The 57671-nt window shown below is 42.9% G+C and carries 50 protein-coding genes and 2 rRNA genes (1 of these 52 running past the window's edge); 31 read left to right on the forward strand and 21 right to left on the reverse strand.

Annotated elements, in window-relative coordinates:
• From FTV43_RS03405 to FTV43_RS03430, 6 genes are all read left to right on the forward strand, one after another.
• Positions 1-109: ribosomal RNA gene (locus FTV43_RS03405) — 23S ribosomal RNA — on the forward strand; the annotation flags it as partial.
• Between the two features lie 199 nt (positions 110-308).
• Positions 309-423: ribosomal RNA gene (gene rrf, locus FTV43_RS03410) — 5S ribosomal RNA — on the forward strand.
• 294 nt (positions 424-717) lie between these two features.
• Positions 718-2067 (forward strand): MFS transporter, encoded by a 1350-nt coding sequence (locus tag FTV43_RS03415; protein ID WP_179994875.1) that lies wholly within the window; start codon positions 718-720, stop codon positions 2065-2067.
• 423 nt (positions 2068-2490) lie between these two features.
• On the forward strand, positions 2491-3699 hold the full coding sequence (locus FTV43_RS03420) for an MFS transporter (RefSeq protein ID WP_179989619.1): 1209 nt from the start codon (positions 2491-2493) through the stop codon (positions 3697-3699).
• Positions 3700-3893: 194 nt separating this feature from the next.
• On the forward strand, positions 3894-6266 hold the full coding sequence (locus tag FTV43_RS03425) for a YgiQ family radical SAM protein (protein WP_179994876.1): 2373 nt from the start codon (positions 3894-3896) through the stop codon (positions 6264-6266).
• Positions 6267-6610: 344 nt separating this feature from the next.
• Positions 6611-7153 carry a DUF2726 domain-containing protein gene (locus FTV43_RS03430; protein ID WP_179994877.1) on the forward strand — a complete coding sequence of 181 codons (543 nt, stop codon included), beginning with the start codon at positions 6611-6613 and terminating at the stop codon, positions 7151-7153.
• Between the two features lie 97 nt (positions 7154-7250).
• Here FTV43_RS03430 and FTV43_RS03435 read toward each other — a convergent pair whose 3' ends face one another.
• The 5 genes from FTV43_RS03435 to mdtD form a co-directional block, all read right to left on the reverse strand.
• The gene (locus FTV43_RS03435) at positions 7251-7622 is read right to left on the reverse strand and encodes a RidA family protein (protein WP_179994878.1); all 372 of its coding nucleotides are present in this window, start codon (positions 7620-7622) and stop codon (positions 7251-7253) included.
• Positions 7623-8085: 463 nt separating this feature from the next.
• Positions 8086-9141 carry a DNA polymerase IV gene (dinB, locus tag FTV43_RS03440; protein ID WP_179994879.1) on the reverse strand — a complete coding sequence of 352 codons (1056 nt, stop codon included), beginning with the start codon at positions 9139-9141 and terminating at the stop codon, positions 8086-8088.
• Between the two features lie 45 nt (positions 9142-9186).
• A complete protein-coding gene (locus tag FTV43_RS03445; RefSeq protein ID WP_004975617.1) occupies positions 9187-10197 on the reverse strand; it encodes an MBL fold metallo-hydrolase in 1011 nt (336 codons plus the stop codon).
• Between the two features lie 34 nt (positions 10198-10231).
• Positions 10232-10969: a GH25 family lysozyme gene (locus FTV43_RS03450; RefSeq protein WP_368779695.1), complete on the reverse strand. Its 738-nt coding sequence runs from the start codon at positions 10967-10969 to the stop codon at positions 10232-10234.
• A 133-nt stretch (positions 10970-11102) separates the two neighbouring features.
• Positions 11103-12494 (reverse strand): multidrug transporter subunit MdtD, encoded by a 1392-nt coding sequence (mdtD, locus tag FTV43_RS03455; protein ID WP_179994880.1) that lies wholly within the window; start codon positions 12492-12494, stop codon positions 11103-11105.
• A gap of 183 nt (positions 12495-12677) precedes the next feature.
• On the opposite strand from mdtD, the gene FTV43_RS03460 reads away from it, so the two are divergent.
• Positions 12678-14564, forward strand: a complete 1887-nt coding sequence (locus FTV43_RS03460) for a choice-of-anchor I family protein (protein WP_179994881.1) — start codon at positions 12678-12680, stop codon at positions 14562-14564.
• A 147-nt stretch (positions 14565-14711) separates the two neighbouring features.
• Here FTV43_RS03460 and FTV43_RS03465 read toward each other — a convergent pair whose 3' ends face one another.
• Positions 14712-15332, reverse strand: coding sequence for a TIGR00730 family Rossman fold protein (locus tag FTV43_RS03465; RefSeq protein WP_218950770.1), 621 nt, complete (start codon positions 15330-15332; stop codon positions 14712-14714).
• A 55-nt stretch (positions 15333-15387) separates the two neighbouring features.
• Here FTV43_RS03465 and FTV43_RS03470 point away from each other — a divergent pair, with 55 nt between their 5' ends.
• From FTV43_RS03470 to FTV43_RS03500, 7 genes are all read left to right on the forward strand, one after another.
• Positions 15388-15669 (forward strand): hypothetical protein, encoded by a 282-nt coding sequence (locus FTV43_RS03470; protein ID WP_179994882.1) that lies wholly within the window; start codon positions 15388-15390, stop codon positions 15667-15669.
• Positions 15666-17249: a TerC family protein gene (locus tag FTV43_RS03475; RefSeq protein WP_004975629.1), complete on the forward strand. Its 1584-nt coding sequence runs from the start codon at positions 15666-15668 to the stop codon at positions 17247-17249. Before FTV43_RS03470 ends, FTV43_RS03475 begins: the two co-directional genes overlap by 4 nt.
• Before the next feature lie 141 nt (positions 17250-17390).
• Entirely contained in the window at positions 17391-17858 is a 468-nt protein-coding gene (locus FTV43_RS03480; protein ID WP_004975636.1) for a YchJ family protein, read from the forward strand.
• A gap of 65 nt (positions 17859-17923) precedes the next feature.
• On the forward strand, positions 17924-18568 hold the full coding sequence (locus FTV43_RS03485; RefSeq protein ID WP_178865912.1) for a trimeric intracellular cation channel family protein: 645 nt from the start codon (positions 17924-17926) through the stop codon (positions 18566-18568).
• A gap of 156 nt (positions 18569-18724) precedes the next feature.
• The gene (locus FTV43_RS03490) at positions 18725-20044 is read left to right on the forward strand and encodes an MFS transporter (protein WP_104852902.1); all 1320 of its coding nucleotides are present in this window, start codon (positions 18725-18727) and stop codon (positions 20042-20044) included.
• 174 nt (positions 20045-20218) lie between these two features.
• Positions 20219-22438, forward strand: a complete 2220-nt coding sequence (gene parC / locus FTV43_RS03495) for a DNA topoisomerase IV subunit A (RefSeq protein ID WP_179994883.1) — start codon at positions 20219-20221, stop codon at positions 22436-22438.
• A 148-nt stretch (positions 22439-22586) separates the two neighbouring features.
• Positions 22587-24263 (forward strand): AMP-binding protein, encoded by a 1677-nt coding sequence (locus FTV43_RS03500; protein ID WP_179994884.1) that lies wholly within the window; start codon positions 22587-22589, stop codon positions 24261-24263.
• Positions 24264-24370: 107 nt separating this feature from the next.
• Here FTV43_RS03500 and FTV43_RS03505 read toward each other — a convergent pair whose 3' ends face one another.
• On the reverse strand, positions 24371-24751 hold the full coding sequence (locus FTV43_RS03505; protein WP_004975646.1) for a hypothetical protein: 381 nt from the start codon (positions 24749-24751) through the stop codon (positions 24371-24373).
• A gap of 104 nt (positions 24752-24855) precedes the next feature.
• Here FTV43_RS03505 and FTV43_RS03510 point away from each other — a divergent pair, with 104 nt between their 5' ends.
• Together FTV43_RS03510 and ppa are read left to right on the forward strand one after the other, a co-directional pair.
• Positions 24856-25254: an MAPEG family protein gene (locus tag FTV43_RS03510; protein ID WP_096902243.1), complete on the forward strand. Its 399-nt coding sequence runs from the start codon at positions 24856-24858 to the stop codon at positions 25252-25254.
• A 124-nt stretch (positions 25255-25378) separates the two neighbouring features.
• Positions 25379-25915 (forward strand): inorganic diphosphatase, encoded by a 537-nt coding sequence (gene ppa, locus FTV43_RS03515; RefSeq protein ID WP_019838157.1) that lies wholly within the window; start codon positions 25379-25381, stop codon positions 25913-25915.
• A gap of 98 nt (positions 25916-26013) precedes the next feature.
• On the opposite strand, the gene FTV43_RS03520 is transcribed toward ppa, so the two are convergent.
• Positions 26014-27324: an OprD family outer membrane porin gene (locus FTV43_RS03520; protein WP_179994885.1), complete on the reverse strand. Its 1311-nt coding sequence runs from the start codon at positions 27322-27324 to the stop codon at positions 26014-26016.
• Positions 27325-28451: 1127 nt separating this feature from the next.
• Here FTV43_RS03520 and FTV43_RS03525 point away from each other — a divergent pair.
• Positions 28452-29204 (forward strand): TorF family putative porin, encoded by a 753-nt coding sequence (locus FTV43_RS03525; RefSeq protein WP_179994886.1) that lies wholly within the window; start codon positions 28452-28454, stop codon positions 29202-29204.
• Between the two features lie 154 nt (positions 29205-29358).
• On the opposite strand, the gene FTV43_RS03530 is transcribed toward FTV43_RS03525, so the two are convergent.
• Together FTV43_RS03530 and FTV43_RS03535 are read right to left on the reverse strand one after the other, a co-directional pair.
• A complete protein-coding gene (locus tag FTV43_RS03530) occupies positions 29359-30846 on the reverse strand; it encodes a YifB family Mg chelatase-like AAA ATPase (RefSeq protein ID WP_179993474.1) in 1488 nt (495 codons plus the stop codon).
• 72 nt (positions 30847-30918) lie between these two features.
• Entirely contained in the window at positions 30919-31146 is a 228-nt protein-coding gene (locus tag FTV43_RS03535) for an accessory factor UbiK family protein (RefSeq protein ID WP_096902239.1), read from the reverse strand.
• 276 nt (positions 31147-31422) lie between these two features.
• Between FTV43_RS03535 and glnK the strand changes: the two genes are divergently transcribed.
• From glnK to FTV43_RS03570, 7 genes are all read left to right on the forward strand, one after another.
• A complete protein-coding gene (gene glnK / locus FTV43_RS03540) occupies positions 31423-31761 on the forward strand; it encodes a P-II family nitrogen regulator (RefSeq protein WP_004650081.1) in 339 nt (112 codons plus the stop codon).
• A 63-nt stretch (positions 31762-31824) separates the two neighbouring features.
• Entirely contained in the window at positions 31825-33234 is a 1410-nt protein-coding gene (locus FTV43_RS03545; protein ID WP_179994887.1) for an ammonium transporter, read from the forward strand.
• Positions 33235-33373: 139 nt separating this feature from the next.
• Complete coding sequence (nrdR, locus tag FTV43_RS03550) at positions 33374-33832, forward strand: transcriptional regulator NrdR (protein ID WP_004975665.1); 459 nt, start codon at positions 33374-33376, stop codon at positions 33830-33832.
• A 36-nt stretch (positions 33833-33868) separates the two neighbouring features.
• The gene (ribD, locus tag FTV43_RS03555; protein WP_179994981.1) at positions 33869-34972 is read left to right on the forward strand and encodes a bifunctional diaminohydroxyphosphoribosylaminopyrimidine deaminase/5-amino-6-(5-phosphoribosylamino)uracil reductase RibD; all 1104 of its coding nucleotides are present in this window, start codon (positions 33869-33871) and stop codon (positions 34970-34972) included.
• Complete coding sequence (locus tag FTV43_RS03560; RefSeq protein WP_179994888.1) at positions 34969-36261, forward strand: DNA adenine methylase; 1293 nt, start codon at positions 34969-34971, stop codon at positions 36259-36261. The genes ribD and FTV43_RS03560 overlap by 4 nt, the downstream gene beginning before the upstream one ends.
• Before the next feature lie 34 nt (positions 36262-36295).
• The gene (locus tag FTV43_RS03565) at positions 36296-36955 is read left to right on the forward strand and encodes a riboflavin synthase (protein WP_179994889.1); all 660 of its coding nucleotides are present in this window, start codon (positions 36296-36298) and stop codon (positions 36953-36955) included.
• A 121-nt stretch (positions 36956-37076) separates the two neighbouring features.
• The gene (locus tag FTV43_RS03570; protein WP_179994890.1) at positions 37077-37622 is read left to right on the forward strand and encodes a VTT domain-containing protein; all 546 of its coding nucleotides are present in this window, start codon (positions 37077-37079) and stop codon (positions 37620-37622) included.
• A 107-nt stretch (positions 37623-37729) separates the two neighbouring features.
• Here the strand turns inward: FTV43_RS03570 and FTV43_RS03575 are convergent, their stop codons facing one another.
• The 4 genes from FTV43_RS03575 to FTV43_RS03590 all read right to left on the reverse strand — a co-directional run bounded on the left by FTV43_RS03575 (position 37730) and on the right by FTV43_RS03590 (position 40609).
• The gene (locus FTV43_RS03575; protein ID WP_026438238.1) at positions 37730-37948 is read right to left on the reverse strand and encodes a hypothetical protein; all 219 of its coding nucleotides are present in this window, start codon (positions 37946-37948) and stop codon (positions 37730-37732) included.
• A 143-nt stretch (positions 37949-38091) separates the two neighbouring features.
• Positions 38092-38712 carry a hypothetical protein gene (locus FTV43_RS03580; protein WP_179994891.1) on the reverse strand — a complete coding sequence of 207 codons (621 nt, stop codon included), beginning with the start codon at positions 38710-38712 and terminating at the stop codon, positions 38092-38094.
• 48 nt (positions 38713-38760) lie between these two features.
• Entirely contained in the window at positions 38761-39168 is a 408-nt protein-coding gene (locus FTV43_RS03585; RefSeq protein ID WP_179994892.1) for a DNA polymerase III subunit chi, read from the reverse strand.
• Positions 39161-40609, reverse strand: a complete 1449-nt coding sequence (locus FTV43_RS03590; protein WP_179994982.1) for a leucyl aminopeptidase — start codon at positions 40607-40609, stop codon at positions 39161-39163. Before FTV43_RS03590 ends, FTV43_RS03585 begins: the two co-directional genes overlap by 8 nt.
• A 158-nt stretch (positions 40610-40767) precedes the next feature.
• Here FTV43_RS03590 and lptF point away from each other — a divergent pair, with 158 nt between their 5' ends.
• The 4 genes from lptF (at position 40768) to FTV43_RS03610 (ending at position 45821) form a co-directional block, all read left to right on the forward strand.
• Entirely contained in the window at positions 40768-41868 is a 1101-nt protein-coding gene (lptF, locus tag FTV43_RS03595; RefSeq protein ID WP_179994893.1) for an LPS export ABC transporter permease LptF, read from the forward strand.
• Position 41869: 1 nt separating this feature from the next.
• Complete coding sequence (gene lptG, locus FTV43_RS03600; RefSeq protein ID WP_179994894.1) at positions 41870-42940, forward strand: LPS export ABC transporter permease LptG; 1071 nt, start codon at positions 41870-41872, stop codon at positions 42938-42940.
• A 145-nt stretch (positions 42941-43085) separates the two neighbouring features.
• Positions 43086-44633: a 2,3-bisphosphoglycerate-independent phosphoglycerate mutase gene (gene gpmI / locus FTV43_RS03605; RefSeq protein WP_179994895.1), complete on the forward strand. Its 1548-nt coding sequence runs from the start codon at positions 43086-43088 to the stop codon at positions 44631-44633.
• A 24-nt stretch (positions 44634-44657) separates the two neighbouring features.
• Positions 44658-45821 (forward strand): S41 family peptidase, encoded by a 1164-nt coding sequence (locus FTV43_RS03610; RefSeq protein WP_004975690.1) that lies wholly within the window; start codon positions 44658-44660, stop codon positions 45819-45821.
• A gap of 49 nt (positions 45822-45870) precedes the next feature.
• On the opposite strand, the gene FTV43_RS03615 is transcribed toward FTV43_RS03610, so the two are convergent.
• The 3 genes from FTV43_RS03615 to FTV43_RS03625 form a co-directional block, all read right to left on the reverse strand.
• The gene (locus FTV43_RS03615) at positions 45871-47304 is read right to left on the reverse strand and encodes a sigma-54 dependent transcriptional regulator (RefSeq protein WP_179994896.1); all 1434 of its coding nucleotides are present in this window, start codon (positions 47302-47304) and stop codon (positions 45871-45873) included.
• A 69-nt stretch (positions 47305-47373) separates the two neighbouring features.
• Entirely contained in the window at positions 47374-48936 is a 1563-nt protein-coding gene (locus tag FTV43_RS03620; RefSeq protein ID WP_004975700.1) for a PAS domain-containing sensor histidine kinase, read from the reverse strand.
• A 50-nt stretch (positions 48937-48986) separates the two neighbouring features.
• Entirely contained in the window at positions 48987-49622 is a 636-nt protein-coding gene (locus FTV43_RS03625) for a response regulator (protein WP_004975702.1), read from the reverse strand.
• Between the two features lie 215 nt (positions 49623-49837).
• Here FTV43_RS03625 and FTV43_RS03630 point away from each other — a divergent pair, with 215 nt between their 5' ends.
• Positions 49838-50929: a serine hydrolase gene (locus tag FTV43_RS03630; protein WP_131260992.1), complete on the forward strand. Its 1092-nt coding sequence runs from the start codon at positions 49838-49840 to the stop codon at positions 50927-50929.
• A gap of 120 nt (positions 50930-51049) precedes the next feature.
• On the opposite strand, the gene thrC is transcribed toward FTV43_RS03630, so the two are convergent.
• The 4 genes from thrC to xerD form a co-directional block, all read right to left on the reverse strand.
• Complete coding sequence (gene thrC / locus FTV43_RS03635; protein WP_179994897.1) at positions 51050-52189, reverse strand: threonine synthase; 1140 nt, start codon at positions 52187-52189, stop codon at positions 51050-51052.
• 57 nt (positions 52190-52246) lie between these two features.
• Entirely contained in the window at positions 52247-53551 is a 1305-nt protein-coding gene (locus tag FTV43_RS03640; RefSeq protein ID WP_004975708.1) for a homoserine dehydrogenase, read from the reverse strand.
• A gap of 199 nt (positions 53552-53750) precedes the next feature.
• Positions 53751-54566, reverse strand: a complete 816-nt coding sequence (locus tag FTV43_RS03645) for a DsbC family protein (RefSeq protein WP_179994898.1) — start codon at positions 54564-54566, stop codon at positions 53751-53753.
• An 89-nt stretch (positions 54567-54655) separates the two neighbouring features.
• Positions 54656-55573, reverse strand: coding sequence for a site-specific tyrosine recombinase XerD (xerD, locus tag FTV43_RS03650; protein WP_168418375.1), 918 nt, complete (start codon positions 55571-55573; stop codon positions 54656-54658).
• A gap of 184 nt (positions 55574-55757) precedes the next feature.
• Here xerD and FTV43_RS03655 point away from each other — a divergent pair, with 184 nt between their 5' ends.
• Positions 55758-56018: a FeoA family protein gene (locus FTV43_RS03655; protein ID WP_168418377.1), complete on the forward strand. Its 261-nt coding sequence runs from the start codon at positions 55758-55760 to the stop codon at positions 56016-56018.
• A protein-coding gene (locus FTV43_RS03660; RefSeq protein WP_179994899.1) for a ferrous iron transporter B crosses the window boundary here: on the forward strand, positions 56015-57671 show its 5' portion. 200 nt of this gene lie beyond the right edge of the window; only the first 1657 of its 1857 coding nucleotides appear in the window; it begins with the start codon at positions 56015-56017; its stop codon lies beyond the right edge, outside the window. The genes FTV43_RS03655 and FTV43_RS03660 overlap by 4 nt, the downstream gene beginning before the upstream one ends.

The raw sequence follows: 57671 nt of genomic DNA on the forward strand, positions 1-57671 counted from the left end.
TTTATGCCTCCTAAAGAGCCGTTGAAGACTACGACGTTGATAGGTTGGATGTGGAAGCATAGCGATATGTGAAGCTGACCAATACTAATTGCTCGTGAGGCTTGACTATACAACACCCAAACAGTTGGGGTTGAATGCTCAATCGATTCAAATCTAATCAGTCAATTCAGACTGACCTTGATTTAGTTAACGCTAAACAATAAAATTCAGACCCAATAGCCAACCTGTTAATAACTCATTTGGAACAAAGTAAGGCATTACATGCAAAAGCAGAGTAACTAAGACCCGAACAAGTCCATAACAGTTGTGCTGGCGACCATAGCAAGAGTGAACCACCTGATCCCTTCCCGAACTCAGAAGTGAAACCTCTTCGCGCTGATGGTAGTGTGGGGTTACCCATGTGAGAGTAAGTCATCGCCAGCTCATTATTCAAACACCCTCAACTAGCGTTGGGGGTGTTTTTTTATGCAAGAGAGAAAATATTAAGAAGAATAATCACATTTTATTGTGTTTAAAATAACAATAAACCCATAATTAATAAAATGTTTTAGACTAATGTTGAATTTTTATTTTTTGTGTTTTGTGTGAAAGTTACACAAGTTACACAATCTACTTGAATAGCAAAAGTGGACATGGATGACTGATAAAAATGAAAGTCTTCCCTGTAGAAAATAGCTATTCAAGCTTACTGAAACACAAACTCACAGGAGGTGAGGAATGGCACATCAAGCAATTAACGTGAATGATGTCATTGATCACGCAAAATTCAAACCATTTCATTTCAATGTCGTGGCATGGTGTCTACTGATCATTTTATTTGATGGCTATGACTTGGCAATTAATGGGGTCGTTTTACCCTTATTGATGGATGAGTGGGGCTTGAGTGCTGTTCAGGCGGGGATGCTCGCGAGTACTGCATTGGCAGGTATGATGTTTGGTGCGATGATTTTTGGTTCTTTGGCCGATAAAATTGGTCGTAAGAAAGTCATCATGATCTGTATCGTGCTATTTAGTGGTTTAACCTTTGCAGGTGGCTTTGCTTCTAATCCAACTGAGTTTGCAATTTTACGTTTCTTGGCGGGTTTAGGCATTGGTGGTGTAATGCCAAACCTTGTGGCCTTAACTTCTGAATATGCGCCTAAAACCATGCGTAGCACCTTAGTGACTACTATGTTTAGTGGTTATGCTGTAGGTGGTGTAATGGCAGCCTTACTTGGCTCATGGTTTACCCCAAGTTTTGGCTGGGAAATCATGTTCTTTATTGCAGGTATCCCATTGTTTTTATTGCCTGTGATTTGGAAATTCTTGCCAGAATCTTTAACCTTTATTGTCAAAGAAAATAAGCAAGATCAAGCCCGTCCAATCGTAGCGCGTTTAGAACCAGATTTAAAAATTACCGAAGACACCACTTTTGAATTGTATCAGGTTGGTGTGCCTGAAGCTGCTAACGTGGTGAGCTTGTTCAAACGCGGTCGTGCAGTGAATACTTTATTGTTCTGGTTAGCGTTCTTTACTTGTCTATTAACCATGTATGCACTCAGCAGCTGGTTGCCAAAACTGATGATGGCGGCAGGCTATTCTATGGACAACAGCTTAATGTTCATGATGGTGATGAACGTAGGTGCAGTCGTTGGTATCGTGGGTGGTGGTATTTTAGCAGACCGTTTCCACTTAAAACCTGTATTGATGTTCTTGGGAATCATGGGTGCATTGGTGATGAGCCTCATGGGCTTCCAATCTAATCAATTCTTGCTTTACATCTTAGTATTCTTGGCGGGTGCAGCATCTATTGGTTCACAAATGTTGTTGTATAGCTATGTGGCACAATATTACCCACTTGCGGTACGCTCAACAGGTATTGGCTGGTCATCTGCCATTGGTCGTATGGGTGCGATTGTGGGTCCAATTTTAATTGGCGGCTTATTGGGTATGAATTTACCTGCACACTTCAACTTTATGGCAGTAGGTTTGCCAGTGTTGATCACTGCAATTGCGGTTGCCTTGATTATGAGTGAAGATGAAGCTGAGCAAATTAAAGCAGGCAAAGCAGTTGCTGCCAAAGCTTAAACTTGTAATGTGCTAAGTTCAAAAGTCCTCAACCTTGTTTGGGGGCTTTTTGATTATGGGGCGTGTAAATAGAAAGTGATGATAGATAAAGTTATATACTCAAGACACAGATAAAAAGAAACCCCATCATCCTGACGGGGTTTCTTTGTATTTCGTGTTTAGGTATAACTCCTGTCGTACCTCACGATCCTGGTGCTCAAACCTATTAGTGTTGTTTTCTGTTTGGGAAACATCCTGTCTCCTTATGCTTTAAAGAATACCGTAAGCTCAAAATACTGCCTAGCCTCATTTTGCTTCAGTGCATGTAAGCAAAAACTGACAAAGTGATGAATGATACTGACGCTGTTTTTGAGCAAACGATAAAATACCGAGCTTATTTTTGTCCATAAACAGGCGTATACTGATTGCGTGATTGGAGTAAATATGTCTGATTTAGCTGCAGCATCTCATGTTCAGTATGGTACTAAGCCGTTTAAAGCCATTCTTTTTTCGTTGTTTCTAGCGGGTTTCGCTTCTTTTTCGACCTTGTACTGTGTGCAACCGATGATGCCAATTTTGGCCGATTTTTTTACGGTTACACCAACCCAAAGTAGTTTCCCGCTGTCATTTTCTACTGTGGCTTTGGCGATAGGTTTGCTTTTCACAGGTTTTATTTCAGATCGTTTTGGGCGTAAACCTATTATGGTTTTGGCTTTATTTTTAGCTGCCATTTTATTAATTCTGAGTGCCTTACTTCCAATCTGGTCATTCTTTTTAACCACACGAATTTTTATTGGCATTGCTGTGAGCGGTGTAGCTGCGGTCGCCATGACCTATATTGGTGAAGAAATTCGACAGCAAGATATTGGTTTTGCTATGGGGCTGTATATTTCGGGTACGGCCATTGGTGGCATGGGTGGACGTTTAATTGCTGGGGTCTTGGTCGATTTTATATCTTGGCAAGCGGCAACCTTAATTATTGGTAGTTTGAACTTACTGATTGCAATCACCTTTTATATGTTACTGCCCGCATCGAAAAATTTTACAGCGTATCCGATTCGCTTCTCGCGGTTTAGAGATGCTTTTGTTGCCAATTTGGCAGACCGTAAATTAAGAATCCTGTTTTTACAGGGCTTTTTGCTGATGGGCTGTTTCGTTAGTATTTTCAATTACATTAGCTATTATTTATTGGCTAAACCATTTGAGCTTTCTCAAGTTTGGATTGGGGTAATTTCAATTGCCTATTTGGCGGGTATTTACAGTTCACCACGCGCAGCAAGCTGGGGCAATCGTATTGGACGTGAACGTGTGTTGCCTATGGTGATTGTCCTAATGTTGATCGCATTATGGTTGATGTCGATTGCACATTTAGCCGTCGTATTGGCTGCATTGGTGCTATTTACCTTTGCTTTTTTTGCCGCACATTCTACTGCCAGTAGTTGGGTGTCGATTCAAGCACTGCAGTATCGTGCAGTGGGATCATCATTATATTTATTTAGTTACTACATGGGTTCGAGTTTGCTCGGTAGTGGTAGCGGTCTGATTTGGGAACAATGGGGCTGGTCTGGTCTGACATGGGTGATGACTGCAGTCTTGGGTGTGGCGCTTTATGGTGCGTGGCGTTTAAAGATTAAACCAACAGCGCTGCGATAAGCATTCAGGATTATTGCTTTAGGCTTATCCCTTTATGCTTTTCTTATTCAGATACCAACTTAGGATATAAAAATAGTTTGCTGATTTTGTGTGTTTTTTAATCAAGCAAGATGAATGGAATTCATGCTAAAATAGTCGGCTTTCATCTTTGATCGACTTTTGATCTTCCACTTCCCAGCCGAGAATTGCAAGCCATGTCTACTGCTTATACTGCTCAGACCGCACCCAAAGCGTTGTTTGATTACGACAAATATTGGGCGTCATGTTTTGAGCCTGCGCCATTTTTGCCGATGTCACGCGAAGAAATGGATCAGCTTGGTTGGGATGCCTGCGATTTTATTTTGGTTTGTGGTGATGCTTATATTGATCATCCCTCTTTTGTATCGGGCGTGATTGGTCGTGTGCTTGAGGCGCATGGCTTTCGTGTCGGGATCATCGCCCAACCAGACTGGACCAATGTGGAATCTTTTCGGGTACTAGGGAAGCCGACCATTGCTTGGGGTGTTACCGCGGGCAATATGGACTCGATGATCAACCGCTATACTGCAGACCGTAAAATCCGTTCTGATGATGCTTATTCACCAGACAATCAGCCGAATAAACGTCCTGACCGTGCGGCTACGGTATATTGTCAGCGTTGTCGTGAAGCCTTTCCAGATGTGCCTGTTTTACTTGGCGGGATTGAAGGCTCGTTGCGTCGTATTGCACATTATGACTATTGGTCTGACAAAGTTCGTCGCTCAATTTTAATGGATTCTAAAGCCGACTTATTGATGTACGGCAATGGTGAGCGTTCGATTATTGAAGTGATGCACCGTTTGGCCAAAGGCGAAAAAATCCACGAAATTACAGATGTACGTGGTACAGCATTTATTATTAATAAACATAACCGCGCGTCTAAAGCCAAATTTGTTGAAATTGCATCTAATGATGTAGACAGCGTGGGCCGTGTTGATCCAATCATCAACCCTTATGTGATGACCGAAGATTTAGACGGTTGTGAGATTGAAAAAGACAAGGGCAACAACCTCGCGCAATATCAAAATTTCCAGAAAGATGTAGTCAGCAATCCAATTGTTCGTGAAGGTGATCAGCTAGATGCAGATACCCAGATTGTGCAATTGCAGCCTGCTTCAAAAGCAATTAAACACAAATTACCCCCACGTGAATTGGCAGTGATTCGTTTGCCTTCTTTTGAGGAAGTGGCGAATGATCCTGTGCTGTATGCGCATGCTAACCGTATTTTGCATTTAGAAACTAACCCGGGCAATGCGCGTGCTTTGGTGCAAAAGCATGGTGAACGTGATGTGTGGTTGAATGCACCGCCTATTCCGTTGACTACGGAAGAAATGGACTATGTATTCGATTTACCGTATGCACGTTTGCCGCATCCATCTTATGGCAATGCACGTTTCCCTGCTTTTGATATGATCAAGTTTTCGGTCAATATCATGCGTGGTTGTTTTGGTGGCTGTACTTTCTGTTCGATTACCGAACACGAAGGACGAATTATCCAAAACCGTTCTGAAGAATCCATTTTGCGTGAAGTGGAAAAAATTCGGGATACTGCGCCTGGCTTTACTGGCATTATTTCAGACTTGGGTGGCCCGACTGCAAATATGTACCGTTTGCATTGTAAAGACCCTGAAATTGAAAAGAATTGTCGTAAACCCTCTTGTGTATTCCCGGGCGTATGTCAAAACTTACATACCGATCATGCACCTTTAACCCAGTTATATCGTAAAGCACGTGAGCTGAAAGGCATTAAAAAAATTCTGATTGGTTCAGGTTTGCGGTATGACTTGGCGGTGTTGAACCCTGAATATGTACGTGAATTGGTGACGCATCATGTGGGCGGTTATTTAAAAATTGCACCAGAGCATACCGAAAAAGGCCCATTATCTAAGATGATGAAACCAGGTATTGGTACGTATGACCGTTTTAAACAAATGTTTGATCGTTTCAGTAAAGAGGCGGGTAAAGAGCAATATTTAATTCCGTACTTTATTGCTGCGCACCCAGGAACGACCGATTACGACATGATGAATTTGGCGTTGTGGCTGAAAAAGAATGGTTTCCGTGCCGATCAGGTACAGACTTTCTATCCATCGCCAATGGCGACCGCTTCGACCATGTATTACACAGGTAAAAACCCACTGGCCAAAGTGGCGCGTTATACCGAAAATGTGGATATTGTCAAAGGCGAAAAACGTCGTCGTTTGCATAAAGCTTTCTTACGTTACCATGATCCAAACAACTGGCCGTTGTTGCGTGAAGCCTTAAAAGAAATGGGACGTGCAGATTTAATCGGGAACTCTAAACAGCACCTGATTCCAACCTATCAGCCGCAAGGCACAGATGGACAGTATCAAACGGCACGTAAGAAAAACTCGACTGTCGCGGGTGATTCACAAAAACGTACGGGGCAAAGTGGTAATCGTGCTCAGAACAGTAATCGTCCGAAGAAAGGGCAGATATTGACTCAGCACACAGGTTTGCCGCCACGTGAAACAGGTGAAAAACGTCCATTTTCACACAAAAAATCTAAGCCAAAATCGAAAGCTTAGTACTTGAAGTTAAGATCCATCAAAAGGCGCTGCAGCGCCTTTTTTGTTTGCTTTTCATTTCATCGGAATTGTCCGACAATCGAATCTGTTAAGCATTGCTTTGTTATTTTTTTGCATGCTATACAGTATTCGTATCTAATGATAAAAACACGCTTAGATGCTACAGCACTTAGACAAAAGGCTGGCTTGTGAAACAAAATTTCTGTTTCTATGATGGTTTTGTCAATGTTTCATGTAGTTTCTTAAATGGAACGTTTAAATATAAAAGCGTGTTATATACTGATTTGATGAAAAAATCGGCATGAAGCCGAAACAACTATAAAAATGATTTTAAGGATTGAATAATGACCATTTATATTTTGATTGGGGTTTTGATACTGATTTTCTTTCTCTTGATGGCGGTTAAGGGCTTGGAAAATAGAGAAAAACCTCAGGACAGTGCACTAAAGCAGCGTGCAATTTTTAGCTTAAATGAACAGCTGACGTATACACGTTTGCAGGAAATTTTACCTCAACATATCATCTTGGCGCATGTGTCTTTTGATGCCTTGCTGACCACGAAATTTTCACGTACTCGACATAAATACCGCAATATGATGGCCGATTTTGTGGTGTTGGATGCTAATCATCAGGTCGTTGCAATTGTAGCCTTAGATGATTTGTTGATGCTGAAACGTAGCCGCAATGCGCAATACCAAGATGAATTGTTGCGTTTGGCGGGTTATAAAGTGCTGCGTTATGAAGATGTGCCTGAATATCACGAATTACGCGAAGCTTTTGGGCAGTCATCGTCATCTTATGCAGATTTAGATGATTTGGATACTGCCTTAAAGAAGTATGATTTTTTAGCGCATTCTGTACGCCATAAAGTGAAGGTATTAGGCTAAACGCTTGCCGCTAAAGTCACTAGATAGACAACATGAATCAGCATGTCGCCATGACATGCTGATTTTTTTGGGCATGTTCCTGATCCAATCACATCTGTTATACGTTGGGTTGCTCTTCAGGTTTGACTGCAACCACAGTCATCTCAACTAAAACGTCAGGACGATATAACTTGGCTTCTACGCAGGTACGCGGTAAAGCTTGTATATCTGCCACCCAAGCATCCCAAACTTGATTCATTGCGGCATAATCGCGCTCAATGTCTTTTAGAAAAATCATCACCGACATGATGTGGCTTTTATCTGTACCCGCATCTGCCAATAAACGATCAATCAGGGCAAGTGTTTGTTGGGTTTGCCCCTCAATATCTTGTTGTGTGTCTTCTGCCAGTTGCCCTGCCAAATGGACTAAATTTCCCGAAATTGCAATTTCAGAATAACGTTTTTGGATATGTAGACGTTGAACAGCCATTGGGTGTGATCCTCGCGCCAAGCGATTGGGTATAAAAAGCGTGAGGTATTATAGAGGCAGGCAAGCACGTGGAAAATATGCAGGCAGTAGTCTGCTTAAAATAAAAAGTAGTTGAATGGAAAATACGAGGAAAAGAGAGACGGTGTATCAAAGCGGCGAAGTGCCAAGCGCAGAGTTGTCCTGTAATCTTCGGATTTGATCGTCACGCCAATCACAGGACAAGTATGCCAAAAGTAATGGTGATTTTTGACATCTCAGCGTATGTACGGATAAATACATCGCGCGCATAGATTACTCTAAAAAGCACAACTGTGAAGGGTAAATTGTCTTATTTTTATTCTTTTGGCTGAAATTTATACAAAAATAGCTTTAGTATTCATCGGTAAGCATTGCTTTGGCAGGCTGTCATGCCGTGCTGCGAGTTTATAGCTTTAATATCCGTGATATTTACGAGTCGTGATATTTACAGTAAAGACAGTTGTGCTTGCTCATCGGCAGAGCTGAGTTGATACAGACCGACCCCAATTAAACGGAATTGATCCTGTGCGGGAATATGCATTTCGTGAAGCAAAAGCTGCAGGACTTTTTCAAGATCATTTTTAGTTTCAAGAGGTTGTTTAAAACTTTTGCTATGTTGTAAGACCTGAAAATTTTTGAGTTTCAATTTGGCCGATACGCCACGTGCAACATATTGTTTTTTCACTAAACTATGCCAAACCTGATCAATCAAGCTAGACCAGTAAGCTGCACATTCGGCTAAGTTTAAGTCATCATCAAAGGTGATTTCTTTGGAAATTTGCTGGCGCTCACGTTCTGCCTGCACAGGACGTTCATCAATCCCTTGGGCAAATAAAAACAGGCGTTTTCCATATTTGCCAAAATGATGAATCAACAGGTTTTCTTCAATGTGTTGCAAATCGCCTAAGGTATTTAAATTCAAGCTTTTTAATTTTTCCTGCGTGACTTTACCTACGCCTGGAATTTTCTTTAAGGGTAAGTCCTGAATAAACTGCTGCACTTGACTGGGTTTAATCACGCAAATGCCATTGGGTTTATGCCAGTCCGAAGCAATTTTGGCTAAAAATTTATTCGGTGCGACACCTGCCGAGGCCGTTAAACCTGTACTTTGAAAAATATCTGCCCGAATCCGCATTGCGACTTCAGTTGCGCTTGGAATACCTTGTAAATTTTCGGTGACATCTAAATAAGCTTCATCTAAAGACAAGGGTTCAATAAGTGGTGTATAACGCTGAAAAATCTGATGAATTTGTGCGGAAACCTCACGATAGAGTGCAAAATTGGGTTCGAGTACCACCACCTGCGGGCAGCGTTTGCGGGCTTGTGCCATCGACATGGCAGAACGTAAACCAAACTCACGCGCAGGATAGGATGCCGCGGCAATCACAGCACGAGGATGATGCGAAGCAATCACCACAGGTAAATGCTGCAATTCAGGACGACTGCGCAGCTCAACAGAGGCATAAAAGGCATCCATATCAATATGAATGATTTTCCGCATGGCACAAACTAGATGAAGCGTTTAGATTTCAACAGTATCGCATGTTTAGGAAGTCGGTTGTAGCATCGGAGCAAGCGGATAAGGCGTGTTGCTATTCAGCAAAATCACCTGTGTCGATTGCTGTTCTGCATAGTCGATCAAACGCTGTAAACTCCGTGGGCTATGGTCGGCAATGCGGGGCAAAAACTCTAAAGGGCGCGCTAAAGGCTGGAAAAAATTATCCCAATGAATTGGAATCACGACACGAGGGCGCAACGTTCCCACAGTTTCATCTAAATAATGCTGTTGAAAAGCAACCGATTGTTTAGAGAGCTGTGCAATCCCTAAAAATAAAGTATCTACCTGCAAGTGTTGTAATTGTTTAGAAATCGCGCCTGTACTGGCTTTGACTAAAATGTTCTGTTCAGGATGTTGAATGTAATAATCAAAACTGCCGCCTTCTTTAAATTCATAAAAACGGGCAGGTAAGGACAAGGGTTGTTGAATTTGTTCACCTAAATCATTATTCACAGCGGTGGCAGGGGTATGCTGTGATGGAATAGCCGTAATCTTAAACTTTCCAATCTGTATTGGTTGGGCAGGATTGACAAGGCTTAATCGAGATTCAGGAATTGCGGCACCACGGGCAATGTTCAAACTACTTTCTGAACCGATGATTTGACTGTGTTTGAGTTGCTGCGCCAAAAATGGCAAATCTAGCGTGTGATCATAATGCGAATGGGTGATCAAAATCGCACGTGTGCGTTGTAATTGATGCTGTTGAATCAACTTGTGCAATAAGGCTGGTTGGCTGTCTAACTTGTTCCACATGACTTGTGCAAGAGAGGGGCGACTAAAAAATCCATCAATCAGAATTTGGTTTTCACCATCATCAAACAATAGGGTAGATACGCCAAAATAATGTACTTTTAAGTTGGCATTTGCGGTTTTTGTTGAATATTGCCATGCGGAAAATTGTTCTAGTTTGCCTGCGGGTTGTAATAGGTAAAGCAGTGCGAATCCTGCACAAATGCTGAGCGTAAGAGCAGCCCAAAGCAGCCCTTTCATAATTTTCATGACGGTACTTTTTTATTGTGATGCAGCTATCTTGTTATTTTTTCTGGTTCGGTTCAAGTCTTGTGGGTTGAATTGCGTTGTCTGTTAAAAAATGCTGCCATTGTTTGGTATTGCCATAAAAAACATTTAGGTCGACTGGGGTGTGAATACCTTTTATTTGACCCTGATTGGTATGTTGCCAAAATAACCATTTTGGCTGACCTGCCAGTTGTGGTTTACCCTGATATTCTCTGACCCAAAGTGGTGTTTGCTTAAAGCTTTCAGTTAATACCATATTGTAAAAGGCTTTAGATACATAAAAAATCGGTTGTTTTTCATAATGTTGATATAGCGCATCATGCATGATTTGAATTTCGCGCAGTAACTGTTCTTTGGTGTAAGTGTTGATGCAGTTGCTGTCATATTCTAAGTCAATTACAGGTGGCAAACTGTCAGATTTTTTTGGAACAGTCGCAATAAAGTTTTCTGCCTGAATTGCTCCATCACGGCATAAGCGATAAAAATGATAGGCGCCGACCAAAAAGCCATGTTCACGGGCTTTGAGCCAGTTATCCTGAAATTTACGGTCTTTAAAATCGCCTCCTTCGGTGGCTTTTAAATAGACAAAGGCATATTTTTGTGGGGAAATTTTATGCCACTGAACATCGCCTTGATGATGTGACACGTCAAATCCTTGAATCGGATATTCTTCGGTTGCCGCAGGTTGTTGGCGCAACACACCCAAATACAATAAAACCGCCAAAACAGCACTGCCAAGCATCGCAATGGTCATACGATAGTGCGGTGTAAAAGCTGAGTTTTTAGCTTGATTGGACGGTTTGCGCATGTTGAAAAAGCTTCGCGGAGCAAAGTCATATCATAACGTGCAGTGCGGTGTAGCACCATGCGCTTTCGGTAATGGCGTTTTAAACAGCCGTGTGTTTGGGGATACTCCAAAACACTAAAAATGCCAAAATATTTAATACACCCAAACAAATTAAAGTGGCATGAAAGGCACTGACTAACTGTTCTGCGCCGTAATAGGCACTAAACATATTCACCAAAGTACCTGCCAATGCCACGCCAATACTCATCGACAGCATCATAATCATGGATAAAAAACTATTGCCGCTGCTGGCATCTTGTTGAGGTAAATCTTTGAGTGTAAAGGTATTCATACCCACAAACTGCAATGAATTAAGCACCCCAAATATAAAAAAATGCAAGGCACGTAACCAAGTCGCAGTTTCAGCAGTGGTCAGCGCAAAACTAGCAATACACGCCCCGACCAATAACGTATTGGTCAGTAAAAACTGCCGATAGCCAAAGCGTTGAATTAAAGGCCGAATAATTGGTTTAGATACCAAAGAACCGAGCACAGTCGGAATCATCATCAAACCCGTGAGAAACGGTTCAAAACCAAAAGCCACCTGTAGCATGATTGGCATGATAAAAGGCATGGCATTGCCCCCGAAGCGGGCAAAAAAGTTACCTAAAATACCAATGGCATATAAGCGATTTTTAAATAAATCGCTGCGAAATAAGGCATTTTGATGAGTATGGGCATGGCGGGCATAGCATGCTGCGGCAATACCGCCAGCCAAGATTAACGCTAAATTCCAAAGCAGATTATGTTGTGGGTTGGCAAAATTTTCGATGCCTAAAGATAAGCCCGCCATCGCCACAACTAATAGGATAAACCCGAGAAAATCAAAGTTTTTAACTTCAGTTTCAGTCACATTTGGCATGGCTTTGATACAAATCCAACAGCCCAAGATGCCCATAGGAATGTTGATCAGGAAAATCCAGTGCCACGTGGCGACTTCGACCAACCAGCCACCCAGAGTTGGGCCAATTAAGGGGCCAATCAACCCTGCCAGACTCATCAGGCTCATGGCAGATAAAAACTGGGTACGTGGAATGATTTTTAACATCGCCAAGCGCCCGACAGGCAAGAGCAATGCGCCACCAATACCTTGAATCACCCGATAAAACAGCAATTCATTCAGACTCGCTGCAGCGGCACAACCCAAAGAGGCAAGGGTGAAAATGATAATCGCTGCAAAATAGGTGTTGCGTACTCCAAAACGATCTGCCAGCCATCCACTTAATGGAATACACGCCGCCACCGAGAGCACATACGCCACCACAACACTGTGCATCCGCAGCGGGTCTTCCTGCAGGCTATTCGCCATTGCAGGGATTGCTGTATTCACAATGGTGGTGTCGAGCGCCTGCATAAAAAAGCCAATTGAAACCAGAAATACCAAAAGACGGTATTCAGGATGCAGGGCTTGATGGGTCGGTGTTTGGTTCATAACTCGGCAAAATGGACATTTGGTCTAGTTTAAACCATTTTGCAATCTAGCGGACTGCATCTGAAAAAGTATGAAAAGTGTTTGAAAATTCAAGTAAATGCCATGAAATTGTCATCTATTTGTCACCGATTATTCACTTTGAGTTTGTAAGTTGGGTGCATTTAGAAAAATGATGAGTAATTTATGAAAACGAAAATTTCTGCATTAATGTTGGCTTTATTGTCTGTGGGGATGGTGGGCTGTAATGATAATAATGATCCTATTCCTGTAAAAGAAGAAGTTGTTGAAGCAACACCTACAACAATTAGTTTGGAGCGTTTAGGGGAATACGATGCACAAGTTTTTGGTGCGAGTGCTGCGGAAATTCCTGCTTATGATGCTGAAAGCAAACGTTTATTTGTAGTCAATGCGAAAAATGGCGTGGTCGATGTACTGGATTTAAGCAACCCAAGTGCACCTGTTAAGCTGAACAGCTTGGATGCCAAGACTCATTTAGCGAATTCTGAAGTCAATAGTGTTGCGGTACATCAAGGTATTGTCGCTTTAGCTGTTCAGGCAACACCTAAAACTGATAAAGGCATCGTGGCATTTTTTAAAGCCAAAGACCTGAGCTTTATCAGCAAAGTTGAAGTCGGTGCATTGCCTGATATGTTGACTTTTACCCCAGATGGTAAAAAAGTTTTGGTTGCCAATGAAGGTGAGCCAAATGAAGGCTATAAGATTGATCCAGAAGGTTCGATCAGTATTATTAATCTGACGGATATTGCTAAGCCTACTGTAAAAACTGCAGATTTTCAGGCATGGAATACACGTAAGCAGGAATTGCTTGATGCGGGCGTGCGTATTTTTGGGCCAAATGCGACTGTCGCACAAGATTTAGAGCCTGAATATATTGCGGTGAGTGACGATGGTAAAACTGCTTGGGCAAGTCTACAAGAAAACAATGCTATTGCTGTGATTGATTTGATTCAAGACCAAGTGGTCGATATTTTCCCATTGGGTTATAAAAACTTTGGCTTAGCTGCAAATGCTTTAGATGCAGGTGATCGTGATTGTGTTGTGGGTAAGCAAGACTATAACGGTAAAACGATTACAGCCTGTGCTAAAAATGAGGGGATGATTAATATTCAAGCTTGGCCAGGCTTATATGGCATGTATATGCCAGATGCAATTGCGCAATATCAAGCCAATGGACAAAGCTATTTGGTCACTGCCAATGAAGGCGATGCGCGTGAATGGTTGGTTGATGAAGACTTATATTTTGGTACAGATGATTTAACTCAAGGTTATGCAGAAGAAATTCGTGTTAAACACTTATTTAATAATAAAGGCTTCCGTAGCAATGGCGATTATGCTGCGCATTTACGTCTATTAAAGTCAGGGGTTAAAGGTGCAAAACTTGATTCAAGCGTATTTAAAGCATGTACTACTACCGATGCCAATGAAGTCTGCGCAGAGAATTTGATTAAAGATTCACAATTGGGTCGTTTAACGATTACTTGGACGCAAGGTTACAAGAAAGATGCAAATGGTGAGCCTGTGCTAGACAGCAATGGTTTCATGACCTATGACAAACTATATGCTTATGGTGGCCGCTCGTTCAGTATTGTAGATCCTAAAACCAAAAAAATTGTTTGGGACTCAAAAAATGACTTTGAACGTAAAGCTGCTGAATTATTTCCAGAATACTTTAATACCAATCATGAAAAATTAAGTATAGATGATCGTAGTGACAATAAAGGCCCTGAGCCTGAAGGCATTGCTTTAGGTAAAATTGGTCAAAAAACTTTTGCCTTTATTGGGTTGGAGCGTATGGGTGGCATTATGGTGTACGACATTACCCAACCGACACAAACATCTTTTGTTGAGTATTTTAATGATCGTAAGTTTGGTGAAACCCGTACATCTTTCGATGCAGAAGGTAATGAGGTTACCGTTGAAAATTCAAATCTCGGCCCCGAAGGTTTGATCTTTATTGCAGCCAAAGACTCGCCTAACGGCAAGCCACTGTTGGTTGTAGGTAATGAAGTCAGCGGAACTACTGCTGTGTACCAAATCAAACTCAACTAACAGCATTGCAAAATTAGAAATCTATTAAAGGGGGGCACTACGGTGCTCTCTTTTTTATGCTGTAAAACCAGTTTAAAACAGCGCATTAAAAAAGCGAGTCACCGACTCGCTTTCACTTTTATTGCTATTTCATGCACCTAAAGAAGTTCAACCTACAAAATGACGTGGAGAATCCAAACTCTTCAAGGCATTAATAATTTTATGGGAGTGGTTACACACGATCAGTTTAGCGCGGTGCTGTGGTGGTAAAAAACCTTCGTGCACCGCATGATCTAACTGCTGAATCAGCGCATCATAAAAGCCATTTACATTATATAAAATCATCGGTTTTTGGTGCTGATTCAATTGCCCCCAAGTGGCAATTTCCAAAATCTCTTCAAAAGTACCCAAGCCGCCTGGCAACGCCACAAAAGCACTGGCGCGATCTGCCATCATCGCTTTACGCTCATGCATGCTTTTGACTACGTGTAACTCGGTTAAATTACTGTGGGCAATTTCATAATCCAGCATAAATTCAGGAATTACTCCCACCGCTTGCCCACCATGTTGCACAACGGTGTCGGCAACCAAACCCATTAATCCAATACTCGCACCGCCGTAGACCATACCAAAGCCTTGCTCGGCCAGTTTTCTTGCCAGTTGTACTGCTTTTTCCTGATAAATCGGGTTATTGCCAGAGCGCGAACCACAGTACAGTGCCACCAAAGGTTGAGAGGTTTGAGGAGATGGATTATTGATATATTGGGTCATTCTTAATTCGCTATTCATTTATTTTCTTCACCATAGCATGTTCTTTTTGTTGGCTCTAGCTTAGTGCTCAAATATGACAAACCCGTCAGTATGCAGTGTTCAATTTGCAAAGATTTGTGAAAGTGCTGCATTGACGTGGATGATGTCGCAAAAAGGGGATGAATCTGAGCGCAAACTTTCCTATACTCAAAGCTTGTCTGACAACTATAGAATCGTCATGGACAGTGGCAGTAGTCGCACCGAACGAATATTTTTAAATTACATGCTGTGCCAACCAGAGCAAGCAAACTTATCTTTTCAGTGTCATCGCCGTGTGGCACTTATGACCCATGATATTCAGGAGAAGAGCGCATGATCTTTGAATGGATGTCTGACCCCGCTGCGTGGGTTGGGTTATTGACCCTGATCGTACTCGAAATTGTATTAGGCATTGATAACTTGGTGTTTATTGCCATTTTGGCAGAAAAGTTACCGCCAGAACAACGCAATACGGCACGGGTGGTGGGCTTGCTTCTCGCCTTGGGGATGCGCCTGATTTTACTCGCCTCTATCGCGTGGGTCGTCACTCTGACCCAACCACTGTTTCATATTTTTGAACATCCTTTCTCTGGACGTGACCTGATTTTACTGTTTGGTGGTGTGTTCCTGTTGTTTAAAGGCACCATGGAACTGCGCGAACGCATTGAAGGCAAACCAGCACTAAAAGAAGAAAACCCTGTGCACGCGACTTTCTGGATGGTGATTGTGCAGATTGTGGTGCTAGATGCGGTGTTCTCACTCGACAGCGTGATTACTGCTGTGGGCATGGTGCAGCATTTATCGGTCATGATGATTGCGGTGATCATTGCGATAGGCATTATGTTGTGGGCGTCTAAGGCGCTCATGGACTTTGTCAATAAGCATCCTACCGTGGTGATTCTATGCCTGTGCTTCCTGATGATGATTGGTTTCTCATTGGTGGTGGAAGGCTTTGGCTATCACATTCCAAAAGGCTATTTATATGCCGCCATCGGCTTCTCGGTGATGATTGAATTCCTGAACCAAACCATCCGCAGAAATCAGGAAAAAACCGTGACCACCACCGATTTACGCTACCGTACTGCTTCGGCTGTGATGCGGATGTTAGGTGGCAAAAGTCAAAATACGACAGAAAGCAGTCATATCAACGAAGATGTTTTGGCTACCCGCGCCTTTGCTGATGAAGTCTTTGATGCTGAAAATGGCGTCTATCACAGCGTGATGGTACAAGGAGTGTTGGGCTTATCTGAGCGTCCTGTAAAATCGGTGATGACGCCACGCCCTGAATTGGAATGGATTGATTTAGACGAAGATGATGCTTCAATTCGCAGCCAATTATTAAGTATGACCCATTCACGGGTGATTGTGGCACGTGGTGAACTGGACAATATTTCAGGCATTGTCCTAACCCATAAAGTCATGAATCAATACATTGAAACAGGTGTACTGGACTTTGAAACACATTTGCGTGAACCTGTAATTGTGCATGAAAATGCCCAAGTTTTGATGGTGATGGAGCAATTGCGTCAAGCACCGCTGCAAATGGCGATTGTGCTGAATGAATATGGCTCGATTGAAGGCGTTGCCACACCTATTGATATTCTGGAAGCAATTGCAGGCGAATTCCCTGATGAAGATGCTCTCGAAGCCAGTGCTGAAAGTTTGGAAGATGGCACATTATTGCTAGATGGTTCCATTGATATTCGTCACGTATCTTTATTATTAGGTCGTGATTTGGTGGATGAAAGCGAGCAATATTCAACTTTATCAGGCTATATTTTATTCCATTTGGGGCGTTTGCCTGAAAACGGTGAAAAGCTGCTTTCCGATGGTTATGTTTTTGAAATTGTGACCATGGATGGACATAAAATTGAAAAAGTGCATTTGATTCAGCAGGAATCTTCAAGCGCATCATAAACTGAACGCCAAACTGCATTTCAGTCTTGTGCTTCCGCTAAAATAGCCTGCATTGTCAGGCTGTTTTGGGGCTGTTGCCATTGCAAATATAGACGAAGTGTCAACAGACCCTATTATTGATTTAAATTTCTGGAATTTTCTATGCATCACTTGGCATGTCCGTGCGGGCAAGGCGATTATCAATACTGCTGCCAACCTTTACACGTGGGGCAGGCACATGCAGAAACCGCGAGCCAACTCATGCGTTCACGCTATAGCGCTTTTGCCTTGCAACAAATTGATTATATTGTGCAAACTACTGCGCTAGGACAACAGGCAAGTTTGGATGTTGACGCAATTGCAGATTGGAGCAAGTCGAATCAATGGTTAAAGCTCGAAGTGCTGAATAGCAATGAAAAGCTAGATAAAAGCCATGCCCAAGTTGAATTTAAAGCCCATTACCACGATGCCAAGCAGACGCAAATTCACCATGAAATTTCCCATTTTGTGCAACATCAGGCCCGTTGGTATTTTCTAGATCCGACCACAGGGCAACAGCCGACTATGAAACAGCCGTGTATTTGTGGTTCGGGTAAAAAATTTAAGCAATGTTGTGCGCAATTTTTATAACTTTATCTTGGTTTTTCGCTTATTATAACGCGCATCTATTGGCCTAGTGAAAGAAGGGCAAGTCCATGTTGTTGTTGGTCATTTACTTAATCGCGATTACCGCAGAAGCGATGACAGGCGCATTGTCTGCAGGGCGTCGCAGCATGGACTGGTTTGGTGTCACCTTAATTGCCTGTGTCACCGCATTGGGCGGTGGTTCGGTGCGAGATGTATTGTTGGGGCATTATCCGCTGACTTGGGTCAAACATCCTGAATATTTGGTGCTGACCTGTATTGCAGCTTTTATCACCATTTTAATTGCCAAATGGATGCGTCATTTACGTTCCATTTTCTTGGTGCTCGATGCTTTAGGCTTAATTGGCTTCACTATTATTGGTTGTCAAATTGCTTTGGAAATGGGGCATGGCTTTGTGGTGTCTGCCGTTGCAGGCGTCTTAACAGGTGTGTCAGGTGGGATTCTGCGTGATATTCTGTGTAACGATGTGCCTTTAGTGTTCCGCCGTGAGCTATATGCCAGTATTTCTTTTGTTTCCGTAATTTGCTATTGGTTGTGTATCGAAATCGGTTTATCGCTTGAATTAACCGTGATCGCAACACTTATTTTTGGTTTTACCTTGCGTTTGATTGCGATTTATTTTGGCTTAGAAATGCCTAAATTTATTTATCAGGATGATGATGAACATTCAGCATCCTCTAAAGATGAAACCTAATTGGTTATAAGAATTGTATTGAATATCTAAATAGAAGCGAACCGATCACTAGATCGGTTTTTTAATGCTATCCACATCCTGTCAATTCATAGTATAAAAATACAACAGCAGTTGTGTTTTAGCCCATATCCTTTTAGCCAACTTAAAGAGTGTGTTATGGATTTAGTTTCGCGTGTGCAACGTCTACCCATTGGAAAATTCCACTATAGCCTACTGGTGGTGATTGGTTTGGGCTGGATGTTTGATGCCATGGATACAGGACTGATCTCCTTTATTTTGGCAAAAATGGCAGAAGACTGGAGCATGACCCCTGCCGAAAAAGGCATGGTGGTGTCAATTGGCTTTGTCGGAATGGCCATTGGCGCAGTCTTTTCAGGTGGTCTGGCCGATAAAATTGGACGTAAAACTGTATTTGCCACCACCTTGGTGATTTACAGTCTAGCTACTGCCGCTTGTGCCTTTGCACCGAATTTAACTTGGTTACTGGTCTTTCGCTTTATTGTCGGTTTAGGTTTGGGCGGGCAGCTTCCCGTAGCGGTGACTTTGGTCAGTGAATACATTCCTGCGCATGTGCGTGGGCGTTTTATTGTATTGCTGGAAAGTTTTTGGGGCTTGGGGTGGTTATGTGCGGCATTGGTTTCTTATTTTGTGATTCCAAAATTTGATTGGCATACAGCATTTTTAATCGGTGGTTTGCCTGCCTTATATGCCTTGGTTATCTGGAAAAAAGTCCCTGAATCTATCCCATATCTGATCAATCGTGGTCGTATTGCCGAAGCACATGCACTGGTACAAAAGTTTGAGCGTCAATGTGGGGTAGAAGTCATTGAACAGATTGAAGTTCAGCCTGTTGCCGCTAAACAGCATATCTCTTTTACCCAACTGTGGTCGGGGCCATTTGCACGCCGTAGTTTAATGCTGTGGCTGATTTGGTTTGGCATTGTCTATTCCTATTATGGCATTTTCACTTGGTTGCCTAGTCTGTTGGTGCAGCAAGGCTACAGCATCGTACAGTCATTTGAATATGTGTTGGGCATGATTTTGGCGCAATTACCCGGTTATATTGCAGCTGCTTGGCTGGTCGAAAAATTAGGGCGCAAAGCCACACTAGCTGGTTTTATTGGCATGTGTGCCGTATCGGCTTATTTCTTTGGTCAGGCCGACAGTGTAGCGATGATCATGTTCTGGGGTTGTTTGATGTCGTTCTTCAACTTGGGCGCATGGGGTGTGCTATACACTTATACTCCTGAACAATATCCAACCAATATTCGTGCTTTTGGTTCAGGTTGGGCCTCGGCGATTGGGCGTATGGGCGGTATTATCGCCCCAATGGTGGTCACACACATGATGGTCATGCAAAATGGCTTTAGTTATGTCTTTATGATGTTTACAGCGGTTTTATTGGCCGTTGCTTTGGTGATTGTAGTGTTGGGTGAAGAAACCAAAGGCAGAACTTTAGAGTCGATAGGTTTGTAAAATAACCACCAGCCATCGTATATTTTGCATTGCTGTTTTTTATAAAATGAATATTTTTACGGCATAAGACACAAATTGTCGCAGAGCATCCTTACTAGCCCTTGTGCAGGATGCTGCTGCGGCATAGCATAAGCCGATTGATACAAAAACAAATGATTTAGGACGACAGGTTTTATGACAAGCCTTGCGCATCATGCAACAGAAAACCGTTCCGTAGCAGAATTTACTGAACGTGCATACCTTAACTATGCCATGTACGTGATTATGGATCGTGCATTACCCCATATCAGCGATGGTTTGAAACCTGTACAACGCCGTATTGTGTACGCCATGAGTGAGCTTGGACTCAAGCACAGCGGCAAACCGAAAAAATCGGCCCGTACCGTAGGGGATGTATTGGGTAAATACCATCCACATGGTGATTATGCTTGTTATGAAGCTATGGTGTTGATGGCGCAGCCGTTCAGTTATCGTTACCCATTTATTGAAGGGCAGGGCAACTGGGGGTCACCCGATGATCCTAAATCCTTTGCCGCCATGCGTTATACCGAAGCCAAACTATCGCAATATAGTGAAGTACTTTTGGCGGAATTGGGGCAAGGTACTTGTGATTGGCAAGATAACTTTGATGGCTCATTAAAAGAACCTGTCAATTTGCCTGCGCGTGTACCGAATATTTTGCTTAACGGCACCACAGGTATTGCCGTGGGGATGGCGACCGATATTCCACCGCATAACTTGCGTGAAGTGGTGAAAGGCACAATTGCCCTGATTCGCAACCCAAATTTAACCGATGAAAAAGTCGCAGAATATATTCCTGCACCAGATTTACCTACCAAAGCTGAAATTATTACCCCGCCTGAAGAATTGCTGAAAATGCAAAGTACAGGTCGTGGTAGTTACCGTATGCGTGCGGTGTACAGCATCGAAAAAAATGAAATCGTAATTACCGAATTGCCGTATCAGGTTTCGGGTTCAAAAATCATTACCCAAATTGCCGATCAAATGCAGGCGAAAAAACTGCCGTTGGTGAGCGATGTGCGTGATGAATCCGACCATCAAAACCCAACCCGTTTGGTGATTGTACTGCGTTCCAACCGCATTGATGCCGAAGCGGTGATGAGTCACTTGTTTGCCACGACCGATTTAGAATCGAGCTATCGTGTCAATATGAACATGATTGGCGCAGATGGTCGTCCGCAGGTGAAATCGATTCGTCGTATTTTGCTGGAATGGATTGAGATTCGAAAAAATACCGTCACACGCCGTTTGCAATATCATCTCAATAAAATCGAAAAGCGATTGCACATTTTGGCAGGTTTGCTGATTGCCTATTTAGATATTGATACCGTGATTCGGATTATTCGTGAAGAAGATCATCCTAAAGCCGAGTTGATGGCGCATTTTGGTATTGATGAAATTCAGGCCGAAGCCATTTTGGAGTTAAAGCTACGCCATTTAGCCAAGCTTGAAGAAATGGAAATTCGCCGTGAACAAGAAGAATTAGAAGCACGTGCTGCCATTATTCGTGAACAATTGGCGAATCCTGAATCATTGAAAAACTTAATTATCAGTGAGTTGAAAGAAGACGCGAAAAAATTTGGTGATGATCGTCGTTCACCGATTGTATTGCGTGCCGAAGCGACTGCAATTAATGAACAAGATATGCTACCTGCCGACCCTGTGACGGTGGTGTTGTCTGAAGCAGGCTGGATTCGTTGTGCCAAAGGGCATGAGGTCGATGCGGAAAATCTAAACTTCCGTGCGGGTGATCAATATCTCAGTCATGCACAAGGCAAATCCAATCAGCGCGTTTATATTTTAGATGATACGGGACGCAGTTATGCGTTGCCAATTAATAGCTTGCCTTCGGCACGTGGCTTGGGAGAACCATTAAGTTCAAAACTCGCTCCTGCCAGTGGCGTTGGCTTTAAACAATTACTGATTGCCGATGATGAAGCTGAAATTTTAGCAGCCAGCAGTAAAGGTTACGGCTTTAAAACACAGGCCAAACAGCTAGATACCAATGCCAAAGCAGGTAAAGCATTCCTGTCTTTGCCCGAACAATCGACAGTGATGAACTTGCAAATGATTGAACACGCGAGTCATGTTGCACTGCTCAGTTCAGCAGGGCGTTTACTGGTGATTGAGCTGTCAGAATTGCCAGTTTTGAATAAAGGTAAAGGTAATAAATTGATACAACTTGAGGAAAAAGATCATTTGGTGTCTATGTTACTTTTAAGTTTAGATGAAACAATTCAAGTATTTGCAGGACAGCAACAACTCAAACTCAAAGGTGACGATTTGCTGAAGTATGTGGCGAAGCGCGGCACGAAAGGTCAGCTCCTACCACGTGGTTACCAAAAAGCAAATAAACTGTTAATTCAAAGATAATACTAGCGTTTTTTAAGCAAAATACGTTATATATGGTTTGTGTTCGTGAAAATGGATGCAATACAGGACATAAACAAGCAAAGAACGACGTCTTGTATTGAGAAAAATAGTTTAAAACTAAGGATTACTGATTGGAGAAATTGGCATTATGGAAAAGATTTGGTTTGCTGAATACCAAAAGAGAGGAATTCCAGAAACTGTAGAACTGCCTGCAGAAAATACGTCACTCGTAGACATTTTTGAACGTAATTTCCAAAAATTTGGTTCACGTGATGCCTTTATCTTTATGGATAAGGTTTTAAGCTTTAGTGAACTAGAAGAAGCTAGCCGTAAATTTGCAACTTATTTACAAAGTTTAGGTTTGGCACCGGGCTCGCGTGTTGCGGTGATGATGCCGAACGTACTTCAATATCCTGTGGTTGCACTGGGGGTGTTCCGCGCAGGTTTAGTATTGGTGAACGTGAACCCACTTTATACTTCACGTGAGTTAGAGCATCAATTAAATGACTCTGGTTCTGAAGTTTTAGTCATTATTGAAAACTTTGCATCCGTTTATCAGGCGATTATTGGTAAAACTCCTGTGAAGCATGTTGTTGTTGCTTCTGTGGGCGATATGCTAGGTGCATTAAAAGGCACGTTGGTGAATTTTGTTTTACGTTCAGTGCGTAAGCAAATTCCTGCATGGAACATTCCGGGTCACGTTAAATTTAACGCAGCAATGTCTAAAGTAAGCCCAAGCAACTACAAACGCCCAAGCTTAACTTTAAGTGATACGGCTGTGTTGCAATACACGGGTGGTACAACAGGTGTATCTAAGGGTGCAGAATTAACACACCGCAACCTTGTGGCAAACATGCTGCAATGTGATGGTATTTTCCAGAGTAAATTCGGTGCACAAGATGGTCAGCCAGATGACCGTATTTTCTGTGCATTGCCGCTGTATCACATCTTTGCATTCATGGTGTGTGCGCTTTACGGCATGTACAAAGGTCAGGCAAACGTCTTAATTCCAAACCCGCGTGATTTACCTGCGGTAATGAAAGAATTACGTAAATATCAACCGACTTTCTTCCCTGCGGTGAATACCTTATTCAATGCACTTGTGAACAATGAAGAGTTTAAACAGCTTGATCACAGCCGATTGAAAATGGCGATGGGTGGGGGTATGGCCGTATTGCCTTCAACTGCTGAAGCATGGAAAAAAGTCACAGGCACCAACATTATTGAAGGTTATGGCTTGTCTGAGACTTCACCTGTGGCAACGGCTAACCCACCTACATCTGACGAATTTAGTGGTACGATTGGTATTCCATTGCCATTAACTGAAGTGGCTATTTTGGATGATGACGGCAATGAAGTTGCGCTAGGTGAGCAAGGTGAAATTTCAATCCGTGGTCCACAAGTCATGAAAGGCTATTGGAACCGTCCAGATGAAACCGATAAAGTGATGATTAATGGTTTCTTCCGTACAGGTGACATTGGTGTCATGGATTCACGCGGCTATGTGAAAATTGTAGACCGTAAAAAAGACATGATTTTGGTATCAGGCTTTAACGTTTATCCATCTGAAATTGAAGAAGTGATTGCGAAGCATCCGAAAGTCTTGGAAGTAGCAGCAATTGGTGTGCCAGATGAAAAATCAGGTGAAGTACCTAAATTATTCGTTGTGAAAAAAGATCCATCTTTAACGACTGAAGAAGTTTTGGCATTCGCAAAAGAAAACTTAACTGGCTATAAACGTCCACGTTATGTGGAGTTTATGGATGAATTGCCAAAATCAAACGTAGGTAAAATTTTGCGTAAAGATTTGCGTAAAACTGCGTAATTCATTCTGCTTTGAAACACAAACGCCTCTGAAAACTCAGGGGCGTTTTTTTTATGCTTATAAAATAGATAGCTTCTTGTTCAATACAGACGAAGTGTCAACAGACCTTATTCTTTCATCAACCAACGGTCAAAGTAACGACGCCCAACACCCACAATACCCAAGAAAATAAACATCGCACCAAATTGGCGGCTAAAACCTGATTGATTAAAACTGCCATAACTTAAAATATTATCAATTAAGCAATACACCACAATCACAATAATCCAGTGCCAGAGCGGTAAGCGCTTAATCCCTACCGCATAAAACGCCACCCAAAGTACAACGAAGGTAAAAATGGTCGACCATACGTTCATGTTGGCGCAAATCACCATCAATAAAAATGCCACAATAGGCAACACAATTTTTAAAACACGATCCACTCGCAGTTGATGTTGGCGCTGCTTTTCAAGTACATCTAACATTTCCTTTTGATCTGGGCTGACCATACTGGATCCTTTATACAATTGCTTAAAACATGCTATTTAACAAAATTTATTCAAGAAATGCCATGTTATGATAAGTTCTCAATACAGTTTATGAGAAAAAATTGATGCAAAGCATAAGTGGAATTGTTTATCTAATTATAATTGCTTGCTTATTGCCGTATGTCTTTGCTGTTGTCGCAAAAATGGCAGGCGGCTTTAAACGTGAAGATAACCAAAATCCACGTGAATTTTTAGCCAAAACCACAGGTTTTGCTGCACGTGCTAACGCCGTACAGCAAAACAGTTTTGAAAGCCTGCCTTTATTTATTGCTGCAGTGCTCATGGCGGAATATATGGTCATCCCACAAGTGGTGGTGATGATGTTTGGTATTGCTTATATTGTGCTGCGCATTATTTATGGAATTTGTTATTTAGCCAATTGGGCGACGCTGCGTTCAATTGTTTGGATGCTGTCTTTACTTTGTCCAATTTGTATTTTGCTGATGGTGATTAAACTGACCTGATCAAGTCATGTCTGAAAATATGTATTTTTGCCTTGCAGATGTATAATCGCGCAGTAATTCAGGACAGAAAACCGTTATAATTGACGCGGTTTTAAAAAGATTTAACTTGTTTAAGAGTGATGCTATGAGCTACAGCAATATCCCTGCGGGTAAAGATGCACCAAATGACATCTATGTGATCATTGAAATTCCTGCCAATGCAGCGCCAATCAAATACGAAATTGACAAAGATTCTGATGCATTATTTGTAGACCGTTTCATGGGTACAGCAATGTTCTACCCAGCGAACTACGGTTATGTACCAAATACACTTTCATTGGATGGTGATCCGCTAGACGTATTGGTTGTGACCCCACACCCAGTAGAGCCAGGTTCTGTGATTCGTTGCCGCCCAGTGGGTAAATTGAACATGGAAGATGACGGTGGTGTTGATGCGAAATTGGTCGCAGTTCCGCACGAAAAATTAACCCCAATTTATAAAGATGTTCAAGAATATACTGATCTTCCACCATTATTGATCAGCCAAATTGAACACTTCTTCCAACACTATAAAGACTTAGAGCCAGGCAAATGGGTTAAGTTAAGTGGTTGGGAAGGTGCTGATGTTGCGAAACAAGAAGTATTGAACTCAATTGAAGGCTACAAAGCTGCAAATCCATAATTTGCGTAGCCTGTTCAGCATTCAAATGAAAGCTGAAATGTAAAAAAACCTGCACATATTCTGTGCAGGTTTTTTATTGGTTTTGCTATTCCGAGAAATTAGAATAATTTCACAGGAATATCTAACCAGATACGCCATTCGTTGGTTGAGCCAATAGCATTACTGACGTAATTTCCTTTCGCATTGTTATACGTATCGCTTGCACGTAAGTAAGAGTTACGTAAGCGTAAGCTTGCATCTTTCAACGCACCCGATTGAACCGTATATTTCACTTGGTTAAAGAATTCATGTTCTTCAGCTTGGTCGATAATTTGTGCTGGATTATTTTTTTCGGCTACATCAATATCCCAACCATAAACGAATGCTGTTGTCCAGTTTAGACCTGGGAGACCATGGTTTTTAAAATTATAGTTGTACTGTAAGCCAACAGATTTTTCATCGTTACCATTAAAGTCGGATAAGTATGAGTTTGGTACATAAATGCTTTGTAGACCATCTGCGTTGTAAGCATAGTCGTAACCTATGTTGCCCGCATTATCTTGGTACGCAAGCATCAAATTGTGTGCGTCCCTGTTATAGCTTGCAGATACACCCCAAATCGAGTTAGTCAATTCTTCAGTTTCACTGCGTGGATCAGTTGTTTCTGCTCCAACTTTCCATTTGGTATTGTAACCCATTGCATCTAAAGTTACGCTCGCACCATTTGCTGTAGGGAAGCTATAATTCACATTCCCATAGTGACGATCTAATTTATCTTTAACGTCTACCCCATAATAAGAGGCATTAACTTGGTCGTTAAACTTGTATTTCGCGCCCCAGAAAATAGCACTGTCCAAATTTTGTTGGTCTGAGCTGATGTCATTTGACCATTGGTTTTTAGTGAATTTACCACCGATTAACGTCAAGTCTTTAATTTCGTTACTTTCAATATAAAGACCAGTGTAGTACTCAGGGGTTAAACGAGCAGTATTGCTTGCAATTACTGGAATTTCAGATACTTGCGTACCATATTTAGCTGTTGTGTTTGATACGCGTGCTTTGACATAAGCACCACCACGTGCCCAGTGGTCATAAGCAGAACCATCGTTGTGGAGTGGAATCATTTGGTTGCCAGTATTTCTGTTTTCACCTAATTTGAATGAAGCATCACCAATGATACCTGCACCAAAACCAACAATACCTTTAGTAAAGCCAGAATCTAGATTGATCATTGCTGTTTGAGCCGCAGAGCTTGTATCGTTTGTAAGTCCATCTTTTTTATCACGATTCAAATAACCTGTACGGAATAAAACCGAACCGTTTGCGTCTTCTACAAAGCCTTTAGATTCACTTTGTTCGCTAGCAAATGCAGTTGAAACAAGCGCTGCGTTGATCAGCAACGCAAGTGTTAATTTTTTAGATTGCAGCATTGGGAGATGGCCTCATGCAGTAAATGTGTAGTTGAAACGTAGGCGAATTGTATCGCTATTTATGCGCGAAAATATCACTTTTAAAGCACTTATGACACTAAAGTTAAGCATTTTTTCGATAAACTGTGGGGTCATTAAAAATATCGACTTTTCAAAAGTTGAATAAATATTTTATTTTTTAGTAAAAACATAAACATATTTAAAACTTACTGAGTCACTGAAACATAGCCAAATACAGCGCATCTGCAACTAGTACATTAAAAATACAGTTTATTCAATTTTTCAACAGCTTGGTGTGTGATCAAAGCGCATAAGGCACAGCATAAATTTTAAAATAGGGTGAAGTTTTCCTGTGAAATGGTTATCTATGAAGTCGAATTTTGGGCAAGAGATAAGTGGGGAAATAAATTTATGAATCTTTATTTGAATTAAGAGTATAAAAATTACATTTTATTTAAGCTTTGAGTAATAGCTTTTGGCTATTACGGATTTCATGTGAAACATCGGTGTTAAGTTTTGGCATTACGATGAAAACAGAACTGTTTAAGCAGATATTTTATACATAACTTTTATATGGTCGTTGGCTTGCGAAAATTAAAATTGATCTATCGTTTTGGTCATTGAATTATTTTTGATGTGAAGATTGAAGTGTCGCGTCGTATATTGATGTCAAATTTTGGTGCAGAAATCTAGTGCAGTTTAGGACAGGATTTCTGTCTGTTCACTGAGTTTTGATAGTTGATGGCGTAAGGATGAACAGGATAGGCCTGACTTTCTATTTTTTGATCAGGATAGGCTTGTGATTCTTGACTGCACTTTTTTAGGTATGTGATTTAGCTTTATTGCTATGCAAGGATGCAAAAAATAATCATAGCACTGTGTAAATTCATGTTTTAAAGTGCAGTGGTTATAAGAAGAGTGTTGATGTAAATCAAAATTTACTCCAATCAAAATAAAAAACACACTAAAAATAATTGATGTATAACAATATCTTAGGTTTGTATTTTTGCATTTTAAATGCCAAATCTCTGTTCTGAATTTTAGCGTTGGCATAGGGTTTGCAATTCCCTCAATGAGTCAAACAAAAATAGACAAAGGCATCTCATCCGATGCAGGGGGAATCTAAAATGAAATTCGTACTTCAAACACTTTCTTTGGCGATGGTCGCAGCCACATCAAGCCTCAGCTTTGCTGCAGAAAATGCGACAGGCATGTCGTTTAGCGGGACAGCAGCCTTAACCAGTGATTATCGTTATCGCGGTTTAACTCAAACCTTTAATGATCCCGCAGTGCAAGCAGGTTTTGCTCTCAGCCATGATTCTGGCGTGTATGCAGGCGTGTGGGGTTCCAATGTCGATTTTGGTGGTACGGCACATTTAGAGCTTGACCCTTATATTGGCTATACCACAAGCCTAGATTATTTTGCCAGCAAACCTGTTTTGGATGTGGGTTTGTGGTATTACGCCTACCCAAGTGAGAGCGATTTAAACTGGCTTGAAGTCTATGCAAAATTAGGTTTTAGCGATGTTTTATTTAAAGATGCCAGCTTATTGACCGCAATCAACTATTCCAATGATTTCTTGGGTGTTGACACCGATGCCTGGTATTTCAATGCCACTTATACCGCACCCATTGGAAGTACCGGCTTTTCTGGGGTGGCTGGATTAGGTTACACCCAAGCAGATGACGTTGATTTTGGGGATAATAGTGACAGCTATGTAGATTGGAAAGTCGGTGTAAGCTATAACTTTGCTTCAGTTGAAGGTTTATCTGCTGAATTGGCTGCTGTAGGAACTGATATTGATACCGATGGTTTTTCGCATGCGGCAAAGCGTGGCGTTGAAACAGGAGCTGTATTTACTTTAACTAAAGCCTTCTAAAGATACGGCTACGACGATAAATAAAAGCTCCAGTTAGGAGTGAAACTTAAAACAATAAAAACAACTCGCCCATTGTACAGGCATGGCAATGGGCTATTTTCATCTCTTAGACTTTTAATCAGATTCTTAATCGAACTCTTAATTAGACTTTCAATCAGGCTTCATGGGCACGATAAGACAGTGCTTCACTCAAATGTGGACTTTGAATCTGTTCACTTTGGGCTAAATCTGCAATGGTGCGTGCCACTCGTAACACCCGATGATACGCACGTGCCGATAAGTTCAAACGCTGCTGCGCAATGGCTAAAATATTTTGCGCAGTATCATCTAAATGTGCAAATTGCTCTAATTGTTTGGGACTGAGCGCCATGTTTAAACACTCTTGTCGTTGCAATTGTCGTGTATATGCTTGAATGACACGGCTTCGCACGGTTTCAGAATTTTCCACTGGTCGGGTATCCTGTAATTCATGTGCTTGCAGAGGTGGTACATCAATGTGTAAGTCGATACGATCCAACAACGGTCCTGAAATACGGTTTTGATAGCGTTTAATACTTTCTGCAGAACACTGACAGCGCACATCCTGATTAAAAGCATAACCACAAGGACAAGGATTCATGGCAGCAATCAGTTGAAAGTTGGCTGGGAAGGTAATTTGCCGAGAGGCGCGGGAAATCACAATTTCTTTGGACTCTAAAGGTTGGCGCAGTACTTCTAACACTTTTTTATCAAATTCAGGCAGTTCATCTAAAAATAAAACACCTAAATGTGCCAAGGTAATTTCACCTGGTTTGGGATATGAGCCTCCACCGACCAAGGCTACAGCAGAAGCGGTATGGTGCGGTGCACGAAAGGGACGCTGTCCAAACGTATGCGGGCTATTCGCCACAGAATAGATGCTGGCAACTTCTAAATTTTCCTGCATATTCAATGGCGGTAAAATACTGGAAAGCCTAGATGCCAATAAGGTTTTGCCTGTACCGGGTGGGCCTTTGAATAGCAATGAATGTCCACCTGCAGCCGCAATTTCCAAAGCACGTCGTGGGCGCAACTGTCCTTTAACATCGACTAAATCAAAGGCGGAATGTGATAACTGTGGTTGGGCAGTCGCGGTGACTTTATCTAAAGGCTGGCTTTGTGCCAAATGTTCGCAAACTTGTTTTAAATGTGTGGCGGCAAAGACTTCAAAGTCAGGCAATTGAGCAGCTTCTTGTGCATTTTGTTCAGGTAAAACCAAACAATGCTGTGCCTGTTGGCAGGCAATCGCAATACTGAGTGTGCCTGTGGTGGGGCGCAATTGACCATCTAAAGCCAATTCTCCAATAAACTCTAAACCTTCAGTGCTTTGTTCGGGCAACTGTCCCGAAGCAATTAAAATGCCTAAAGCAATGGCTAAGTCCAAACGCGAACCATCTTTGGGCAAGTCGGCAGGTGCTAAATTAATGGTCAGACGTTTGGTCGGAAATTGAAAACCACTATTAATAATGGCAGAGCGTACCCGATCTTTACTTTCACGCACGGCAGCTTCGGCTAGACCGACAATGGTTAAAGAAGGTAAACCTTGACTCAGATGGACTTCAACTTCAATTGCAGGGGCGTGCAAGCCGAGCAGCCCCCGCGTATACACTTTGGCAAAAGACATTTTTATAATGATCCGTTTTGGTGCGTTATTTTTATAATGTTTATTTTTTGTTTTTATGCACTCAATTGGTGCTTATTTTTTGAGTTGAATTTTCTGTTCCAGTGCTTCAACCTGTTTTAACAATTCATTTAAACGTAAGTTGGCATTATTGAGCGCAGTACGTTGGCGGTCTAGCTCATCTTGCGAGACCAAATCCATTTTGGTGACCGCTTCATTGAGCAAAGCACGTAAATTATGTTCTAAATCTTTTTTAGGTTGTTCAACTTGTTCCAAAATGGCTTGTAATAAAGTTTCAATCATTGTTGTTTCCACAAAGATGGAGAAAATGGAGGCAGTGTAGCACTGGTCTTGAATAGACTATAGCATTTCAGACGAAATATGGATTTATTCGATGAGTAAAATCGTAAATCTTCTAGTAAATATGTCTATTTTTTGAAGATCAAAACCATATAAATGTATAAAATAAGGTATAAAGAAAACTCATGTCACGGTTTCTAATTTCCCCCGACCTTAGAACTTTGGCATGGAATTTGAACATAAAACCTTACTGGTGAATTAAGCCGAAGGAAAACACACATGAAGCTCGTAACTGCAATTGTAAAACCCTTTAAATTAGATGATGTGCGTGAAGCATTATCTGAAATTGGTGTTCAAGGGATCACCGTAACAGAAGTCAAAGGCTTCGGTCGCCAAAAAGGTCATACCGAACTTTATCGTGGCGCTGAATACGTCGTTGACTTTTTGCCTAAAGTTAAAATTGAAATCGCAATTAGCGATGAAATGGTGGATTCGGTGATTGAGTCAATCACTCGTGTTGCTAGTACAGGCAAGATTGGTGATGGCAAAATCTTTGTGACTAACCTCGAACAAGTCATCCGTATTCGTACAGGTGAAACGGGTGCAGACGCTGTTTAAGAAAATGGCACGAAGTTTGCTGAGTACCTAATAACTCACAAAAACAAAGGTCGGGGGACACAAATGAAAAAAATGCTACTCGCGCTGAGTCTATCAGGCGCACTTCTTGGTGGTTCTGTTGCTTGGGCTGAAGAAGCCGTAACAGCCACCGCACCAACTTCAGATGTTGCAGTGCTTGAAACTGCCGAAACATCTCCTATCGAAACAACAAATGCAACAGAAGTTGCAGCTGTAGCAGAAGTCAGCACGCCCGAAGCTGCTGAACCTGAAGCTGTATTAGATACAGGCGATACCGCTTGGATTTTAGTTTCGACTGCTTTAGTTTTACTCATGACCATTCCTGGTTTGGCACTATTTTATGGCGGTATGGTACGCAAGAAAAACGTACTCAATACTATGGCTTATAGCTTTGTAGCAGCAGCCGTGGTCAGTATTGCCTGGGTGGCAGTGGGCTATAGTTTGGCTTTTGGTGAAGGTAATGCCTTTATTGGTGGTCTAGACAAAGTCATGCTGGCAGGCATTGGTACCGATGCGCTCAGTGGCAGTATTCCTGAAATTCTATTTGTGATATTTCAAATGACCTTTGCCATCATTACTGTGGCAATTATCAGTGGTTCAATTGCAGAACGAATGAAGTTTGGTGCCTTTGTTGCCTTTATCGCGATTTGGGTGGTCGTGGTCTACGCACCAATTACCCACTGGGTATGGGGTGGTGGTTGGTTAGGCAATGATGGTGCTCTCGACTTTGCTGGTGGTACTGTTGTTCATATTAACTCGGGTGTTGCAGGTTTAGTTGCTGCATACATGTTGGGCAAACGTATGGGCTTGGGCCGTGAATCTATGGCTCCGCACAACCTGACTTTGACTGTACTGGGTGCAAGTTTACTCTGGGTGGGCTGGTTTGGTTTCAACGGTGGTTCTGCTTTAGGCGCGAATGGTGCAGCGGGTTATGCCTTAGTTGTGACTCAAGTGGCAGCCGCAGCCGCAGCAATTGCATGGCTTGTAGCAGAAAAACTGGTACGTGGTAAAGGTTCTGTATTAGGTGCTGCATCGGGTGCAGTTGCAGGTTTGGTCGTGATTACGCCAGCAGCAGGTTTTGTGACTGTCGGTGGTGCATTAGCGATGGGTTTAATTGGTGGTGTGGTCTGTTTCTGGGGGATTACTGCCTTAAAACGCGCTCTGAAAGCCGATGACTCTTTAGATGCCTTTGGATTACATGGTGTAGGTGGTATTGTTGGTGCAGTTTTAACCGCCTTTTTTGCCAGCGAGTTTATTATGGGCGATGCTGCACCAAGCAACCTAATGAGCCAACTTTGGGTGCAAGTTGAAGGCGTATTAGCGACCATTGCTTACTCAGCTGTACTGACTTTCATCATCTTAAAAGTAATTGATCTAACCATCGGTATTCGTGTGGCTGCAGAAGATGAGCGTATGGGACTCGACTTAAGCCAACATGGTGAGCGTGTCGAATAATCCACACAGCACATAATCAATATATTGTGTAAAACAGCCCTTTGGGGCTGTTTTTTTTCTATATATTGCGTAAAACTCTACAAAGTTTAGAAATTTTGCTACACTGCATTTTCATTCAAATTTGTGCAATTTAACCGCTATGCATTGTCCATTTTGCAACGCTGCAGACAGTAAAGTGATTGACTCACGTTTGGCGGCAGAAGGCTGCCAAATTCGCCGACGTCGTGAGTGTATTGGCTGTGGTGAACGCTTTACCACTTTTGAAAGTTATGAAGTCGTCATGCCACGTGTGATTAAATCGGATGGGAAAAGTGAACCCTTCGATGAGGCCAAGCTGCGTCGTTCACTGATGCATGCTTTACAAAAGCGTCCTGTGACCCAAGAGCAAATAGAAACTGTACTCAGCGACATCCAATTACAAATTCGCCGTTTGGGTGAGCGCGATGTGAAATCACGTACCATTGGTGAAATTGTCATGCAGGCCTTATTTGCACTGGATCATGTGGCGTATGTCCGTTTTGCTTCGGTGTATCAAGACTTTCAGGATGTCGAAGCGTTTCGTCGTCAAATTGAACAAATGCAGTTACGTGAGCAATAAATCCTCATGTCAGCAAAAAGCACACAACATCTGAATATGACTGAATCTACTTCCAATTTACCACCCGACGATCTTTTTTGGATGCGTCGTGCGATTGAGTTGGCACGTTTGGGGCAATACAGTACCAAACCTAATCCAAATGTCGGCTGTGTGATTGTTAAAGATGCGCAATTATTGGGCGAAGGTTATCATCCGCGTGCAGGACAACCGCATGCCGAAGTCTTTGCTTTGCGTCAGGCAGGTGAACAGGCACGTGGTGCAACTGCCTATGTAACTTTGGAGCCGTGTGCGCACTATGGACGCACACCACCTTGTGCCAAAGCATTGGTTGATGCAGGCGTGGCTAAAGTGGTGGTGGCATGTCCAGACCCAAATCCATTGGTGGCAGGCAAGGGCGTTCAGATTTTAAAGGATGCAGGCATTCAGGTGGATGTCGGTGTGGCAGAAGCTGAAGCGCGTCAGTTAAATTTAGGCTTTTTAAAAGCCATGGCTACGGGCATGCCCTATGTGCGTTTAAAAGTAGCTTCAAGTTTGGATGGTCGCACGGCAATGGCTTCGGGTGAATCCAAATGGATCACAGGCACGGCTGCACGTGCCGATGTGCAGCATTGGCGGGCAATTTCTGCTGCAGTATTAACGGGGATCGACACGTTACTGGCCGATGACTGTCTGCTTAATGTACGCCACTTAGAGGGTGTAGATGACATCCACAGCGTAGTACAACCCAAACGGATTATTTTAGATCGCCAAGGTCGTTTGCCTTTGAGCGCACAAATTTTGCAGCAGCCTGAAACGGTGATGGTGATGGGACCGTATCGTGCAGAGTTGGCTGCTTTGGGCGTGTTACAATTGGAACCGCAACCTTTAGCCACCTTACTTGCCCAATTGGTACAGCAATATCAAATTTATGATGTGTTGGTTGAAGCGGGAGCAACCTTATCGACTGCTTTCTTACAGGAAGGTTGGGTCGATGAAGTGATCAGCTATGTGGCACCTACATTGTTAGGGCGCTCGGCTCGTGCCATGTTTAATGCAGAATTTGAACAGATGGCAGAGCAACTTCGATTTAAACTTTGCGACGTCACTCAATTGGGTGATGACGTGCGCCTTAGGTTAATTCCTTCTCAAGAGACACTATGAGTTCAGAGTCAACGGTTTATCACAAACGTCGTCATGCGGCACGCACCACTGATGAATACTTATTCCATCAGTTAGTGCCTTATTTGGGCAATAAACGCCGTTTACTGCATCTGATTTTAGAAGCACTTGAACAGACAGGAACGCTACATCCTAAAAATGGTCGTGCGCCAATTTTTGCTGACTTCTTTGCAGGCTCAGGGGTGGTATCACGTTTGGCGCGCCAAAATGGTTATCGGGTGATTGCCAATGATTGGGAACCGTACAGCCATGCCTTAAACCATGCGATTTTGGCCAGTACTGAAGCGCCTGCGTTTAAAGAATTAGGCGGCTATCAAAAAGCCATTGATTATTTGAACCGTTTGCCTGAAGTCAAAGGCTGGGTGACGCATAATTTGTGTCCGCGCAATGACGAGATTTATGACCCAAGTCGTGACCGTTTGTTCTTTAAACGTCGAAACGGCATGCGCATAGATGCGATTCGTCAGCAAATTGCTACGTGGCAAGCGCAGGGCGCCATTGATGATGTTGAGATGTCGGCATTGTTGGCACCGTTGTTGTACTCTGCCAGTTTTGTCAGCAATACCAGTGGGGTGTTTAAAAGCTTCCACCACGGCTGGGGTGGCAAAACTCAAACCGCACTCGAACGAATTGAATCATTATTGTGGCTCACGCCAAGTCGTTTTTGTGACATTGGTGAACCGAATAAACCCGCTGCAGAAATGTGGTGTGTTGATGCACAGCATCTGGCTAATCAAATGAGTGGTTTTGAGGTTGATGTCGCGTATTTGGACCCTCCATATAACCAACATGCCTATAGCAGTAACTATCATGTTTTAAATGCTTTAACGCTGTGGGATCAGGTCGATTTACCCACTCCAGACACCAAAGGCTTTAAAAGTGGTATTGACCGTGCGTGGCGTAAGGAACGTCCAAGTCCATACAACTCTTCCAAGTATGCCAAAGAGGCTTATGAAACCTTATTGGAAACCATCAATGCACGTTTTATTCTGACCAGCTATTCTACCGATGGTAATATCAGTGCCACAGACTTGCTACAAGCTAACTTAAAGCGTGGCCGAGTGGCATTATTGACCCAAGATGTACCACGTTATCGCGTGAGTAAACAGCGTCAGTCTGAACGTGCGCGCGTGCTGGAATTTATTGTGATTACCGACACCCATGCCAAATCAGGCCCACCAATCCGTCAGTTGCTGGGTCAGTTGTACCATTTTGCAGAATTGGGCGGTGTCGATACCTCAGGGGTGAGTACCCAATTGGCGTTGTGGTAAATCCACAAATCCTCAGTGAATGAGAGAAAAGATTATGTTTACAGGCATTATTGAAAGTTTAGGTAAAGTAGAAAGCCTGCAAAGTGTGGGCGGTGATGTACGTTTGCGTATTCAGACTGATTTAGATATGTCAGATGTGCATTTGGGTGACTCGATTGCCACCAATGGTATTTGTCTAACCGTGATTGAGTGGGGCGATAACTGGTATGCGGCAGATGTGTCGCGTGAAAGTCTGAACCGCACCACTTTAGGTACATGGAAAGTCGGTCAACCTGTCAATGTTGAAAAGGCCATGCTGCCAACCACACGTTTTGGCGGGCATATCGTGAGTGGGCATGTAGATGCCGTGGGTGAAATTACCGTGGTGCGTGAAGATGCACGCTCGATTTACTATGAAGTAACTGCACCTGCTGAAATTGCTAAATATTTGGCAGAAAAAGGCTCGGTGACGGTAGATGGTATTAGCCTGACCATTAACCATTTATGTGGCAGCATCATTAGCCTAAATTTAATTCCGCACACGGCCGAACGCACCAATATTGGCACTTGGAAAGTCGGCAGCAAAGTCAATTTAGAAGTGGATGTATTGGCACGCTATATTGAGCGTTTGCTATTGGGTGATAAAGCTGCAGAAACCACACAGCAATCCAAAATCAGCATGGAATTTTTGGCTGAAAATGGCTTTTTAAAATAAGCACAACACCGTTAAATCTAAACAGTCTGATTGAAAAATTAGACTGTTTTTTTATTTTTAGGGATAATTCAGCCTAATAAAGTCATTTTTTCATCATGGATGATGCATTGGTTTATTGTAGATGATTGATATTTTAATGAATTTGGAATACTGGCTGCCCATATTACTCGATAATTATGGGGTGTGGATTTATGCCATTTTGTTTCTGATCATTTTTGCAGAAACTGGTTCCGTGTTTATGTTCTTTTTGCCAGGTGACAGCTTGCTGATCGCCATTGGTGCGTTGTGTTCTACCACAGACGTGGTGCATTTGCACTATATGGGCATTTTACTTTTTGTTGCTGCAGTCTTAGGGTATAGCGTCAACTATTACACTGGACGAATTCTAGGTGTGAAGTATTTTCATCAACATTCACGTTATTTCAAACCTGAATATATTGTAAAAACTAACCATTATTTTATGAAACATGGCGGCAAAACTATTTTAATGGCGCGTTTTATACCGTTTGTACGTTCATTTGCACCCTTTGCGGCAGGGTCTGGGCACATGCCTTTGGCGACTTTTAGTTTTTATAATGTGGTGGGTGCTGCCGTGTGGGTTTTTTCTTTAATGGCAATAGGTTATGGTTTGGGCAATATTTTGTCTTGGTTGGGTGATTGGATTTAATTCCTAATGTTTCCTATTTTCTTATTCTAAATCCACAGCGATAACTCAAAAAACTGATTGACGACCACAAAAAAGCCCACCGAGTGGACTTTTGGTCTGGTTTAGTTTTAGTGTTTGGTGACAATTAATTCTGTGCCACCCAAGCGCGAGCTAAAAGTATCGTTTGTTTGAATTGAAAACTTACCCTTTTCCGCTTCTTTAGACAAATAAATGCTTAATGATTGGAAATCTGCACGACTGATCCATAAATCCTGAGCACGAATACTGCACTGTTCGCCCGTATTAAGATGGTCGATTTTGCCTGAAATTTTCGTCAAGATATCCATTTGAAACCCGAGATTGTCAAAGTTATTAAAGAAGATAAAAGCTGAAAATTCAACTTTTTCTGGATGACAATCATGAGACAAAATTATTTCATTTTGATGACACTTGATTTAAGGCTATGCGCGAATAGGGGGTAAAAGTAAATTTATTCTTTAGAAAAACTTGAATTTTTTAAGATATAGTCAATTTCTTCTTGGGCTGCGGCATGCAGTCGCGCACGAAAGACCGTGACCGCCTGCTCAATTTGAGTTTCGGCTTCTAGCTCTAAACGCAAACGTACACTTTCAAGTTCAGAGCTAATTTTATCATCATTTACTGCAGTTGCTGCTTGGTTAAAAGTCACTGCAGGTAATTCAGGATTTTGCTCGTAACGCGCCGTATAGTTTGAAATTTCCTGATCCAGACTTTGACGCATCAGCTCAAGTACTTGAGTTTGTTCTGCGAAGCGTTGTACTTCATCTTGTTGTAACTGTGCAGCATAAGCGGCTTGTTCTGCACGACGCTGTTCTAATTTGAGTTCAAGTGCCAATTGGCGACGTTGGCGTGCTTCTTCAATCAAACGTGCTTTTAGGTCAGCATAGGCTTGTTCAATTTTTTCCTGTGATTGTTGCTGAGCACGCTGATCTTCTGCAATCCACTGGTGTAATTGTGTTTCAGGTTGCAAGACCTCACAAATTCGATGCAGATCATCCATAAATGTCTGGCGCACAGCCTGAGGCGCGGTTAACCAGCGCTGTTTAAAATCTGAGCCGACATTTAAAGTCACTGTATCTCTCCTTATTTCGAGCTATATTTTTAAAAAAAATTTTTAAAATTAAAGCTTAAACGTCTGTGGTTCTATGCCCAAACGTCGATATTGTTTGAATTTTTCACGTCCAAGCACTTTTGCTGCTTCGTGATTTTCAATAATCTCAATAATGTGACTAAATTTTGCATAGGCTTCAAGTGCCTGACTGTTAAAATTAAACACAATCCAGTCTGATTGCTGCGGTAGTTCGGCTGAAATACATACGCTAGCCTGTTTTTGGTTAATACCATGCGGAATGAAACTACTGGCATCAAAACTCCACAGACGTTCATCCAATATTTGCTGTAATTCTGGGTCAGTGCAATGCAGCCAAATGCGCGCCTGCTGCCGCAAAATTTTGCGGCATAAGCGGCAAGTGCTTTCCACCTGCCGCTCTGGACTTTTTTCAAACAAATAAAAGCTGACTTTAGCCATTATTGCTTGCACGTTGCGCGAGGAACTGCATCAATAACGGTACAGGACGACCTGTTGCGCCTTTATTGGTGCCTGAATTCCATGCAGTGCCTGCAATGTCTAGGTGTGCCCAACGGTAGTCACGGGTAAAGCGTTGCAAGAAGCATGCTGCAGTCACTGCGCCTGCTTTAGGCCCACCAATATTGCCAATATCGGCAAATGGTGAATCCAGTTGTTCTTGATAATCGTCAATCACGGGCATACGCCATACACGGTCAAATGCGGTGTGTCCCGCAGTCTCCAATTCCGCCGCAAGTTGGTCATCTGGGGTAAACATGCCTGTGAGTACCGAACCCAATGCAACTACGCAAGCGCCTGTTAACGTCGCAATATCAATTACCAAAGCAGGGTTGAAGCGTTTTACATAGGTCAGGGTATCGCACAGCACCAAACGACCTTCGGCATCGGTATTTAAAATTTCGATGGTTTGACCGCTCATACTGGTCACAATATCACCTGGGCGAGTGGCTTTGCCTGAAGGCATGTTTTCTGCAGCGGCAATCGTGCCGACCACATGGATAGGTAAACGTGCTTCACATAGCGCGCGCATGGTGCCTAAGACTGAGGCAGAACCACACATATCAAATTTCATTTCGTCCATGCCTAAGCCAGGTTTGAGTGAAATGCCGCCAGTATCGAAAGTAATCCCTTTACCGACTAAGACCACAGGTGCTTCGTCACGCTGCGCTTGGTATTCAAGGCTAATGATGCGCCCAGGACGGTCTGAACCCTGACTGACTGCAAGGAATGCACCCATGCCCAATTCGGCCATTTCTGCTTCATCTAAAATAGTGACTTTGAGCAGATCTGGGTATTCTGCCGCAAGTGCTTGAGCTTGTTCTGCCAAATATTCAGGGAAACAAATATTGCCCGGACGGTTGCCCAAGTCGCGTGCCATGTTTTGACCCGATTGCATGGCTTCAATTAACTGCAACTGATCGGCAGTCAGTGAGCTTTCCTTGGCAATTAAGTGGATCTGTTCAAGCTGAAATTCATTCTTTTTGCTTTTATATTCATCAAAAGCATAGGCTGCTTGGGTCAAGCTGAGTGCAAATACATAATGTAACTCGCTAGGCAGAGCAGACAAGTCAAGGCTGATCTGTTTAAATTTTTTTTGTGAAGATTTGATAATGCTTTGTGCAATTTTTGCCAGCTTTGCGGCTGGTAATTCTTCAGTTTTCCCCAAACCGATCAAGTTGCAATTGGCACATTCGGCAACACTACCCAGCAAACTTAAACTTTCATTGAAGCCTGCTTTAAATTGTGTTGCATGAATAATGCTGTCTAAATCTTTGATTTGATAAGCAGCAGTTGCTTGTAGCACATGTTCTGCAGCCACTAAAATTGACAAAGATTCACTCGCGCTGTGTTCTTGGAATGCGGGACTTAAGCTAAATTTAATCACTGGATTTTATGCCTATCTAGATGTGCAAACTATACAACCATTGAAACATTTTTATGCGTCGAGTTTCAATGTATAACAAGGCGATAGGTTTTATATTTTCAACATTCAGGTAAACTAACGCGAATTGGATTCCCTCACATTTTGGAAGAAATAATTTGATTATTCGGCGTTATTTGGTCAAGCAAGTTGTGTCGACATCCTTGGTTGTGATTGCCTTACTGACTTTGATCATGATGGGTGGTCGCTTGATCAAGTATTTTGGCGTAGCGGCACAAGGGCGTTTGGATGCGAGTATTTTATTCAGCATCATTGGCTATCGCTTGCCTGAATTTTTGACGCTGATCTTACCTTTGGGCTTCTTTATTGGTTTGATGCTGGTCTTTGGTCGTTTATATGTCGATCATGAAATGGCAGTGCTCAACAGCAGTGGCGTGAGCCGGCATCAACTGGCACGTTTATTGGTGCCAATGACGCTAGGATTTTTGATCTTCCAAGGCTTTTTAATGCTGTGGGCATCACCGTGGGGACTGCGTCAGTTCGAAGCACTGACCACCAGTCAGGCAGTACGCACAGGTTTTGATTTGGTGCGACCCAAAGAATTTATTTCTTCAGGGCCATATACCATTTACGCAGGCGATCTGTCCGAAGATCGTAAAAACCTGAAAGATATTTTCTTTTATCAACGTGCAGAAAAAGCAGGTCGTCCTGATGTCATGATTCTAGCAAAAGAAGCGACACGGGTAGAGCTGGAAAATGATCCTGCCAATGTGGTGGATTTGGTCGAAGGGCGTCGTTATGAAATATTTCCGGGCACAGCCAAATATTCACAGGCAGAATTCCAAAGTTATCGTTTACGTTTAGAGAATGACAAAGAAGCTAAATTTGAAAGTGCCGAAGTAGAAGCCTTAACCACCTCGCAACTTTGGAAAAACCGTGCAGACCCTGTGGTCGCAAGTGAACTGGGATGGCGTATTTTTGTGCCTTTTGCGATTGTGGTGGCGTTGTTTTTAGCCGTGGCATTGTCAGAAGTTAGTCCGCGTCAGGGGCGTTATTTAAAACTGTTTCCTGCCTTGTTAATTTTCGCCAGTTTGATTGTGGCGCTCATGGCGGTTAAAACCCGTATCAGCAAACAAGAAATGGGCATGATTGCTTATCCGTTGGTGTTGTTGGCTTATGCGATTGCGGCAGCCTTGTTCTCACGTAAACAAAAACTAGCACCTAAAATTAAGCAGCAAATTCAGCGAGTGAGGTCTTAAGATGTTGGCACGTCGTATAGTTGCAAAACACGTCATCAAGACCACTGCACTGGCTATGTTTGGTGCAACGGCAATTTTGTCTGGTTTGCAGGTGTTGTTTACCTATTTAGGCGAATTGGGTTCACTCAATGAAAACTATAGTGCATGGCAGGCATTGCTGTATGTATTGTGGGGTGCGCCAAATTATCTCTATGAAATTTTGCCGATTTCTGCCTTGATTGGCGCAGTGTTAGGCTTGGGTACGTTGGCATCCAACAGCGAATTGATTGTGATGCGTTCTGCAGGGATTAGCCTGTGGCGTATTGTGGGATGGGTGATTCGTTCCGCCATGGTATTGGTACTGCTGTCTTTTGTGCTCAGTGAATGGGTGATTCCATACACCAATGAACAAGCCAAAAGTGTTAAAAGTCACCGTAGCGTCGCTGAGCTGGGTGAAGTTCGTGGCTATTGGTCGCGCGAAGGCAATCGTTTTATTTATATTGACTACGCCAATGCCCAAGGGCAGCTCAAAAATGTACAAGTGGTCGATTTTGATGATAATTATCGCTTGCGTGGTACATTGTCTGCAGATCAGGGACAGTTTGTTAAAGACGGTAGTTGGTTGCTCAATCAAACTGAACAGATGGATATTTTGCAGGCGGGCAACGCGACTTTAGCTAAAAACAGCGAACAGGCTTTGGCTTTAGCATTGCAACCGAAATATGTGCACATGGTCACCATCGACCCTGAAGATTTATCCCCAAGTCAATTGGTCAGTTTCATGAGTTATATGCATGAATACAGCCAAGTACCCAAAACCTACCAACTGGCGTTCTGGCAAAAACTTGGTGCACCCTTTGCGCTGATTGCTTTGGTGGTGATTGCTTGCTCCTTTATTTTTGGGCCGTTACGTCAGCAATCTATGGGTTTCCGTTTGGTGATTGCTTTATTTGTCGGCTTAACCTTCTTTTATTTACAGGATTTCTTGGGCTATGCCAGCTTGGTCTATGCACCATCGCCTGCGTGGTTCGTATTTATTCCTATTATTCTGATGTTTGTCATCGGCGGTTACTTACTGCATCGTGCGCGTTAAGTGCGGGCCGATGCTGCTGCTTTTTCCGTATGATTGGGTAAACCTATCTGAATCAGTGGCGGAAACCATCTTCTGAACATAGAGTCTTGACGCAAAATTCGTTAAGATAGCATGATTAATTTGTAGACGAAAAAGAGTATTGATTATGGCGGATGCAACTGCTGGCAAAATCCCTCACGTATTGGTGATTATGGATGGTGTGGGTCATCGCGAAGCGGTCGAAGACAACGCGTTTTTAGCAGCGAAACGACCAAATTTGACTGCTATGCAGGAAAAGCATCCGCATGGTTTGATCTCTGGTTCAGGTGAAGATGTGGGCTTGCCAGATGGTCAAATGGGTAACTCTGAAGTTGGTCACATGAACTTGGGTGCAGGACGTGTGTTGTACCAAGACTTTACCCGTATTACCAAAGACATTCGTACAGGCGCTTTCTTTGAACATGAAGTGTTGGTCGATGCGGTAGAAAAAGCCAAAGCAGCCAACGGTGCAGTGCATCTGCTTGGTTTATTGTCTGAAGGCGGTGTGCATTCGCATGAAGATCATATCGTGGCGATGGCAGAATTGGCATTAAAACGTGGTGCAAAAGTTTATCTACATGCCTTTTTAGATGGCCGTGATACGCCACCAAAAAGCGCGCAGCCTTCTTTGGAAAAACTGGACGCATTATTTGCACAATATCCAAATCAAGGTCGTATTGCCAGCCTGATTGGTCGCTACTATGCGATGGATCGTGACAACCGTTGGGATCGTGTAGAACAAGCCTATCGTCTACTTACCGAAGGTGAGGCAGTACGCACTGCGGCAACTGCGGTTGAAGGCTTGGGAGCGGCTTATGCGGCAGATGAAAGCGACGAGTTTGTTAAAGCCACCCGTATTGGTGAAATTGCCAAAATTCAAGATGGCGACAGCGTGGTGTTTATGAACTTCCGTGCTGACCGTGCACGTGAATTGACCAAAGCCTTTGTGGAACAGGATTTTGCTGGTTTTGAACGTAAAGTTGTGCCGCAATTATCTAAATTTGTGATGCTGACCCGTTATCAAGCCAGCATTGCTGCGCCAGTGGCGTACATGCCAGAAGATTTGAAAAACTCGATTGGTGAATATTTATCAGACTTGGGCAAAACACAATTGCGTATTGCTGAAACTGAAAAATACGCACACGTGACGTTCTTCTTTAGTGGTGGTCGTGAAGATGAATATCCGGGTGAAAAACGTATCCTGATTCCATCGCCAAACGTAGCAACCTACGACTTAAAACCTGAAATGAGCGCTTATGAAGTGACTGATGAACTGGTTGCAGCCATTAATTCAGGTGAATATGATTTGTTGGTGGTGAACTATGCCAATGGCGATATGGTCGGTCATACTGGTGTGTTTGATGCAGCTGTCAAAGCAGTGGAAGCAGTAGATACCTGTTTGGGTCGTGTCTATGAAGCGGTGATGGCGAAACAAGGTCACATGATTATTACAGCTGATCATGGTAACGTCGAGCAAATGCAAGACTATGACAGTGGTCAGGTACATACTCAGCACACCACTGAATTGGTGCCATTCATTTATGTAGGCCCAACTCAGGCCACCATTTTGGAAGGTGGTGTGTTGGCAGATGTTGCACCAACTTTATTGAATTTGATGCAATTGCCAGTGCCAGCAGATATGCAAGGTCGCAACTTAATTCGCTTACAGGCATAACCCTCGATACAGGTAGATGATGGAATGACGGCTCACAAAATTTATGCGGTTGTGTTGGCAAGCGTGTTGTGTGCCAGTCATTCGAGTGTTTGGGCTGCGCCAGATTGGGAGTTAGATGGCCCTACACTACAACAGGACTATGTCGATGTGCCTGTAGAGTCGATACAGGAATTTGTACAAATCTATGGCATTGTCAAAGACAACTATGTGACTGAAAAAAGTGATGATGCCTTGTTTCAGCAAGCCATTCGTGGCTTGGTGAGCGGTTTAGACCGTTATTCACGCTATTTAACTGCTGAAGAATATAAACAACTTTTACAATATACCGAAGGCGACTTGGCCTCGGTTGATTTTACTTTGCGCTATGACGCTGCCCAGCAACATTGGGTCATTCAAAATTTAAGTGCCAATGCCGACTCGGCTAAACAAGGGCTGAAGAATGGCGACAGCCTATTTAAAATTGATAACCAAGAACTGAAAAAGCTGAGTGCAGATCAGGTCAATAACCTGCTCACAGGCTCAGTGGGATCGACTGTAAGCGTACAACGTGCAGCCAATCAGCCTGAAATTATGTTGGTACGCAACAAAAAAGTAGAAACCGATATTCAGGCGCAGATGCTTTCTAATCAGGTCTTGTTGTTAAAAGTACGTGTGTTTCAGCAAGACACCGCCAATGAAATTAAACGCTTAATTGAAGAACATAGCACGCCACGCTTAAAAGCCGTATTGATTGATCTGCGTAATAACCCAGGAGGCTTACTGTCTGCTGCGGTGGAATCTGCCGATTTATTTTTAAATCAGGGTGTGATTGTATCGACCAAAAGTCGTTCTGAAGGCGATCAACAATTTCAGGCGTTACCTAGCTTTGAATTTCAAAATTTAAAAGTCGGAGTACTGATTAATCATCGCTCTGCATCTGCGGCAGAAGTCTTTACCGGTGCTTTAAAAGACCATTCACGCGCTTGGGTGATGGGCGAAAAAAGTTATGGCAAGGGGGTGGTGCAAAAGCTGTTCCCACTTAGCGATGGTGCTGCCTTACAAATGACGGTTTCGCATTATTACACCCCACGCGAGCAAATGATTGAAGGGGTTGGGATTCAGCCGAATCAGCAATATATTCAAAGTCCTGAAATGAAAGAAGAGGCTTATCTTGAGCATGTGGCAGATTTACTGCTGAGCCGCCGTTAAGTCTCATCTGAGTAACACGTATTTTTAGACAGTCTTCATTGTTTAGCGTTTACTCATCTTCAGTATCTAATCCAAACTTTTTCAGACGATAGCGCAAAGAACGGAAAGACATGCCCAATTTTTTTGCTGCCAACGTACGGTTCCAGTGGGTCAGGTGCAGCGCATTCAGTAAAATGTCTTTTTCTACTTTTTCCAAGTAGGCTTCTAAACCTTCTTCAGGCAGTTTGCGTCCTGTCAGCAATACATCTGTCACGATCTGCTGTGGTGTTTCTGCTGTAGGTTGTGATTCAGTGGTTGCTGTATTGCTCATACTGAATTGGCGCAAGGGTGCGGTTTGTAAGTGTTTGAGATCAATAACATCATCATCACTCAGGGTAATGGCACGTTCAATAATATTGCGTAACTCACGCACATTACCTGGATAGTACTGTTCTAATAAAAATTGCTGGGCACGAGGTGTCAGTTGTTTGGCAGGAATGTCCCATTCTTGTGCAACTTTTTGAATGAAGTGGTCTGCCAATAACAGAATATCTTGTCCACGTTCACGCAAGGCAGGCAAGACCAAATCCATCACGTGAATACGGAAGAATAAATCCTGACGGAAACGTCCTTGCTGAACCAAACTTTCTAAGTCCTGATGACTGGCGCTGATCACACGAAAATCGACATCAATTTCACTATCTGAACCCACAGGACGGATGCGCTTTTCCTGAACGGCACGCAGCAGTTTGACTTGCATGCTCAGTGGCAGTTCGGCAATTTCATCTAAAAATAAGCTGCCACCATGTGCAGATTGAATCAGACCTTGTTTGTCTTGAGTCGCTCCTGTAAAGCTACCTTTTTTGTGTCCAAATAGCTCGCTTTCCATGAGTTCGGTGGGGATTGCACCACAGTTAATTGCAATAAATGGTCCTTCGTTGCGGTTACTTAAACGGTGAACCAAATTGGCGACAACTTCTTTCCCCGTACCCGATTCGCCTGTAATAAATACAGGCGCTTGCGAGCGCGCAATTTTTTTGATGGTGCTGCGCAATTGTTGAATAGGCAAAGACTGCCCAATCAACATTTTATATTCAAGCTGATCTTGGCTGTGATGATCGGTGGTGTCGAAAGGTTTATTCAGTGCTTTTTCAAGGAGTTGCTGTAAATGTATTTGATTGACAGGCTTGCTGACAAAGTCAAATGCACCTGCTTTTAAAGCAGCAATCGCAATATCCATATTGCCGTAGGCGGTCAATACGGCAACAGGTACATTCGGATATTGTTCGGAAATCCATTCAACCAGTTGCAAGCCATTGCCATCGGGTAGGTTTAAGTCGGTTAAACAAGCATCATAATGATGTTCAGCCAGTTGCTGTTTCGCTTGTTCCAGACGGTAGGCCACATGGGTTTGAATCCCCATACGTGCCAAAGTCATCTGCATGAGGGTACAAAGGTCTTCTTCGTCATCGACCAATAAAACCAAAGGTTGAACAGCGTGCATATTTTCCCCAAAACCACACAAAATTAAATCAAAACCACAGCAACAAGATTGATCCAATATCAATCGCGTTTATTCAATGGCACGTAGACATTTCATCCTGAAACATGCGCCTTGTTCTTGTTCTACATAGCTCAGCTTGGCTTGATTCGCCTCGCAAAAACTATGCGATAGATACAATCCTAAACCAGTTCCATTGATTTCGGTACTGAAAAATGGCTGGAACAGATAGAGGAGATCTTGACTGGCGACACCTGCACCAAAATCCCGCACATCAATATAAATATAAGTTGTTTGCGGGTAGACCGTAATCTCAATGGGCTGCTGTGCAGCATTGTGTCGAATGGCGTTACGAATCAGGTTAATCAGCACTTGGCGAAACTGTGATTCATCAAACTGGATGCTCAGTGGTTCGGTCAGTGTAAGCTGAATTTGACTCGCTGCATCAGGTAAATCTTCCTGAATGAATTGTGGCAAAAATTGATTGAGCTGAATCGCGACAGGCGTGGTTTGTTTATTTTTGACCATACTCAGCGTGTCGTGAATAATCTTATCAATCCGTGTCGCTTGTTTACTGATCATGTCCGACAGCAATTGTTGCTGTGCAGCATCACTGCCTGTAAATAAATTGTTGGCTTGTACAATGGCTGCCAAAGGGTTACGAATTTCGTGCGCAATACTGGCAGAGAGTTGTCCTAAGGCGGCTAATTTGAGTTGCTGGACTTGCTGATTGATTTTACGTCCATCCTGCAGCGCCAATAAAGTCAGCGTTTGATGTGGCACTTTGAGTTTTTGTACCTGAATATGCACATGAAAATGACTTAGTTGCGACTCGAATTGAAATTTTTCTCCATCTTGCAATTGATCAAATTTGAACAGATCAAATAAATCGGGCTGAATTTTATACAATGGATAGGTCGCGTGCGCATATTTAGGATGAATCCCCAACAGATGACAGGCTGCAGGGTTGCTGAGGACGACATAGCAATTTTCATCTAAAACCAAATAGCCCATTTCGGTTTGTTCTAAAATATAACGGTTGATATTTTGTAGGCGGTTTAATTCCAAAGATTGCGAAAAATTTAGATTTTCTAAAATTTGGAAACGCCGTACTGCAATACGTCCACTGCCATAAACCACCCAAAATAAAAATGCCAATAGCGCACTTTGACCAATATTATTTAGCGATGAAAAGTCCAGCAAACTCCCAACAAAGTGTTGGTAAATCACCATAATCATCGCGATGAGGGTAATGGCTAAGGCTTTACGCTTTTGCAGCAAGAGTGATGCTGCAAAAATCGTGATCGCAAACAGCAGACTTAAATATAAATTAGGGCCATCGCTGGCAAAAGTCAGGCTACTGAGCGCGATAATATCGACTGCAAAAAACAGGGTCAGTTGTTGCGTGCTTTTAAAAGGAATATATTTATAGCTGATCAGTTGCAGGCAGCTAAAAATAAAATAGCAGACCAAGGTGTATAGATATAAACCCGGGTGCTGATATTGTGTGCCAAGCTGCTGAAAGGTGAGTAGGGTAATCAGCAGCAAACAAAAGGCAATCAGCAGTCGGTAAGTACCATACCACATGCCAAGATGATACTGATTTAACTCAGAATGTTGTTTTAAATCTGGCATATCGTAAAGGTCTTATTTGTGCATCAACAGCGTTGAAAATTATTGAACGTTTAGGGTTTAATCAGTCCATAACGAATGGCAAGGTGAGTCAGTTTGACATCACTATCAATATTTAATTTTTCAAAAATACGGTAACGATAGGTATTTACGGTTTTTACACTGACAAACAACTTATCGGCAATTTCCTGTGCGCTAATACAATTCACCACCATCATCGCCACTTGCATTTCACGTTCTGAAAGACTATCAAAAGGCGATTGTTGTGTGTCAGATAAGTATGAACTTGCCAGTTGTTCGGCAATGTCGGCACTGAAGTATTTACCGCCCTGCATGACTTTTTTAATGGCACGTACCATTTCACTGACAGGTGCGCCTTTGGTGATATAGCCTTTTGCACCTGCTTTCAGCAATAAAGAAGGGTAGGGTTCTTCTGCCAAACCACTCACCGCCAAGACCTTAGTGTCTGGTGCAGTTTGCAATAGACGACGTGTGGTTTCTACGCCTCCAATCCCAGGCATGTTCACATCTAACAACACCACATTGGGATGATGCTGACGCACTAAGGTAATCGCTTCTTCACCCGATTCAGCTTGTCCAATCACCTGCACATCGGCATGGTCTTCGAGCATACGGCAAATCCCAGTACGTACCAATTCATGATCGTCGACTACTAAAACTGTGATCACCTACACTCTCCCTTTGAAAAAATCATCTTTTTTGTTACATAAAGCAAAATTAGCTTGCAATGAAACGACAAAATTAGCAATGCTATTCTTAATCTAGAATGAAAAGTTCTGCACAATATGGTGTCAAAAACGATTCATTGTTGTATTTTTAAATGTAAGGCATATTTGAGGTAATACGCAAATGTATCTTACCTCCCTGAGTTGAGTAAGCAGTCGTGAAAAATTCTAAGAAGTCGTTCATGCATGTGCTGGTCGCATCTATGATGTTCAGCCTAAGTTCTGTCAGTTTTGCTGAACTTGTCATCAATCCTTCCTCTGGGAGCGACGGTCAGGCGACCTTAAGTTGGTCTTCGGAGCAAGCCGATCAATTCTTAAATGGTGATCTGGAAAGTACCAGTGCGAGCGCTCAGGCTGCGCCAGAGAGCTATGTTGCTGAACCTACTCCGCCAGGTTCAACGAAAATTACCACTACAGTGCGTAGTAGCAATGGTGTTGCACCTGCTTCCACTGCGCCTAAAACAGTCCGTATTTTAGATACCTCTGCTTATAGCAACCAACCATCAGTTAATGCACGTGCGGCTTTGGTGATGGATGCGCAAACAGGTGAAGTGCTGTATAGCAAAAATACCAATGTGGCATTACCTATTGCATCTGTGACCAAGGTGATGACTGCCGTGGTGACTTCTGATGCACGTTTGAATATGTCTGAACAAATCACTTTGCAATCGATTGATTTTGCAGGTGCAGCAGGTAAAAACTCAAGCTCAACTTTGCGTGTGGGCGACAAGTTAAACCGTGCCGAAGCGTTACTGTTTGCATTAATGAAATCTGAAAATCCTGCAGCAGCAGCGTTGGCACGTACTTATCCAGGTGGGAAAAATGCCTTTGTAGCCGCAATGAATGCTAAAGCGCGTGAATTGGGCATGCATTCTACCCGTTTTACCGAAGCAACAGGCTTAGACCCACGTAATGTATCTTCTGCGCGTGATTTGGGTATTTTGGTCAGCACCGCTTCGCAATATGGTTTGATTCGCCAATTCTCAACCACGCCAACCTATGACTTTAACTTGGGTTATCGTGTTTTAAAATCTAACAATACCAATGCACTGGTACGTAATGGTGGTTGGAATATTAATCTGTCTAAAACAGGCTATATCAATGAAGCAGGGCGTTGTGTGGTGATGCATACCACTTTGAATAACCGTCCTGCAGTGGTGGTGCTTTTGGGTGCAGATACTTCACAAGCACGTACCAATGATGCAACTCGCTTAATGAGTTGGGCAAGCCAGTTACCTAAACGTATTTAAGAGCACATTCAGCTTGGAGCGTTGAGTTATCAATCGTATGACTCAACTTCCGTTAAAGTTGCATGATTCCAAATACAAAAAAACCTGCTAATGCAGGTTTTTTTGATCACGATTCAAAACTTACATGTTTGAAAGGATAGAGTCTTTTACTTGTTGCATTGTAGCATCAATAGAGAGCATCACCGCATCTGCACATTGTTTCATTGCAGTGTCAGGATCTTTCAGACCGTTACCTGTTACGGTACATACAATCACAGAACCTTCTTTGATTTTACCTGCTTTGATGTCGCGCATTGCACCACCAATAGACGCAGCAGATGCAGGCTCAACAAATACGCCTTCATACATTGAAAGCATGCGCTGTGCTTCTAAGATTTCAGCATCAGTTAGCTCATCAAACCAACCTTCTGAATCGCGTACAACGGCTTTGGCATGGTTCCAGCTTTGTGGGTTACCAATACGAATTGCAGTTGCAACAGTTTCAGGGTTTTCTACAGGCGCACCACGTAAGAATGGTGCAGCGCCAGACGCTTGATAACCCACCATGATTGGGCGGTCTTCAGGGTTTGGACCTGTGAATTTGTCCGTTGCTGCGTCATAGACCACTTGCTCGAATTGATCGGCAGATTGGTTGGCAACCGCTTCGGTATAACCCATCCAGTGTGCAGTAATGTTGCCTGCGTTACCTACAGGTAAGCAGTGGTAATCTGGTGCACGACCTAACTCATCTACAATTTCATACGCAATGGTCTTTTGACCTTGTAGGCGGTAAGGGTTGATCGAGTTCACAATGGTCACAGGTGCTTGGTCAGCAACTTCTTTAACTAGACGCATACCATCGTCAAAGTTACCGCGGATTTGCATGGTGATGGCACCGTACATCATCGCTTGTGCCATTTTACCCATGGCAATTTTGCCTTCAGGAATTAAAACGAATGCTTTGATGCCTGCACGTGCAGCATAGGCAGCAGCAGCAGCAGAAGTATTACCTGTAGATGCACAGATAATGGCTTTTGAACCTTCTTCAACTGCTTTAGTAACTGCCATGGTCATACCACGGTCTTTAAATGAACCTGTCGGGTTTAAGCCTTCATACTTCACATAAATTTCAACATCTTTACCAATAATGCGTGGAATATTCTCAAGCTTAATCAGTGGCGTGTTTCCTTCGCCTAGAGAGATTGCACGTGTGGTTGCAGACACTGGTAAACGGTCACGATAACGGTCAACTAAACCAGTATAACGATTGGCATTCGACATGATGATGTTCCAATTGTGTGTAGAGCTTGGCAAGGGGAAATACTCCCCTTCACCCGATTAATTATCAAGCGATTCTAAACGAATTCGTACAATTTCGCCATGAATGGTTGGCAATGCTTGAATTTGTTGTAACGCTTCATCCATTTTTGATTCTAGGACTGGGTCAGTCAGAATCACGATAGGAATAAGGTCTTTCAAGCGTGATTGCTGCATGATGGCATCAATACTGATTCCCGCGCGGCTTAAAATAGTGGTCACATCAGCAAGTACGCCAGTTTGGTCTTCGGCATTAATGCGAATGTAGTAACCCGTGGTCATTTCTTCACGGCTTAAAATTGGCAAGTCGGTTAAGGCTTCAAATGCCAATTGCGGAATTGTACCTGCGCCATCTTCGGTATAAGAAATGTCACGGACAATATCAACGACATCTGCAACTACTGCAGAGGCTGTTGGGCCTGCACCTGCACCTGCGCCATAATAGAGCGTTGGACCAACCGCATTGGCTTGTACCAAGACCGCGTTTTTCACGCCATTAACATTGGCAATCAATTCTTCTTCAGGAATTAAAGTTGGGTGAACACGCAATTCAATACCTTTATCGGTACGACGGGCAATACCCAAGTGTTTGATGCGGAAACCGAGTTCTTCGGCATATTTCACATCTTGCGCGGTCACTTTGCCAATACCTTCGGTAAAGACTTTGTCAAACTGTAGCGGAATACCAAATGCACATGAAGCCAAAATAGTCAGTTTGTGAGCAGCATCAATACCTTCGACGTCAAAAGTCGGATCGGCTTCGGCATAGCCTAATTCTTGTGCTTCTTTCAGTACGTCTTCAAATGCACGACCTTTTTCACGCATTTCACTTAAAATGAAGTTGCCTGTACCGTTGATGATGCCTGCCAACCATTCAATTTTGTTGGCAGCCAAACCTTCACGGATGACTTTAATAATTGGAATACCACCTGCAACCGCAGCTTCATAGGCAATTTGTACGGCATTGTCTTCAGCTGCTTTAAATAGCTCATTGCCGTGTTCTGCAAGTAGGGCTTTGTTGGCTGTCACTACTTGTTTGCCGTGCTTCATGGCTTCCATGATCACGTCATAAGCAGGGTGAATACCGCCCATCACTTCAACCACCACGTCTACATCGGGTTGACGGACAATGTCCATCAAGTCGGAGCTTTGCTTGACCGATTCAGGCAAGTTTAGGTCAGGACGCGGACGACGTGTTCCCACATAAGTGATTTCAATTTCACGACCGGTGCGACGTCTAATCTCAGCAGCATTTTCTTTTAATAGTTTAAGGGCACCACCACCCACAGTACCAAGACCGAGGATTGCCAGACGAACTGGTTTCACGTCACACTCCATATTAATCAACTTTAAGCGAGTTTAGATCATAGCTAAAAAAACGCGCTGACTCTAGGGCAGATCTCACTTATCTTTTGTATATAAAAAAAAGTAAAATCACAGATAAAAATTCGTTATTTATATTGGGTCTATGGACGCTTCATCTTAGTTTATAACCAAGATGAAACATCCCAAAAACTGCGTATTTTTAGTTTTCTAAACGCTTCACCAATTCTGAAGTAGACAAATAGCCACCCAAATAAACCCCTTCAGCATTATAAATTGCTGGCGTGCCATTTACGCCCATATTTAAACCCAGTTGATATTGGGCACGAACTGGGTTTTTACAGTTGGCAGGGGAAATTGGTGCACCATTCATAACCGCATTAAAGGCTGCATGGCGGTCTTCGCTACACCAGATCGCTTCCATGTTTGGCATGTGCTGTTCGCCACGTGGCCAAGCAATGTAACGGACTTCAATCCCTTTGCCGTTCATTTCATCCATTTGTTCATGTAGACGATGGCAATATGGGCAGCTGACATCGGTAAATACATAAATGACGTGTTTGGTTTTGCCTTTGGCAGGGAATACCAATAAATCTTCCTGTTTTAATTCAGCAAAAATTTTCTTGTTCACGCCTGCTTGCAAGTTTTCACTGACATTATGCAGTTCTTTGTCACCTAAACGGATCACATCGCCCTGAATAATGTATTTGCCATCACTGGTGGCATAGACCGATGACATGCCTTCAAGACTCACCCAAAATAGGTTGGGTACTTCAGTGGCTTTAATATCGGTAATTTTGGCATTGATGCCTGCAGTTTTAAAATGTTGCTGCAAGGTCGTGCTTAGACGTTGTTGTGCATTGCGTTCAATTAGAGTCGATGCTTCACCTGTAGCGGGAGCACTTGCGGTGAGCGTAGTTTGCTTTTTGTCTTCGTTATTGGCATTTGAGCAAGCGGTGATTGCAAAAGCACTGGCAAGTGAACAGGCAATCAAAAGTGTTGAGCGGGTAAATGTCATAAACAACCCTTTCTTGTTGGCGTAAAAAATAGAGCGTTAGCATAACAAAAAATAGTTGTGATCGTTAAACTTCTGCGTCGTTTTTGATTTTAAGCCCGTGGATGGTGCTGGGCATGTAGTTGCTGCATACGGACTTGTGCCACATGGGTATAAATTTGTGTGGTAGATAAATCACTATGTCCGAGCAGCATTTGTACCACACGTAAATCTGCACCATGATTCAGCAAGTGGGTGGCAAATGCATGTCTTAAGGTGTGTGGCGATAACTCGGCCTGAATGCCTGCTTGCAGGGCATAGCGTTTAATGGCGTACCAGAAGTTCTGGCGACTCATAATGCCACCATGCTGCGTTAAAAATAGATAATCTGTGGCGGTTTTATACAGCTGTGGGCGTGATTCTATTAAATATTGTTCAATCCATTCACAGGCGACTTGCCCCATGGGTACTAAGCGTTCTTTATTGCCTTTTCCCACAATGCGTAAATAACCTTGTTTGAGGTTAATCAAGTCTAGACGCAAGTTGAGCAATTCAGTGACACGTAAACCGCAGGCATACAGGACTTCCAGCATGGCACGATCTCTTAAGCCCAAGGCCGTCTGAATATTCGGTGCTTGAATCAATGCATCGACATCGGCTTCGGACAAGTCTTTGGGTAGAGCACGACCTAACTTAGGTGTTTTATGTGCTGCAACAGGGTTGTCGGAACGTAGTTTGTGTTCTCTTAAAAATTTGTAAAAAGAGCGCAGGGCAGAAAGACAGCGTGCTATCGAGCGTGGACTTTTCTGTTGTTTGGTCAGCGCAATCAACACATCAGAGATATCATCATGTTGCCAGTCTGGCATGGATTTACTGACATATTCGCTGCACTGAATTAAATCGGATAAATAAGCATTACGTGTATGTGGGCTCACACTTTGTGCAATTAAATCATTGCGATAACCTTCCAAAAAACTCAGGGATTCTGGAATTTGAATTGCAGCAGGAATACGCGGTTTTTTGTTCAGCATAGTGATCACATGAAAAATCCCAATATTGATTGGGAAAAACGATAATAGGCATAGTTATTTTCTACTCTAATCCAATTCAGTAAGCCTGTCGATGTGATATAAAACCATTAAATGTAAGTTGACCTTATTTGTTAATTATTCTCATTTGCGTATATAATGGGCAAAATAGTATAGGAATTTCACGGTGCGTTTGTCAGAACTCAAAGCAAAACAAACAGCCATCATTCGTCAGGTACTTCGGACTGCCGATGGTGGAACATCCCTAAATGATTTGGTTGCGAATCGCTTAGAAACGTTGGGCTTTGTGCCTGGAACGCCTGTGCAGGTGATTACCAAAGGTATTTTTGGTGGAGATCCAATCTTAATTCAGGTGGGATTTACCCGTTTTGCCTTGCGCAAAGTGGAAGCTGATCGCGTTGAAATTGAGCAGGGAGTAACTGCATGAGTGATCCCTTACGTATCGCACTTGTAGGGAATCCAAACTGCGGTAAAACTTCTTTATTTAACCATTTGACAGGGACACGTCAGAAAGTTGCAAACTATGCGGGTGTTACCGTAGAGCGCAAAGTGGGTCAGTTCAACTTGCCTTCGGGGCAGGCGGTACGTGTACTGGATTTGCCAGGAACCTACAGCCTAGAAGCCACTAGTCCAGATGAAGCCATTACCCGTGATGTAGTACAGGGCAAAATTGCTGAAGAAGGTCAGCAAGATGCATTTTTGTGTGTGGTCGATGCGACTAACCTGAAACTGCATTTAGGTTTGGTGCTGGAAATGATTGAGTTGGGACGTCCAATTTTATTGGTGCTCAATATGATGGATGAAGCACGCCGCCGCGGAATGCAAATTAATACGCAAAAGCTATCTGAGCGTTTGGGTGTGCCTGTGGTGGAAACCGTTGCGGTGCGTGATTCAGGTATTCAAAATTTAATGAATGCTTTGGATTTGGGTAAGTTTGCAGTACCACAGACTGAATTGACAGGCTTAAAAGGCAGCCAGCACCAACGGATTCAAACCATTTTGCATGATGTGGTGCACTTTGTAGATCAAGAAGACAAACGCTCCGACTTCCTCGATAAAATTTTTTTACATCCTGTATTCGGTTTAGTCAGCCTTGCGGTGATGATGTTTGTTGTCTTCCAAGCGGTATTTGCTTGGGCTGCACCGTTTATGGATGGCATCGAAAGTTTATTTGGCTGGCTAGGTGAAGTGATTGGCGAAAACATTAGCCATCCCTTGCTGAACAGCTTGATTGTGGATGGCATTATTGCGGGCGCAGGCGGTGTGGTGGTGTTCTTGCCGCAAATTTTAATTCTGTTCCTGTTTATTTTAATTTTAGAGGAATCGGGTTATTTGCCACGTGCCGCATTCTTGCTCGATAAGCTGATGTTTAGCGCAGGTTTGAGTGGTCGTGCCTTTATTCCATTGCTGTCTAGTTTTGCCTGTGCAGTGCCGGGCATTATGGCAACACGTAGTATTGCTGACCCACGTGATCGTTTAACCACGATTATGGTTGCGCCGTTAATGACTTGTTCTGCGCGCTTGCCTGTATATGCCTTACTCATCGCAGCATTCATTCCCAATCAAACCGTATGGGGCATGTTTAATTTACAAGGTCTGGTCTTGTTCGGTCTGTATATGGCAGGCATTGTGAGTGCCTTGGGCGTATCTTTTGTGCTTAAATTTTTGCAAAAAGATAAATCTGAGCATGTCTTGTTGATGGAACTACCAAGTTACCGTTTTCCAGACCTAAAAAGTGTTTGGATTGGTTTGCTAGATCGCGCCAAAATTTTCTTAAAGCGTGTCGGTGGCATTATTTTTGCACTGTCGATTTTATTGTGGTTCTTGTGTACGTTCCCGCAGCCGCCTGAAGGCGCGACCATGCCTGCAATTGACTATAGTTTTGCAGGGATGCTGGGGCATGTATTACAGCCAATTTTTGCTCCTGTGGGCTTTAACTGGCAGATCGTGATTGCCTTGATTCCTGCGATGGCAGCGCGTGAAGTGGTGGTGGCTGCATTAGGCACAGTCTATGCCTTATCTGCAGTGGATGAAGATGCCATGTCCCAAGGTTTGGCTGCTTTAATTAGTGGTGGTGGTG

The sequence above is a fragment of the Acinetobacter sp. YH16053 genome (genome assembly GCF_013417035.1).
Classification (GTDB): Bacteria; Pseudomonadota; Gammaproteobacteria; order Pseudomonadales; family Moraxellaceae; genus Acinetobacter; species Acinetobacter towneri.

What these genes read in the sequence shown, in the direction of transcription:
- FTV43_RS03415 (WP_179994875.1), top strand. Translation starts at nt 718, where the DNA reads ATGGCACATCAAGCAATTAACGTGAATGATGTCATTGATCACGCAAAA.
- FTV43_RS03420 (WP_179989619.1), top strand. Translation starts at nt 2,491, where the DNA reads ATGTCTGATTTAGCTGCAGCATCTCATGTTCAGTATGGTACTAAGCCG.
- FTV43_RS03425 (WP_179994876.1), top strand. Translation starts at nt 3,894, where the DNA reads ATGTCTACTGCTTATACTGCTCAGACCGCACCCAAAGCGTTGTTTGAT.
- FTV43_RS03430 (WP_179994877.1), top strand. Translation starts at nt 6,611, where the DNA reads ATGACCATTTATATTTTGATTGGGGTTTTGATACTGATTTTCTTTCTC.
- FTV43_RS03435 (WP_179994878.1), bottom strand. Translation starts at nt 7,622, where the DNA reads ATGGCTGTTCAACGTCTACATATCCAAAAACGTTATTCTGAAATTGCA.
- dinB (WP_179994879.1), bottom strand. Translation starts at nt 9,141, where the DNA reads ATGCGGAAAATCATTCATATTGATATGGATGCCTTTTATGCCTCTGTT.
- FTV43_RS03445 (WP_004975617.1), bottom strand. Translation starts at nt 10,197, where the DNA reads ATGAAAATTATGAAAGGGCTGCTTTGGGCTGCTCTTACGCTCAGCATT.
- FTV43_RS03450 (WP_368779695.1), bottom strand. Translation starts at nt 10,969, where the DNA reads ATGACCATTGCGATGCTTGGCAGTGCTGTTTTGGCGGTTTTATTGTAT.
- mdtD (WP_179994880.1), bottom strand. Translation starts at nt 12,494, where the DNA reads ATGAACCAAACACCGACCCATCAAGCCCTGCATCCTGAATACCGTCTT.
- FTV43_RS03460 (WP_179994881.1), top strand. Translation starts at nt 12,678, where the DNA reads ATGAAAACGAAAATTTCTGCATTAATGTTGGCTTTATTGTCTGTGGGG.
- FTV43_RS03465 (WP_218950770.1), bottom strand. Translation starts at nt 15,332, where the DNA reads ATGAATAGCGAATTAAGAATGACCCAATATATCAATAATCCATCTCCT.
- FTV43_RS03470 (WP_179994882.1), top strand. Translation starts at nt 15,388, where the DNA reads ATGACAAACCCGTCAGTATGCAGTGTTCAATTTGCAAAGATTTGTGAA.
- FTV43_RS03475 (WP_004975629.1), top strand. Translation starts at nt 15,666, where the DNA reads ATGATCTTTGAATGGATGTCTGACCCCGCTGCGTGGGTTGGGTTATTG.
- FTV43_RS03480 (WP_004975636.1), top strand. Translation starts at nt 17,391, where the DNA reads ATGCATCACTTGGCATGTCCGTGCGGGCAAGGCGATTATCAATACTGC.
- FTV43_RS03485 (WP_178865912.1), top strand. Translation starts at nt 17,924, where the DNA reads ATGTTGTTGTTGGTCATTTACTTAATCGCGATTACCGCAGAAGCGATG.
- FTV43_RS03490 (WP_104852902.1), top strand. Translation starts at nt 18,725, where the DNA reads ATGGATTTAGTTTCGCGTGTGCAACGTCTACCCATTGGAAAATTCCAC.
- parC (WP_179994883.1), top strand. Translation starts at nt 20,219, where the DNA reads ATGACAAGCCTTGCGCATCATGCAACAGAAAACCGTTCCGTAGCAGAA.
- FTV43_RS03500 (WP_179994884.1), top strand. Translation starts at nt 22,587, where the DNA reads ATGGAAAAGATTTGGTTTGCTGAATACCAAAAGAGAGGAATTCCAGAA.
- FTV43_RS03505 (WP_004975646.1), bottom strand. Translation starts at nt 24,751, where the DNA reads ATGGTCAGCCCAGATCAAAAGGAAATGTTAGATGTACTTGAAAAGCAG.
- FTV43_RS03510 (WP_096902243.1), top strand. Translation starts at nt 24,856, where the DNA reads ATGCAAAGCATAAGTGGAATTGTTTATCTAATTATAATTGCTTGCTTA.
- ppa (WP_019838157.1), top strand. Translation starts at nt 25,379, where the DNA reads ATGAGCTACAGCAATATCCCTGCGGGTAAAGATGCACCAAATGACATC.
- FTV43_RS03520 (WP_179994885.1), bottom strand. Translation starts at nt 27,324, where the DNA reads ATGCTGCAATCTAAAAAATTAACACTTGCGTTGCTGATCAACGCAGCG.
- FTV43_RS03525 (WP_179994886.1), top strand. Translation starts at nt 28,452, where the DNA reads ATGAAATTCGTACTTCAAACACTTTCTTTGGCGATGGTCGCAGCCACA.
- FTV43_RS03530 (WP_179993474.1), bottom strand. Translation starts at nt 30,846, where the DNA reads ATGTCTTTTGCCAAAGTGTATACGCGGGGGCTGCTCGGCTTGCACGCC.
- FTV43_RS03535 (WP_096902239.1), bottom strand. Translation starts at nt 31,146, where the DNA reads ATGATTGAAACTTTATTACAAGCCATTTTGGAACAAGTTGAACAACCT.
- glnK (WP_004650081.1), top strand. Translation starts at nt 31,423, where the DNA reads ATGAAGCTCGTAACTGCAATTGTAAAACCCTTTAAATTAGATGATGTG.
- FTV43_RS03545 (WP_179994887.1), top strand. Translation starts at nt 31,825, where the DNA reads ATGAAAAAAATGCTACTCGCGCTGAGTCTATCAGGCGCACTTCTTGGT.
- nrdR (WP_004975665.1), top strand. Translation starts at nt 33,374, where the DNA reads ATGCATTGTCCATTTTGCAACGCTGCAGACAGTAAAGTGATTGACTCA.
- ribD (WP_179994981.1), top strand. Translation starts at nt 33,869, where the DNA reads ATGACTGAATCTACTTCCAATTTACCACCCGACGATCTTTTTTGGATG.
- FTV43_RS03560 (WP_179994888.1), top strand. Translation starts at nt 34,969, where the DNA reads ATGAGTTCAGAGTCAACGGTTTATCACAAACGTCGTCATGCGGCACGC.
- FTV43_RS03565 (WP_179994889.1), top strand. Translation starts at nt 36,296, where the DNA reads ATGTTTACAGGCATTATTGAAAGTTTAGGTAAAGTAGAAAGCCTGCAA.
- FTV43_RS03570 (WP_179994890.1), top strand. Translation starts at nt 37,077, where the DNA reads ATGATTGATATTTTAATGAATTTGGAATACTGGCTGCCCATATTACTC.
- FTV43_RS03575 (WP_026438238.1), bottom strand. Translation starts at nt 37,948, where the DNA reads ATGGATATCTTGACGAAAATTTCAGGCAAAATCGACCATCTTAATACG.
- FTV43_RS03585 (WP_179994892.1), bottom strand. Translation starts at nt 39,168, where the DNA reads ATGGCTAAAGTCAGCTTTTATTTGTTTGAAAAAAGTCCAGAGCGGCAG.
- lptG (WP_179994894.1), top strand. Translation starts at nt 41,870, where the DNA reads ATGTTGGCACGTCGTATAGTTGCAAAACACGTCATCAAGACCACTGCA.
- gpmI (WP_179994895.1), top strand. Translation starts at nt 43,086, where the DNA reads ATGGCGGATGCAACTGCTGGCAAAATCCCTCACGTATTGGTGATTATG.
- FTV43_RS03610 (WP_004975690.1), top strand. Translation starts at nt 44,658, where the DNA reads ATGACGGCTCACAAAATTTATGCGGTTGTGTTGGCAAGCGTGTTGTGT.
- FTV43_RS03615 (WP_179994896.1), bottom strand. Translation starts at nt 47,304, where the DNA reads ATGCACGCTGTTCAACCTTTGGTTTTATTGGTCGATGACGAAGAAGAC.
- FTV43_RS03620 (WP_004975700.1), bottom strand. Translation starts at nt 48,936, where the DNA reads ATGCCAGATTTAAAACAACATTCTGAGTTAAATCAGTATCATCTTGGC.
- thrC (WP_179994897.1), bottom strand. Translation starts at nt 52,189, where the DNA reads ATGTCGAATGCCAATCGTTATACTGGTTTAGTTGACCGTTATCGTGAC.
- FTV43_RS03645 (WP_179994898.1), bottom strand. Translation starts at nt 54,566, where the DNA reads ATGACATTTACCCGCTCAACACTTTTGATTGCCTGTTCACTTGCCAGT.
- xerD (WP_168418375.1), bottom strand. Translation starts at nt 55,573, where the DNA reads ATGCTGAACAAAAAACCGCGTATTCCTGCTGCAATTCAAATTCCAGAA.